The sequence below is a fragment of the Vreelandella hamiltonii genome (assembly GCF_014651775.1).
Classification (GTDB): Bacteria; Pseudomonadota; Gammaproteobacteria; order Pseudomonadales; family Halomonadaceae; genus Vreelandella; species Vreelandella hamiltonii.
In genome coordinates this window covers 56,866-113,320 of record NZ_BMXN01000008.1, presented here as the reverse complement: position 1 = coordinate 113,320, position 56,455 = coordinate 56,866, and the positions used below count along the sequence as shown (strand labels likewise).

The window sequence follows — 56,455 nt, the reverse complement described above, 5'->3', positions numbered from 1 at the left end:
CCTCTCAGGCCAAGTGACGCACCTGGTGTCCGAACAGCCCATTGGTGATGAAGACTCGGTGCTCAGCACGGGGTTCAGCCCCGTGGATGTGTTGGCGCTGGCGAGTGCGCAAACGCGCCACAACGTCTGGCTGTTTTCACGTTTGCCAGATGGCGGCTTCGCCATGGTCGCCGATGCCCACCACGGTGAAGAGACCACGCTCGAACTCCCCCACGTCCCAGAGCTGTCGCTGGCTGCTTCTGGCAGTGAGCTGTACGTGGGCTTTGCCCGGCTTGGCGAACAGGAGCACTTCATCAGCGCATTGCCCATCGTGTCTCCTCAGGGGGAGTTATGGGGGGTGTCGGTTGCCACCATTGGCACCAAGGCGACGCTGTACCAGGTGCACCGCGAGCTTCTGCTGAAAGTCGTCGCCTCACTGGGCATCGTGCTGTTGGCCACGGCCTTGCTGTTGAGCCTGCTGATGCATCAGCTGTTCAAGCCCGTGCCGCGTCTGATCAAGGCGTTGACGCATATTTCTCATAATCGAACCGAGCAGACAACGCCCTACACACAGCGCCAGGATGAGATTGGCTGTATGGCCCAGGCCATTGAAGCGTTACGCAAAAAAGTCGTCGAGCGCGAGCTGCTGCTGGAGGTCAAGGAGGAGGCGCTCAAGTTCCAGCACCTGGCGCACCACGATGCGCTGACCAAGCTGCCTAACCGTGTTCAGTTCAACGAGGCCTTGAAGGTCGCCGTCGCGCAGCTGTCGGGAGGCGAGCGCTTCAATGTGATGATTTTTGACCTGGATCGCTTCAAGGCCGTCAACGATACGTTAGGGCATGCCGCCGGGGATGAACTGCTGGTCCAGGCCAGCCGACGGGTACAGCGGCTGTTGGCCGAGCGTGAGCTGGTGGCGCGCCTGGGAGGCGATGAGTTCGCGATTCTCCAGCCTGTTCACCACCATGCGCTGGACGAAGCCAGTGTGCGGGCAGGGCGGCTGGTCGCTGCGCTGCGCGAACCCTTTGACCTGCAGGGAGAGCGCGTCCAGATCGGTGTCAGCATCGGGATTGCCCTGGCCCCACGGGATGGCGAAAGCAGCCATACGCTGTTGCGCAGTGCCGATGTGGCGCTTTACGCCGCCAAGGCCATGGGGCGAGGGCGTTATCAGGTGTTCAGTAGCGGCATGACCATGGGAGCCAGCCATGACGTGTAGCGTGATCGGGCGGTATATCGCGTTGATGGGCTTGCTGCTGCTGGCCATGGGCACGGCCAGTGCCCAGACAGGCCCGACGCTTGCGCGTATTCAGCAGGATCACACCATTCTGATTGGGCACCGAGAACACGAGGAGCCGTTCTCCTACGTGGTGGAAGGGCGGCCCATCGGCTACTCCATCGATATTTGCCAAGCAGTGGTCGACAGCATCAGCGCTCGGCTGGGTGGGCCTGCGCTGGCAGTCACCTTCGTGCCGGTGACGCCCGCCAACCGCTTCATCCTGCTGAGCAAGGGCGATATCGACCTTGAGTGTGGTGTGACGACCAATACCGCAGAGCGGCGTCGGCAGGCAGCATTTTCCTACCCCCATTACTTCAGTACTACCCGCTATGTGTCGCTGGCGAAGAATGCGCTGGATCGCATCGAAGACCTGACAGGGCGCAGCGTCGTATCGACCACAGGGACGCTCAATATCGAGCAGCTCAATGCCATGAACCGGGAGCAAGGCCTCAATATCTCGGTCATGCTGAGTCGCTCCCACGACGAAGCGTTCACCATGGTAGCTGCCGAGCAGGCGTCTGCGTTCGTGATGGACGATATCTTGCTGGCGGGCCTGGTGGCGTCCGATGCCTCTCCCGAGCGCTTTCATATCTCGTCGGAAGCGCTGAGTGACCCCGAACCGTATGGCCTGATGTTGCGCCGTGACGACCCCGAATTTTTAGCCTGGGTCAATGAAGCGTTACGCGCGCTCTATCAGAGTGGCGACATGCTGGCGCTTTATGAGAAGTGGTTCTTGTCTCCCATTCCGCCCGACCAGCAGGTGGTGGGGCTACCCATGAGCCCTCAGCTGGAGGCCGTTCTGGCACACCCGGAAGCATTCGCTGAGTAAGGAGTGAGTCATGTCACGAAGATACAGGCGCTGGTGGGTGGGGTTGATGGCCTCCTTGGGCGCCAGTGCGTTGGCGTTCGCTGCCGAGATCGACACCTTGGAACGCCTCAGGGAAACCGGCACGCTGCGAGTTGGCTATGGCGATACGGCGCCTTTTTCCTATGCGGATGATCAGGGCCGCGTGGTGGGGTATTCCATCGAGCTGTGTCAGCGGGTGGCCGAGCATTTACAGCAGCAACTGGCACTTCCCCACCTGGAGATCGAATACGTCTTCCGTACCCCGGGTAACCGAGTTCAATTATTGAACAGCGGTGTGATCGATATCGAATGCAATGCCAGTACGAATACGGCAGAGCGCCGCCGTAGTGCGGATTTTTCGCTGAGCCACTTTTTCGTCTCCGTGCGCTATGTTGCGCTGGCCAAACATGGGTTTGCCACGTTGCAGGATCTGGCGGGGCGCAGCGTCAGTGTGGCGCGCGGAACGGTGAACGTGGGGCAGATCAATCTGGCCAACCGCGAGCAGCGTTTGAACCTGTCGGTGGTGCCGGTGGAAACGCTTCAGGAGGCTTTTGACCTGGTCACCCATGAGCGGGTGGCGGCGTTTGCCATGGATGACATTCTGCTGAGCACGATGATGGCAGAAACCGGCAACCCCGCGGCCTATCGCCTGTCGGAAGAGGCGATAACGGCGGAGGAGCCGCTGGGGCTGCTGATGCGCCGAGGCGATGACGCTTTTGTCGAGCAGGTGAACCAGGCGCTGCGCCAGATCTATCAAAGCGATGAGATGCTGGCGCTTTACGAGCGGTGGTTCCTGCAGCCGTTGCCCGGCAAGGAACTTACTCTGAACGTGCCGCTGAGCGAAACGCTGAAAAACCACTTTGCCAATCCCCAGGCCTCCCCTCAGATCACCCCTCAGGCTGTTTTACAGGACTAGGCGCGGGCTTTTTTAGCCGTGGCAGTACTGGGGGCTTTCTCGCGTCGTTCGGCCAGGTGCTCTACCTTGCGCTGCTTTTCGTACAGGAAGCGCAGCACTTCCTGGCGGTAGCGGTTGTAGCGGGGGTCGTCGGCCAGCGTGATACGGTTGCGGGGGCGCGGCAGGTCGATGTCGAGAATTTCGCCAATGCGCGCCGAGGGGCCGTTGGTCAGCATCACGATACGATCAGACAGCAGCACGGCCTCATCCACATCGTGGGTGATCATGATGACGGTATTCCCCAGCTCGTCCTGAATGCGCATCACCTCTTCTTGCAGGTGGGCGCGTGTCAGCGCATCCAGGGCGCCAAACGGCTCATCCAGCAGCAGTACCTTGGGCTCCATGGCCAGAGCGCGGGCGATCCCTACCCGCTGCTTCATGCCGCCGGAAATCTCCGACGGGCGTTTGTCGAGGGCATGGGACATACCGACCATGTCCAGGTTCTTGAGAATCCAGGCGTGGCGTTCGGCCTTGGTCTTGCGGCGGGCAAAGGTCTTGTTCACCGCCAGCGCCACGTTCTCGTACACCGTGAGCCAAGGCAGTAACGAGTGGTTTTGGAAGACCACGCTGCGGTCGGGGCCTGGCGCATTGACCTCCTTGCCATCCAGGATGACCGCGCCAGAGGTCGAGGAGGTGAGCCCGGCGATGATGTTGAGCAGGGTCGACTTGCCGCAGCCCGAATGGCCAATGATCGAGATGTACTCACCCTTGGCGACGCCCAGGTCGATCTCCTTGAGCACGTTGGTAGTGGCACCTTTGGTGGCAAAGGTCATGTCCACCTGCTCGATGCTTAAATAGTGTGAAGCCATGATCCAATCTCCTGGGTTAGCTTTGGGTGGTGCCACGGGTCACGCACTGGCCGATGAAGGCCACGATGCGGTCAAGAATGAAGCCCACGATGCCCACATAGATGAGTGCCAGCACGATGTCGCTGAGCATGGAGGCATTCCAGGCGTCCCAGATGAAAAAGCCGATGCCCACGCCGCCAATCAGCATCTCGGCGGCCACGATGGCCAGCCAGGAAAGCCCTACTCCAATGCGCAGGCCCGAGAAGATATAGGGTGCGGCGGCGGGCAGCATGATACGGGTGAAATACTCCATGCCGTTGAGGCGAATCACGCGGGCCACGTTGCGGTAATCCTCGGGGATATTACGCACCCCCACCGAGGTGTTGATGATGATGGGCCAGATGGCGGTGATGAAAATCACGAAAATGGCCGAAGGAGTGCTGTCCTGAAACCCGGCCAGTGAAATCGGCAGCCAGGCCAGCGGAGGCACGGTGCGCAGCACCTGAAACACGGGGTCGAGGCCACGCAGGGCCCAGGTCGATTGGCCCACCAGCACGCCCAGGCTGATACCTACCACCACCGCCAGCAGGTAGCCATAGGCCACGCGTTCCAGGCTGGCCAGAATCTGCCAGCCCATGCCCTTGTCGTTGCCGCCGTAGTCGTAGAAGGGATGAATGATCAGCTCCCAGGTATCGTTGAGCACCTGCGAGGGCGGCGGCAGCGCCGCGCCAGGATGGGAGCACAGCGCTTCCCACAGGCCGATCAGAATGGCCAGCACGACCACCGGCGGCAGCACGTTCTTGACCAGGGTATCGCGCAGGCGTAGCAGCACAGGGTGCACGCCTGGCATGGGGGTAGATAGCGTATTCGCTCTTGATGAAGTCGTCATGAGGTTCTCCCAGGCTGCCTGGCTCAGGCCAGCGCCTTGATCTCCAGGCTATCGAGGTAGGCTTGCGGGTTTTCCGGGTCGAAGACCTTGCCGTCGAACAGCGTTTCGACGCCGCGAGAGGTGGAGTCCGGAATGTCTGCCGAGGCCACGCCGAGGGCGTGAGCGGCTTCTCGCCACAGGTCTTCGCGGTTGACCTGCTCGATCAAGGCCGCGCTGTCGAAGTCCTGCGGCAAGTAGCCCCAGCGCTTGTTCTCGGTCAGGAACCACAGGTCGTGGCTCTTGAAGGGGTAGGAGGCGTGCTTGTCCCAGTAGCGCATCATGTGCGGATGGTTTTCCACGACGCGCCCGGTGCCGTAATCGAAGTTGCCCTGAATACGGTCGATGAGGTCGGCATAAGGCGCATGAATCCAGCGGCGGCGTGAGCAGATCTGGGCCATCTCCTCGTGGTTGGCCGGGTCTTCGCACCACATTTGCGCTTCCATGATGGCCATCAGCAGCGCTTTGGTAGCGTTGGGGTGGGCTTCTACGTAGTCGCTGCGCATGGCGAAGGCTTTTTCCGGGTGATCGTTCCACAGCTCGCCGGTGGTATTGGCGGTGTAGCCGATGCCCTGGTTGATCAACTGCTGGTTCCAGGGTTCGCACACGCAGAAGGTGTCCATACTGCCCACCCGCATGTTGGCCACCATCTGGGCCGGCGGGATGGTAATGGTGGAGATGTCGCGGTTGGGGTCGATGCCCCCGGCGGCCATCCAGTAGCGAATCCACATGTCGTGGGTGCCGCCGGGGAAGGTCATGGCAGCGCTGACTTCGCTGCCTCCACTGCGCTTTTCCGCCAGGGCCTGGGCAAACTCCCGGGTATCCAGTCCGACCTTGAGGTCGGCGTACTCATCGCCCACCGAGATGCACTGCCCGTTGAGATTGAGACGCGCCAGAATGCTCATCGGCACGGGAATGTTGTTGGGGGTCATGGCACCGCTGGCGATCAGGTAAGGCATGGGCGTCAGGATGTGTGCGCCATCGATCCCGTTACGCTGGGAACCCAGCACCAGGTTGTCTCGGGTGGTACCCCAGGAAGACTGCTTGAGGACCTCCACATCGGTCATGCCGTGCTTGGCAAAAAATCCTTTTTCATCGGCCACGAACAGCGGCGCTGCATCCGTCAGCGCAATGAAGCCGAGTTTGGCCGACGTGGTTTCTAAAGCGCCGTTGGCAAAAGCCCAGCTCATGGGCAGGCTGCTGAGCACGGCAGAGCCTCCCACCACGGCAGCGGAGCTTTTGAGAAAGTGGCGACGTTCCGGTGAGTGGGACGAAGAGATTTTTTTGCGCATGACACGGTTCCTGCCCTTTGGAGACAAAAACGGCGCCTGCAATCAGCCCCGTTGAGGAGCTGTTGCAGACGCCGTTGTCTGTTGATCATCTTTTTTTATCGCCGGGCCCACGTTGACCCAGTTCGCTATCCTTTTGACTTGTGCAGCTAACATGCCAAATGGCGGAGTCGTTTTTGTGAAACATCAGCTTTTCAAAAGGTTAGTCATAATAGTCGAAGAGCTGTCTGGTTATCGAAGGAGGCGGGGATGGTGCGGTGCAGCGTAGAAATGGTGCAGTTTTGGCGAAGCTGCACGAAAAAGAAGCAGGATTGTTAGCAAGTTATCGATAACGTCAAATAATGTGAACTCTATTGTCTCATCGGTTACCTTCCATAGAATGCCAGCCACACATTGAGGCTTGCGTAGCGAGCACTATATTAAAGAAAAGACGTTTCTCTAATTGACTGGCAAACGACGCTTTGTCGGCAGGGGGTGGCATGAAGCGATTACTGGCAAATATCTCGATAAAAACAAGTCTGACGTTCACGTTGGTCATTTTTGCTTTGTTGATCATGACTATTGCTGCTCTTGGTCATTGGGCGGGGACGAAAGGCGGGAACTCATTAGAAGCCATGGACGAGCTGTCGATGCATCAAATGTTGCCGCTGGCGCGTACTCAGCGCTCGGTAGGTTTTGCCCAATTGGCGTATTTGAACAGTGTCGTGGCTTCCGAAGATGGTCAGCATCAGCAGGCGCAAACCTATCTGGCCGAGGCCGAAACGTTTCAACAATCTGCTCAGAGTTACTTCTCCGAATTTGAAGCCTCCGACCCACGTGGTATGAACAACGAGTTGGCCGAGGCTGTGATTACCGCCTTTTACGCGGTGATGCAGGAAGGCTTGATTCCCATGGAGGCGGCGGTAAAGTCGGGTGATAGTGCTCAGTTAAACGCGGTGCGTTTAGCCATTATTCCACTTAATCAATCGTTTGTTACGACTAGCATGGCCTTTAACGGCTATCTGGCCGAGTATGCCGATCAGTTGATCGACCGCTACGATCGCGATATGCAAGTATTTGGTTACATCGATATTGCCGTGATCGTGGCTGCGCTGTTCATTATCGTGCTGGTGCGCATGGCGATGGTGGGGTCCATCGTCAAGCCGCTGGACGAGGCCGTGGTGCACTTCGAGCGTATTGCCGAAAACGATCTGTCATCCCGCGTGGATCTGCGTGGAAGCAATGAAATTGGCAAGCTGTTCAGCGCCATGCAGCGCATGCAGAGTGGTCTGGCGGCCACGGTAGCGACCGTGCGCGACAGCAGCGGCTCGATCTACATCGGCGCACGGGAAATTGCCGGGGGCAACGCGGATTTATCGTCGCGCACCGAGCAGCAGGCAGCCTCCTTGCAGGAAACCGCCGCCAGCATGGAGCAGTTGACCCAAACCGTGAAGCAGAACGCCGATAACGCACGTCAGGCCAGCACGCTGGCCAACGATGCTTCGGGTAAGGCGGTAGAGGGCGGCGACGTGGTCGATCAGGTCATCTCGACCATGCACGGGATTTCTTCGAGCTCCCAGCAGGTGGCCGATATCATCAACGTGATCGACTCGATTGCCTTCCAGACCAATATCCTGGCGCTCAATGCCTCGGTCGAGGCTGCCCGGGCAGGCGAGCAGGGGCGCGGTTTCGCGGTCGTCGCCAGTGAAGTACGCAACCTGGCCAGCCGCAGTGCCGAGGCGGCCAAGGAGATCAAGCGATTGATCGATGCTTCCACGGCGCAGGTCAATGAAGGCTCTCAACTGGTAGAAAAAGCCGGTGCCACCATGCGGGAAGTCGTCGGGTCGGTACGCCGGGTCACCGACATCATGGATGAAATATCGGCAGCCTCCCAGGAGCAGAGCGCGGGCATCGAGCAGGTCAATCAGGCCATCGCCCAGATGGATGAGGTCACCCAGCAGAACGCGGCGCTGGTGCAAGAAGCGTCTGCGGCGGCCAGCTCGCTGGAGGAGCAGGCCGAGCGGCTGGAGGGCGTGGTGGCGGCATTCCGCCTGGAGCAGGGGAGTGAGCGCCGTCAGCCCGCGCTGGCTACCCCGCCGCGCCGCGGCGAGCTGCTGCGCCCCCAGCTTACGGGTAAGCCGAAGCCCAACGCGGCCGCCAGTGCCGAGCAGGAGTGGGAAGCGTTTTGATAAGCTGACGTTCTCTCTATGAGCCACAGAGCCCCGCCACCGTAAACCGGTGGCGGGGCTCTGTGTTTTGCGCCTGTATGGTCAAGCAGCAAGCCGACTTTTCAGACAGAGCCTAGTTGAGCGCGCTGGCCACTTCCTCGATTTGCAGGGCCAGACTCTGCAGGCCGCCGCCAGAGAGGTACCAAAGCGCAGGGGTGAGCATCACCAGTTGGGCGTCCGTGCCTGCTTCCGCCCACTGCTGGCGAAGCTGCTCGGCGTCTGCGGGCTCGTCGCCAATGGCCGCACTGCGGTCGATCACCAGCACGATCTCAGGGTCGATCTCGGCAATGGCGTCAGCGGAAAGCGGCGTAAAGGTGCGTTCGCCGCGTACTTCGGGGGTCACGCTCTCGGGCATCTCCAGGGCAGCAATGCCCAATACTTCATGAACCACCGGATGCTGATTGAGCATCAGGTTGCCGCCATTATGGGTGACCACCAGCGTCGTCGGGGCGTCCTGCAGTGCTTCCCGCTGGCGCTCGATTTCGCTATTCAGCGTCTGCAGGGCCTCTTCGGCCGCGTTTTCCACCGCCAGCTGGCTAGCCAGTTCACGCACGTTGCGCTCGACGGAGTCAAGATACGCCTCACCGGCCACGCTGGCATCGAACAGCGGGGCGATCTCGCCCAGCGCGTCGGCCCACTCTGCCTGGCGGCCGGTGTGTACGATCAGCGTCGGGTTGGCCTCTGCCAGTGCCTCCATGTTGGGGGAGCGCAGGCCGCCGATGTCGGTGTAGCGGTCGGCGGCATACTGTTCGAGGTAGCTCGGTAAACTGGCTTTGGGCACGCCCACCACCTGTTCACTCACCCCCAGGGCGTCCAGCGTATCCAGGCTGCCTAGATCAAACGTGGCAATGCGCTGGTCGGCGCTCGCGGCGGCGCTGGTCAGCAGTAGTGCAGTGGCGATGGCGGTTACTTTCATGAGAGGCCCTTTTTTGAGGAACACAGCTGTTCTTTGAGAAATATAGCTATATGCAATAGTTTCTCATCATTGCAGCAAGCAGCGGCGTTGTCGCGTGTTGAAAGGGGAACGGCACGTTGCAGAAAATGCGACCGCCTCCGTAGAGGCGGTCGTGGTGGCGCATGGTGATCAAGCAACCAGGCGACTAAGAGGCGACGCGGAAGGGGTTGCGCGGGTCGTCATCCCAGGCGAGGAAGGGCTTGCCGGTTTCCTGAGGCACCATGGTGATGCAGTTCTCCACCGGGCAGGTGATCTGGCACAGGTTGCAGCCCACGCACTCGTCTTCGATGACTTCGTAGCGGCGCGCGCCGTCCTGCTCGGTGAGCTTGGCAATCGACTGGTGAGAGGTGTCCTCGCAGGCGATATAGCAGCGGCCACACTCGATGCACAGGTCTTGGTCGATATGGGCGATGGTCTTGAAGTTGATGTCCAGGTGCTTCCAGTCGGTGGTTTGTGGTACCGCCTTGCGGGAAAACGCTTCGATGGAGTCGTAGCCTTTTTCCGCCATCCAGCGGGAGAGGCCATCTTTCATCTCTTCAACAATACGAAAACCGTTGAGCATGGCAGCGGTGCAGACCTGCACGCTGCCCGCGCCCAAGGCGATGAATTCCGCCGCATCCCGCCAGGTGGAAATCCCGCCAATACCGGAAATGGGCAGCGTGGGCGTGGCTGGGTCACGGGCAATTTCCGCCACCATGTTCAGGGCGACGGGTTTCACCGCGCTGCCGCAGTAGCCGCCGTGGGTGCTCTGATGGCCCACGGTGGGTTTGGCGACCATGTTGTCTAGGTCGATGCTGGTAATGGAGTTGATGGTGTTGATCAACGAGACTGCATCCGCGCCGCCTCGCAGTGCCGCCTGGGCCCCCACGCGAATATCGGTGATGTTGGGGGTGAGCTTGACGATGACCGGCTTGGAGTAGTGTTTTTTACACCAGTAGGTGACTTTTTCGATCAAATCCGGGTTTTGGCCCACCGCCGCGCCCATGCCGCGTTCCGGCATGCCGTGGGGGCAGCCCAGGTTGAGCTCGATGCCGTCTGCGCCGGTGGCTTCCACCCGCGGCAGGATATACGCCCAGGCCTCCTCGTTGCAGGGCACCATGATGGAGACGATCAGCGCCCGGTCCGGCCAATCCTTCTTCACCTGGGTGATCTCTTGAAGGTTGATCTCCAGCGAACGGTCGGTAATCAGCTCGATATTGTTGAAACCGATCACCTCGCGGTTTTTGCCGTAGTGGGCCGAGTAGCGGGAGGAGACGTTCACCGCCGCGGGCTCTTCGCCAAGGGTTTTCCATACCACGCCGCCCCAGCCCGCCTCATAGGCGCGCACCACGTTGTAGGCTTTGTCGGTAGGCGGGGCCGAGGCCAGCCAGAAGGGGTTGGGGGCTTTGATACCGGCAAAGTTCACCGACAGATCGACGCCGTTCACTACGCTGTCGCCGCTATGTTTCTTGCCTGGAAAAGAGAGGGTGTTGAAAGGTGTGGTGTTCATGCGGCCTCCTGCTGGGCGGCGAGCGCTTGATGGATGGCGTGGGCGGCCAGCTTGCCGTGCTGCACGGCCTGCACGGTGAGGTCCTGGCCGGGTTTGACGCAGTCGCCGCCGGCATAAACGTTGGTCAATGAGGTCTGGAACAGCTCATTGACGTGGATGCGCTCCCCATCCCGGGCCAGTTCGGAGGCGGTGGCATCGCGTAGGCTGTCGCCCTCGAAGCCCTGGCCGATGGCGGTGAAAATGGCATCCGCCGCGATCTCGAAGGTCTCGCCCGTGGTGGAGAGGTGGCCCTGCTGCTCTGCGGTGTTGGCAAAACGCATGCCTGCCACTCGCCCTTGAGCATCCAGCAGAATTTCGTCCGGCTGGGCCCAGGTCACCATGCGCACGCCGTTGGCCTTGGCAATCTCCTGTTCGTGGTCGGTGGCGGACATCGCCTCAGTGCCACGGCGATACACCAGAGTGACCTCTTTGGCCCCCAAACGCGCCATTTGCGTGGCCATGTCGATGGCGGTATTGCCAGCGCCAATCACGATGCAGCGCTTGGCCACGGCCAGGCTGCCCAGGTCATCGGTTTGGCGTAGGGTCTTGATGTAGTCCACGGCGGGCATCAGGCCCGGTGCATCTTCGCCGGTCAGCCCCAGCGTGCGGCTGGCTCCCAGCCCTAACCCCAGAAATACGCTGTCGTACTGCTGGCGCAGGGTATCGAGAGTGAGGTTGTCGCCCAGACGCTGGCCGTATTGGAGGTCGATGCCGCCAATGTCCAGCAGGAACTCGACTTCCTTGCGGGCAAAATCGTCGGTCATCTTGTAGCGGGCAATGCCGTACTCGTTGAGCCCGCCAGGCTTTTGCTCGGCCTCGAAGAGGGTGACCTGGTGGCCCAGCATGGCCAAGCGATGAGCGCAGGAGAGGCCCGCAGGCCCCGCGCCCACCACGGCAACATGGCGGCCCGTGCTGGCGGCCCGCTTGAAGGGGTGGCTATCGAACTGCATATGGTCGGTAGCGTGGCGCTGGAGCAAACCGATCAGTACCGGCTGGCACTCGGCGTCGTGGTTACGCACGCAGCTGCGTTCGCAAAGGATTTCCGTGGGGCACACCCGGGCGCAGCTGCCGCCGAGGATATTGGCTTCCAGAATGGTTTCTGCTGCGCCATTAATGTTGTTGTCACTGATCTGACGAATGAAGCTGGGAATGTCGATGTCCGACGGGCAGGCCTCGACGCAGGGCGCGTCATAGCAGTACAGGCAGCGCTGGCTTTCGATGATGGCCTGGCGCGGCGTCAGCGGCGGATGCAGGTCGCTGAAGTTGCTTGCCAGCGTCGCTGGGTCGTAGGTGCCGACCTCTTTTGCGCTGGGCAGATGATCAAGTGAATGGGTCACGGTCGTTTCTCCCTGGTCCTTCTGGATCGTTCTGTTCTTCGTGGGGCGTCTGTTCTTTGTGGGGCGAGGCTCAGCGAGTGACCGCCACGGGGGCATTCAGCTCGGCGCGTTTTGCGAGCAGCTCGAACACGCCGGGGTAGGCGGGGCGTTCTAAGTAGCGCCCTGCGCCGCGCTCGGCGTGCAGCTCGCCATCCCGCCAGGTCCATTTGCCCTGGCTGATGGTATGGCGGGCAATGCCGCGCACCGTCTTGCCCTCGAAAATATTGAAATCGACGTTCTGATGATGGGTCTTGGCGGAAATCGTGCGGGTGCCGTTGGGGTCCCAGACCACGAGGTCGGCATCGGCACCCACCTGAATCGCCCCTTTGCGCGGGTAGAGGTTGAAGATCTTGGCGGTGTTGGTGGAGGTGACCGCCACGAACTCCTGGGGCGAGAGCTTGCCGGTATTGACCCCTTCGTCCCACAGCACGGCCAGGCGGTCTTCCACACCCGCAGTGCCGTTGGGGATCTTGGTGAAGTCATCTTTACCGGCGGCTTTCTGCTCTTCGCAGAAACAGCAGTGGTCGGTGGCGGTGGTTTGCAGATTGCCAGATTGCAGACCGTGCCAGAGCGCTTCCTGGTGGCCTTTGGGCCGGAATGGCGGGCTCATCACATGGGCGGCGGCGGTGGCCCAGTCCGGGTGCTGGTAAACGCTGTCATCGATTACCAGGTGGCCCGCCAGGCACTCGCCGAACACCGGGTGGCCCTGCTGGCGGGCGTAGGCGATTTCATCCACGGCGTCTTTGGTGGAGACGTGCACCAGGTAGACCGGCGCGCCCAGGGTGGAGGCAATGCGAATAGCGCGGCTGGCGGCTTCGCCTTCCACCTGAGGTGGGCGGGAAAGCGGGTGGGCTTCCGGCCCGGTGATGCCTTGGGCCAGCAGTTTTTGCTGCATGTGGTAGACCAGCTCGCCGTTTTCGGCATGCACGGTGGGCACCGCGCCCAGCTCCAGGCAGCGGGAAAAGCTCTCCACCAGAATGTCATCGGTGGCCATGATGGCGCCCTTGTAGGCCATGAAGTGCTTGAAGCTGTTGACCCCGTGGTCGCGTACCAGGGTGCCCATTTCCTCTTTGACGCTCTCATCCCACCAGGTGATCGCCACGTGGAAGGCGAAGTCGGTGGCGGCTTTTTCCGCCCAGCCCTGCCAGGTCTCGAAGGCCTCCAGCAGCGATTGGCCGGGGCTGGGGATCACGAAATCGATAATGGTGGTGGTGCCGCCCGCCATGGCGGCGGCGGTGCCGGTGTAGAAGTCTTCGCTGGCCACCGCGCCCATGAAGGGCATCTGCATGTGGGTGTGTGGGTCGATGCCGCCAGGCATCACCAATTGGTTGCTGGCATCGACGATCTCGCAGCCTTCCGGCACGTCCAGGTCGGTGCCAATGGCGTGGATTTTGCCATCGACACACAGCACATCGGCGCGGTAAGTATCGGCGTGGGTGACCACCGTGCCGCCCTTGATCAATAAGCTCATGGTTCGCTCCTGTCGTTGTGTTTAGCCAGCAGAATCATTCACCGTCGGTGAGGCGGGTGTAGGTCTCGGGGCGTCGGTCGCGGAAGAACTGCCAGTTGTTGCGCACCTCGCGCACCATATCCAGGTCGATCTCATGCACCAGCAGCTCGTCTTCCGTGGCGCTGGCCTGGGCTTCGATCTTGCCGCGTGGGTTGACGATGTAGCTGGAGCCGTAGAAGTCGCCGATATTCCAGGGTGCCTCGGTGCCAACCCGGTTGATAGCGGCGATGAAGCAGCCGTTGGCAGCCGCAGAGGCGGGTTGCTCAAGCTCCCAGAGGTATTGGGAAAGACCGGCCACCGTGGCCGAAGGGTTGAAAATCACGTCGGCGCCGTTGAGCGCCAATGCCCGCCAGCCTTCCGGGAAGTGGCGGTCGTAGCAGATATACACGCCGATCTTGCCGTAGGCGGTATCGAAAACCGGCCAGTTGGATTTGCCTGGTTTGAAGAAGAATTTCTCCCAAAAGCCAGCCACCTGGGGAATGTGTGTCTTGTGGTATTTGCCCAGGTAGCTGCCGTCGGCATCGAACACGGCGGCGGTGTTGTAGTAAACGCCGGTCTCGGTCTCTTCATAGATAGGGACGATGATCACCATGCGGTGCTCGGCCGCGAGCTTTTGCATCATCTGGCAGGTGGGGCCCTCCGGCACTCGCTCGGCGGCGGCGTACCATTTGCTGTCCTGGCTGGGGCAAAAATAGGGCTGATTGAACACTTCCTGGAAGCACAGCACCTGCACGCCTTGCTCGGCGGCTTGCTGAATCATGGGCAGGTGCGCTTCGTTCATCGCGTCACGAATGACGCCGGGTTCCTGATCGGTGCTGGTATTCAGGGCCATCTGGATCAGGCCAATCTTCATTTTCTGCATGGACTACCCCTCTTTTGTCATAACGCGACGACCTCCGAATGGATGGGAGGCCAGCTATGGGTGGCTTTTCTGCCGGTATCGATGAGTGGCGGAAAAGATCGCTAGGCGTGTCATGACATCGACTCATGGTCGAAACTTATAATTGTTAGCAAAGCTGTCAAGATAGACAGCTTTTTGAACATAGCGCTGGTTGAAGACGTTTTGCAAGAAGTTTTTATGAAAAGCCTGGTTGTCTTTCAAGTGACTGTTTTTGCTGTTTTTTAAGTTTTTTATTGGCCGTTTTTATCAATTTGGTGAGGTGTTGCACTATTATGGTGTTTCATTTTTATTTTTTAAATCAATAAGTTGTGTTTTATTTTTTGGTTTTTATATTGGTGTTTTGCATTCTGATGGTGCGTTTTATGAATATGTCGATACCCTGTTTAGGAGGTTTTAATACCCGTGACTATAACAACAATGATACAGAGGGCTTCTTCTTTATATATGTCTGTTTAGTCAGCTTTGTGTTCAATGAGTTAGCGGTGAGCGCGTGGTTTTGGGCACGCTTATTGCTGCGCAACCTGTTGAACCTTTGAAGATAAAAAGGCAATGGCGAGGCTGAGGAGACAACGATGACGGCAGCTAAATCTCGAATGATCGATCAGCAGGGGTTGGTCGAACTGGCAGTGGAAGACGATGTGCGTGAAAGCCCACGCTTCAACGACGATATTGCGCCTACCGAAGCAAAAGAGCGTACCTGGAGCAAATGGAACATTGCGGCGCTGTGGGTCGGTATGTCGATCTGCGTGCCCACCTACACCCTGGGCGGCGTGCTCACGGCCTACTTTGGGCTGAGCGTTGGCGAGGCGCTGCTGGCCATTCTGCTGGCCAACGTGATCGTACTGATTCCGCTGACGCTGAACGCTTTTCCCGGCACCAAATTCGGCATTCCCTTTCCGGTGGTGCTGCGCTCTTCGTTTGGCATCCTGGGTTCCAACGTGCCCTGCCTGGTCAGGGCGCTGGTGGGCTGCGGCTGGTTTGGCATTCAAACCATGTTTGGCGGGCTGGCCATTCACCTGCTGCTGTCGGCGCTGTTTCCCGCCTGGGCGGCGCTGGGAGGCGTCGGCGAGGTGATTGGTTTCTTCGTGTTTGGCGCCATGAACCTGTACGTGGTGATTCGCGGGGCCGAGTCGATCAAGTGGCTGGAAACCCTGGCGGCACCGCTGCTGTTGGCCGTGGGGATCGGACTGATGATGTGGGCGTGGCCGCACATGTCGATGACCGAACTGCTGGCCCAGCCGCCGTCGCGCCCGGAAGGGGCTTCGGTATATGGCTATTTTTTTGCTGGCCTGACGGCCATGGTGGGCTTCTGGGCGACGCTGTCACTGAACATTCCTGATTTCAGCCGCTTCGCCAAGAGCCAGAAGGACCAGATCGTCGGGCAGATCCTGGGCTTGCCGTTGACCATGTTCTTCTTTGCTGCCTTGGGCGTGGTATTGACCGCCGCCTCGGAAACGCTGGTAGGCCAAACCGTGGCCGACCCGGTGCGCCTGATCGGCTATATCGACAGCCCTTTCTGGGTCATCATGGCCATGCTGCTGATCATCGTGGCGACCATCTCGACCAACACCGCTTCCAATATCGTCTCACCCACCAATGACTTTCAGAACATTGCCCCCAAGCTGATCAATCAAACCCGTGGCGTGCTGATGACCGGCGCCGTGGGGGTGCTGCTGATGGGCTACGACCTGCTGCAAAAGGCGGGGGTGGTGAGCCAGGGCGTTTCACTGGAGCAGATGTACTCCAACTGGCTGCTGGGCTACTCCAGCCTGCTGGGCCCGATTGCAGGCATCATGGCGGTGGATTATTTCCTGATCAAACGCCAGCGCCTGGATGTGCCTAGCCTGTACATGGACCACCAGGCTTACCCCGCGGTCAATATCGCCGGATTCATTGCCTTCGGCATTCCGGTGAGCCTGACCCTGCTGTCGCTGCTGACCGGTACCATGAACTGGTTCTATGACTACGGCTGGTTCACGGGCTCGGCGCTGGGGGCGGTGGTGTACTACGTCGCCAGCCGTACGCTGGCGTCGTCTCCCCAGGCAGGCCCTGTGCCGCTGATGGCCAGCGAGGCGGCTCGCCAGCCTTGATGCGGTAGCGCATGGCGCAGCCAGCTGTCGGGCAGAGCCTGGCGGGCTGCGCCGCTAGGCTTTGTACGAAAACTGCCTATGCTCGCCCATACGGCGTTAAAAATCGGCTCAAAGTACTCATTTACACCTTGTAAACTCCGTCTTTTCGCCGATTTTTGCCTTGTCTGGCCATCGCTCGCCGACTTTTCTTACAAAGCCTAGTTGGCTTCCTTCACCAGCCCCAGGAAGGCATCCACCACGCGGTTGGGGCGGCGGTCGTGGCGGGTAATCAGCACGAACGGGATGCGATACGCGTAGTGCTGGGGCAGCAGGGCGCGCATCTTGCCTGCGCTGACCCACTGGGCGGCCACGTGTTCGGGGAGAAAGCCAATGAAGTGCCCGGTCAGGATCAGGAAGGCGCCGCCTTCCCGGTCTGACGCAGAGGCTCGACGGTTGAGTGCTTCGTGGGCCTGGCGGGCTTTTTCCGGTAGTGGGTAGCGGGGCTGTATGGCGGGGTACTGGGCAATGTCGCCTGCTTCGAGCCTCTCATCGGCCTGTGGAAACAAGGGGTGCTCTGCCGAGCAGTACAGGTATGACGGCTCGTCGTAAAGCCAGCGCGTCTCCAGGCTGGTCGGCAGGTTCACGGCAGGCACCACCCCGACGTGCAGGTGCCCATCCATGACGCCCCGGATCACCGCGTCCGAGGGTTCCATATGAATATTCACGGTCACCGCATGGTTGGGCGCCGTCAGCGCCGCCAGGGCGTGGGTAACGTTCATGGCGGGTAGCGTCACCAGGCTATCGGTGATGCCGATATTCAGCTCGCCCTTGATGGTGTGATGCAGTGCATTGACATCGCTTTTGAAGGTTTCGAGGGCGGTCAGCAGGGTCAGGCCGGCCTGGTAAATTTCCTTGCCTTCTTCGGTCAGGCTGAACCCACCGCGACCTCGCTGGCAAAGCGAAAACCCCAGGCGGCTCTCCAGGTCGCTCATGTGCTGGCTGATGGCCGAGCGGCTGATGCCCAGCGTCGTTTCTGCTGCGGTGAAGCCACCGCACTCCACCACGGTCTTGAAGATACGCACCAGGCGTATTTCGTAATCGCTCATTTGTCCCAGAGATGCCATGGCTGCCTCGTTGCCCTGCCGGTCATACCGATATGAGGATTTTGATGACGGTTTTTGCCAAAAATTGATATACATCAAAAAAACATCGCGCCACACTTCAACAGTCCCACCCATGTCTCGGGCTGGTGTATCTTCCTCTGTCTTTTTTCACTCTATCAGGTGCGCCCACGGGATGCCTGACTAAGGTATGCATGATGTCGCTCCCGCCGAGTGATGGACTCTCCCGACACCTTGATACGCTGCCTCGCCATCGTCGTTACCGCCATCGCGTCATTGCCATTTACATCGTGTCGCTGTGCGTGATGCTGGTACTGTTTGGCTGGCTGTTGAAAGGGCAGTACGAGCAAGAGCTGCAGGCCGCAGAAGCGCGGGCTGCTGCCCGCGCCAGCGTGGTGGCTGAATGGGCGAATGGCGTACTGGGGCAGAGCGCGCAGGCGCTGTTTGGGCTCGAAGAGCTGCTCGAACGTCAGACGGCAGGCGTGCCTGACCGTGAGGTGCAGGTTCAGGTAGCGCTGGAGAACCTGACGCGCTATCTGCCGTTGATCGATGAGCTTGGCGTGTTGAATGCAGACGGGCGCGCCTGGGTAAGCAGTGGCGACAACCGTCATGCGGGCAGGGACCTGAGCCAGACGGCACTGTTTCGAGGTTTCAGCCAGTCAGCGTATGACGAAGTGGTCACGCCGCTTTATTGGTCGGCCCTGGATCAGCGCTTCTATCTGTACCATGCGCGGCGGCTAGGCACTGCCGAGGGGGCGTTCAATGGTGTGGTGGTTGCTCGGCTGTTGCCCGAGATGTTCAGCGCTGCGTTGCGCCACATGGGGGTCGAGGAGGGCGAGAGTGTTGCGCTGGTCGATGCCAGCCTGAAACTGATTGCGCGCCATCCGGAACCTGCCCAAGGCGTGGCGCTGGGGCGTGAGATCGATGCAACGGCCTATCGGGACTGGCTGGTCAGCGATGATCGTCTGCACGTCTTCACCATGCAGTCACCGCTGGATGACAAAGAGCGCTTGTTTCACGTCAAACGTGTGGCCGACTACCCTGTTATGGTAGTGGTGGGGGTCGATGTTCAGCGCCTGTTGGCCAGCTGGCGTCAGCGTGCCTGGTTGCTGTCGGGTGTCATGGCTTTGCTGGGGGCGTTGGGGGCGTGGGTGGCTCGGCATTACCTGCACCGCTTGGCGCTGGGCTATCAGCTTCAGGCTCGACAGGTTCGCCTGGATGCGTTGATTCATTCCGTCCAGGATATGATTTTCGTCTTCGATGGCCAGGGGCGGTTTACCTATATCCACGCCCTGGATGCCGATAAGCTGCTGCTGGACAGTGCCCAGGCCTTGGGTAAATCCTACGCCGAGGTACTGCCCATGCCGTTGGCACAGGCCTTTGATGACGTGTTCCAGCAGGTGCAGCGCACTCGTCAGGTGGCCACGTTCGAGTATTCGCTGCCATTGGGCCAGCAGTCGCGCGATTTTCATGCCACCTTGAGCCCTCTGGTGAGCAGCACCCAACAACCGGACGAATTGGAAGGAGTGCTTTCCGTGACCCGTGAGGTAACTGACGCAAAACGCGCCGAAGTGGAGCTGCAAATTGCTGCCGCTGCATTTCAGGCACATTTGGGCATCATGGTGACCGATGCACGGGGCACGATCCTGAAAGTGAACGACACTTTCAAGCGCATCACCGGCTACAGTGATGCGGAAGTCGTGGGCAGGAACCCACGCATGTTCAGCTCTGGGCACCACAATGCCGCCTTCTACCGACGCTTATGGCGCAGCGTGCTCTCCACGGGAAGCTGGGAGGGAGAAATCTGGAACCAGCGCAAGAACGGCGAGCTGTTTCCCGAGTGGCTGACCATCAGTGCCGTGCACGACCGCAACGGCAGCTTGACCCACTATGTGGCCACCATGAGTGACATCAGCGAACGCAAGGCGGCCGAGCAGGAAATTCATCAGCTGGCGTTCTACGATCCGCTGACTGGCTTTGCCAACCGTCGCCTGTTCATCGACCGAATCGGCGTGGCCCTCAAGGAGCTGAATCGCCACCAGCGCTGCGGAGCGCTGATTCTGCTGGACCTGGATAGCTTCAATCATGTCAACGATACCCTGGGGCATCATATCGGTGATCGGCTGTTGCAGAACGTGGCACGCCGTTTTGGCCAGATGCTGCGCGATACGGACACTCTGGCGCGACTGGGCGGCGACGAATTTGCCGTGTTGGTCGAGGGAGTGGACGGCAGCCCGCGTAAAACGCAGGCGCTGGCCGAGCACATTGCCAACAAGCTGATGGCAGCGCTGGATATCCCGATCCAGGTGGGGGATGAGCAGGCGTCGGTCACGGCCAGCGTGGGCATCACCGTCATGGCCGACAGCCAGCGCAGTGCCGATGATTATCTGCAGCAGGCGGACATGGCACTTTCCCAGGCCAAGGCCAGTGGTCGACGCACGTTACGCTTTTTCGACCCCTCCATGCAGGCCGCGCTGCTGGCCAGAGTCAGGCTGGAGGCTGACCTGCGTCTGGCGCTGGATCACCAGCAGTGGCAGCTGCACTATCAGCCCCAGGTGGATGAACAGGGGCGCATCGTGGGCGTCGAAGCGCTGTTGCGCTGGCACCATCCTGAACGCGGGCTGGTGTCGCCCGGCGAGTTCATTCCGCTACTGGAAAGCACCGGCTTGATCAACGACGTAGGCGAGTGGGTGCTGGCGGCGGCCTGCCATCAGCTGGCAGCGTGGCAGCACCAGCCGGGGTTCGAGCAGTTGACCATTTCAGTCAATATCAGCCCTTTGCAGTTCCGCGAAAACGACTTTCTTGATCGGGTGGAGCAGGTGTTCCTGCGCACCCAGGCCCCGCTCGAGCGGTTGAAGCTGGAAGTTACCGAGACGCTTTTCGTCGAGGCACGAGACGACGCCCGCGACAAGATGCTGAGCCTGAAAGCGCGCGGCGTCCGCTTCTCGTTGGACGACTTCGGCACCGGCTACTCGTCGCTGGCGTATCTGGCACAGCTCCCGTTGGATCAGTTGAAGATCGACCAGTCCTTCGTCCAGCAGGTGCTCGAGAGCAGTGCCAATGCCGCCATCGTCGAAAGTACCATTGCCCTGGCCAAGAGCCTGAACCTGGATGTCATCGCCGAGGGGGTCGAAACCCCGGCGCATCAGGCCTGGCTCATGGCCCATGGGTGCCATGCGTTTCAGGGGTATTTGTTCGGGCGACCCATGCCGGTCGAAGAAATGGAGCAGGCCGTACGCGCGCAACGTCCCTTACCGCCAGGCCCCCAAAGCGCGTAGCTGATCAGGAAGCGTCGTATCAGCCAGAGGCAGCGTGCCCTCAGGGATAATCACCTCCAGCCGGGAGTCTTGTCGCCAGGCACTGGCGGCCACGCTCTGGGTACCTTCGGCGCGGTTGAGCTGCTTCCAGCCATCGTCCGTATGAAAGACGCCCTTCACCCTGGCGGTGGCGGGTAGCTCGCTCATCCATAGCGCCAAACGGTCCAGGTCGAAACGCTCGGCGGGGTGCCAACGCACGCCGGTGCTGGTATAGCCCAGGGCGCTGGCGGCCTGCTGCTGCGCCTTGCCGGGAGGCGGTGGGAAGTCGAAAAACGCCCCTTCGAGGCTGGGCCCCTGAGCAACCAGTGCCTGGTGCGCGGCGGGCATGGCGGCTGGCGCCGCAGACCGAGGGGCCGAAGGGCTCAGCAGGCGGTCAATGGGCAGGGGGCCTTGCTGAGTGCTATGCACCCATTTGCGCGGCGGCCAGAACGTGTCGATGAACTGCTCGGCCCGTGCATGTTGTTCGTCGCTGGCCATGTCGGCCAGAGTGATGACCACGGCATCGGCCATGGTCAACTGGTCTTGAAAAGTCTCATGCGCTCGCACGCGGGCTTCGTCCAGCCGACGCGGGTCGAGGGTGGCGATGATGTCCTGCACCGCCACCACGTCCTGAAAAGCCTCACCCTGCAGCAAATCCATCAGCCCGGCGGGGTGCCCAAGCCCCGAGGGCTCGATGATCACCCGGTCGGGTTTCTGGCGTGCCAGCAGATTGACCAGCGCCGCCTGCAGCACGAACGCCAGCTGGCAGCACAGGCAGCCGCCAGGCAGGCCCTTGACCACCACGTCATCACGGGCAGCGAACATGGTCTGGTCGATGCCGATCTGACCGAACTCGTTGACCAGAATGGCCCATTTTTCATGGGAGGGTTTCTGCTCGATCAGCTGATGAATCAGCGTGGTTTTCCCGCTGCCCAAAAAGCCGGTCACGATATGCACGGGTACGAGTGCCTCAAGCGCCAACGGCTCAACCTCCGGTCATGTTCATGAAGCGCACCACCTGAATATCACCATCGGTGGTGAAGTGGTGGCGCTCGGGCTTCAATGGCAGGGCGTCGATGATGGCCTGCTTGAGCGGCGCGATCTCGCCGGGATGACGGCGCAGCACCGCGCGCAGGTCCACCGAGTGTTCATTGCCCAGGCACAGCAGCAGGCGGCCCTCCACGGTGACGCGTACCCGGTTGCAGCTGTCACAGAAGTTATGGCTGTGGGGGGAGATGAAGCCCACGCGGCTGTCGCTGTCGGCCATCCTGAAGTAGCGTGAAGGCCCCGGCGTGCTCTCGGTGGTGGGGGTCAGCGGGTAGCGGGTTTCGATCAGCGCCTGCACGTCATCGCTGGAGTAGAAGGTCTCTGCTCGAGAGTGGTCCGATACATCCCCCAGCGGCATCTCCTCGATGAAGCTGATGTCCAGCTGCTCGCGGCGGGCAAAGCTCACCAGGTCGAGCACCTCGTCTTCGTTGCGCCCTTTCAGGATCACCGCGTTGAGCTTGATCCGAGTGAAACCAGCCTCTTTGGCTGCCTGAATGCCGTCCAGCACGCGGGCCAGCTCGCCCGTGCGGGTCAACTGCTTGAAGCGTTCGGGGTGCAGCGAGTCGAGGCTGATGTTGAGCCTGCGCAAGCCGCCCGCGTAAAGCCGCTTGGCATGCTTGCGCAGGCTCGCGCCGTTGGTGGTCATGGTGAAGTCATCCAGACCCGGCAGCGCGCCAATGTCGTCCACCAGCTGTTCGATGCCCTTGCGCACCAGCGGCTCACCGCCTGTCAGGCGAATTTTCTCCACGCCGAGTTCGGTAAACGCGCGGGCCACCAGGGCCAGCTCCTCCAGAGTGAGCACCTGGGCGCGCGGCAGAAAGGTCATCTCTTCGCTCATGCAGTAGACACAGCGAAAATCACAGCGGTCGGTCACCGATAGCCGCACATAGCGAACTCGGCGGCCAAAATCGTCGATCAGTTGTTCGGTCATTGCCAGCTCGTTATCGGTTGTATGCAGACCACCTCGCCTGGCTGGGCGCCTGCCTGGTCATCGCCAAGTTCGATCAGGCAGTTGGCGGCCACCATGGAGGTCAGAATCCCCGAGCCCTGGGCTCCGGTACTGCGCACATGCAGCGTACCCTGCGCATCGCAGTGGTAAACACCGCGGATGAAGTCAGTGCGCTGCAAGCGGCTCTTCAACGTGGTTTGGGCAATTGCCTCGAGCCGGGGCGGCGGCGCCGGGGGCAGGCCCTGCAACTGCCGCAGTAGCGGTACCACGAATTGCAGGAACGTCACCATGACCGCTACCGGGTTGCCCGGCAGGCCGATCAGGGGCGTTTGTGTAGCGCCCAGCTGTCCGCAGGCCATGGGCCGTCCGGGGCGTAGCGCTACCCGCCAGAAGGCCAGGCGGCCAAGCTTTTCCAGCGCCGCCCGAGTGTAGTCGGCATTGCCCACGGAAACCCCACCGCTGGTGATCACCAGATCGCTCTGGGTGGCGGCGCTGGCCAGTGCGGTTTCGATGGCGTCGAGGTCGTCGGGGAGAATGCCCAGATCCAGCACCTCGGCCCCCTGCTCGGCGAGCAGGCCCATCAGGGTAAATCGGTTGGTGTCGTAGACGCCTGCGCTGGGGAGTGGGCCGCCCGGTGGCGTCACCTCGTTACCGGTGGAGAAAATCGCCACCCGGGGGCGCCGATACACCGTGACGACGGCATGGCCCAGCGAAGCCACCAGCCCCATGCGAGCGGCGTCCAGTCGCGCGCCTGCGGCAAGGGCTACGCTGCCTTTGGCAATGTCTTCCCCGGCCTGGCGCACGTGCTGCCCGGCCGTGACCCGTTCGGGCGCATCGATGGTGGCACTGGCGCCATCGTCGATCAGCTGTTCACGCATGATCACCGTATCGGTACCGCGGGGGATCGGCGCACCGGTGGTGATGCGCACGCACTGGCCCGCAGGCACCTCGCCGGCAAACGCCTGCCCGGCGAAGGCGTCCCCCACGATGGGGAAATGGGTGGTGTAGGGAGGCGCTTTGGGCCAGGCCAGGGCCACGCCATCCATGGCGGCGTTGGTGTTTTGCGGTACATCGATGGGCGCAATGATGTCCTCTGCCAGCCGACGACCAAAAGCGCTGCTCAAGGCGACCTGCTCGGTGGCCACCGGCGACGCCACCAGCGTCATCAGCGCCTCGCGGGCAGCATCGACGCTGAGCATCTGCTCGCCCAGCTCGAAACACGACAGGCTCATGGGGTCTCCCGTGAGGACGTTGCCAGCGCCTGTTCCAGACGGGCTTTTTCCTCTTCGGTATTCAGGTTGGCGAACGCCTCAGGGCAGTCGGACATGTCCACGCGGCACCAGGCGTGGCGAGCGTACCAGCGGTCGATCTTGCGTTCGCCCTCGGCTAGAGTGGCGGCCAGGTCGTCGGCCAGCGAGGTGCGCAGCAGCGCCACCACGGGGTGCAGGCGCTCGCCGTCGAAGGCCACGGCGATATCGTGCGCGCCATCCTGCGTGACGATGCCTGCCACCATGCGCGCCACCAGGTCATGGGGCAGCGCGGGGGAGTCGCAGGGGGCAACCAGCAGCCACGGCGTGCGGGCGGCGCGCAGGCCGCTGTAAATGCCCATCAACGGGCCCTTGAAGCCGCCTTCGGCATCGGCGATCACTCGATCGGCAAACAGTGCGTATGCATCGCCATTGCGGTTGGCGTTGATCATCAGCTCATGGACGTGGCCGTCGAAGCGCTTGACGGTATGCGCCACCAGCGGCAGGCCTGCGAAGGGCTCGAGGCCCTTGTCACGGCCGCCCATGCGGCGGCCCTCACCCCCCGCGAGAATCATGCCGGTAAGGTCGTGTGTCGCGATCATATGCCTGCCTCCTTGGACGAGCGAGCGCTCGGCGGTTTGGGGGGAATGTCATCCAGCGTCAAGCGCCCCTCGGCGTTGATGGCCTGGAAGCTTTTGCCCTTGGCGCGGGCAATCAGCATCACGCCGAAGCGTTCGGCCAGCTCGACACCCTTCTGGGTCACCCCCGAGCGTGAGACCAGCACGCTGATGCCCATTTGTGCCACTTTCAGCACCATCTCGGAGGTCAGCCTGCCGGTGGTGTAGAAGATGTCGGCCTGCTGGCTGTTGGCCTGATTCAGCCACTGGCGACCTGCCAGGGTATCCACGGCGTTGTGCCGCCCTACGTCCTCGACGAAATCGAGCACCTGGGCCTGCTGGCACAGCGCGCAGCCGTGCACGGCGCCTGCGCTACGATACGTCTCGTTATAGTGGTTCAGGTTGGTCAGCAACTGATAGAGGGTCGACTGGGCCAGCGGCGTGGCGGGCAGCGCCGTGAGCGATGTTTGCTCCAGCAGCTTGCCAAACACCGTGCCCTGCCCGCATCCCGTGGTCACCGTGCGGGTCCCCAGGCGTGCTTCCAGGTCGTCGGGCAGGTGGCGCGTGACCACGGCGGCAGCCTCTACCTCCCAATCCACCTGCACCGCCGTGAGGTCTTCTGCCCGGTACAACAGCCCCTGGTTGCGCAGGTAGCCGACCACCAGCGCTTCGGGGTCATCGCCCAGGGTCATCAGCGTCACGATTTCACGCTTGTTGAGGTAGACCGTCAGGGCGCGTTCGGCGGCAATGGCCTGTTGGCAGGTCGCCCCGTAGGCATCCATCACGCTGATGGTGGTGGTGGCTGGCAGCCGGGCACGGCTTAACTGAAGGGCGGGCATGCGCAATCCTCACTGCTCCGCGTCACTGCCTCGCCCGATGGGCGCGGCGTTTAACGTAATAGTTGAGTAAAATAGTCTGAGTTGACGATGATGGCGCTCAAAAGGCTTACTTGTCTACCCGTTCAAGGTCTAAAGGGGCAACTCATGAGTGATAATCTGCGTGCCATTAGTGCCACCCTGGTGGCCGAACGAAAGACCATGGGGGCGTTTACCGTCACCCAGTGGCGTATCACCGAGCTGGTGCCCGGTGATCAGGGCGACCATGTGCTGCGTCTGCAGCTCTCCATGACCGAACGCGCGGCTTACCGCTTCAATCTGACCTCCGCTACCCCGCGGCTCTTCGTGCGCGCCGGGTTTACCGGGCAGCCAGCCAGGCCGGATGCCATTACCGCGAGCCAGGACGTGGCGGCGGGCTGGCTGGATGGCGAACAGCAGGTGCTGGAGGCGCCCATGCCGCTGGCCATTCAGGTATGGATCGAACGCTATCTGGCCCGTCATGGAGAAGCCCCCGTGGAGCAGCGCAAGAAAAAACGCAAAGGGGCAGGCCGCGCCCAGACGCTGCCCGACAAGGAGTGATCCAATGAGCCGATTAGAGCGTTGGTCGCGCAAAAAGCGTGGCCTTGAGAGCGATGCCGTCATGGCACCCGAGCCTGCCCAGGCAAGCGAGGAAGCGTCTGTGCTGCCTGAAGCACACCAGCAGCAGGAAGCCCCGGCCGACCCCGCTGAGCCCCCGGCACCCGCGCCCGGCAGCCTGGACGATACGCTCCCCGACCCTGATACCTTGCCCGCAGGAAGCGACTTCAGTGTCTTCATGGCGGCGGGGGTCAGTTCGACGCTGCGCCGCCGTGCCCTGCGCCGACTGTGGGCTACCGGCAACTACAACGTGCGTGACGGGCTGGATGATTACGATGCCGACTATACGCAGCAGTTGAAACCCATGGCCAGCGAGTTGGCAGGCAAGCTCCGGCGGTGGGCTCACCAGGCGGAAGAGGCCATCGAGGCGCCCCAGGAAGACGAGGCGCGCGCAGCAGGACCGCAAGAAACGCAGGCGACGTCCCTTGCCCAGGAGGAGACGACTTGCACAAGTGATGACAGTTTTGTACAAAGACTCGATCTAGACGACCAGTCTGATTTGCCTCATCACGCTCACAGTGAGCGTCCTGAACGATAGTTGTCTTTTTTATCATGGAGTTAGCGTTGGCCTAGCGGGCCACCGTTGACAGTGATACGACCAATGAAAGTGGCAAAAGGCGGCATAGCACCATACGCTGAAGGCATAAGGGAGGTGGCGTTACACCGCACTTGTGTCAAAATGACCATTAAAACGACCATTCAAATAATAAGAACGACCCATTGACCGTGAGCGTGCATGAACCAACGAATCCAACTGGCGTCGATTGACGACCAGCGCAACGCGGCCGCTCGTGAAGCGGTGCGTCGGCGTATCTCTTGGCCAGTCAATCTGACCCCCGCCAACGTTACCTACCATAGTCGTGGACACGTGGTGCTGATCGGTGCCGTTCAACCTGTGATAGCCGCCGCTCGCGCGCTGCAGCATCAGGGGCTGGCATCTCTGACGCTACTGACCTTGAACGACGCCGCCGAGCTGCCGGCGGGCAGTGAGCCCGTCATCGAGCAGCCCTTGAGTGCCGAGCAGCTGGCGCAGCTCACTATCACCGGGCATCTGGGCGCGTTTCATCTTCAGGTGCCGTTTTCACAGGGTGAAACGCTGGATCTGGCACAAGTGCTGGTCGAGCGTGACGCCTTCGATGTCGTGCTGGACCTGACGGCCCCCGACATGCTGCCCGCGATGCCATGGGAACTGCCGCCGCCTGGCTATTTACGACTCGCTCCCGAGGCTGCCGATGAGCAGCGCCAGCAAGTGCTGGAGAGTGCCGTCGAGCTGGTAGGCGAGTTCGACAAGCCCCGTTACTTCCAGGTCAATACCGACCTGTGCGCGCATTCGGCCAGTGGCAACGTCGGGTGTACCCGCTGCCTGGACGTCTGCCCGGCGGATGCCATCACCAGCATCAAGGGGCGTATCGAGTCCCGCATCGAGATAGATCCCTTTCTGTGCCAGGGCGTCGGTAGTTGCACCAGCGCCTGCCCCACCGGTGCCATCGAGTTCAGGCTGCCCGAAACGCGCCGTCAGCAGGATACGCTGGCCGCGTGGCTCGACGCCTACCGCGAAGCGGGGGGCGAAGTGCCCGTGCTGCGCTTCGTTACTCACGATACTCTGGAGCAAGAGCGCCAGGCGGGCGTGGTCACGCCAGGCCATCTCATCGATGTGCCGCTGGAAGAGTTGGGCGCGGCTGGCCACGACCAGTGGCTGACGGCCTTGGCCAGCGGCGCCTCTGAAGTACGTATTCAGCTTCACGAGGGCATGCCGCCCCGTTTGAGCACCTTTCTGAACCATCAGGTAGCGCTGGCCCATGGGTTGCTGGCAGCGCTTGGCCACGCCGTCGAACGTATCCAGCTGGTGGCGGCCAACGCCACTGACGCGCGCGATGCTCTGCCCAGCCTGCTGCCGTTGAGTGACACTGCCGTCAGCTTTCGCGAGCCCAACAAGCGCACGCGATTGAATCAGGTACTGGCACGCCTGGCCGCGCTGGGAACCCCCAGCGGCGAGCGTCAAGCGCTGCCGGAAGGCGCGGCCTACGGCGGCATCGACGTGGATAGCAGCGCCTGTACGTTGTGCTATGCCTGCGTCAGCAACTGCCCGACACCCGCGTTGCAGGCAGGCGGCGATACGCCGGTGCTCAGCTTCCTGGAAGCCGACTGCGTGCAGTGTGGCCTGTGCGAACAGGCGTGCCCGGAAAATGCCATCACGCTGGTGCCTGGTTTTCTGGCCGCGCCTGCCCGTGAAACGCGCCACGTGTGCCATGAAGAGCCTGCCTTTGAGTGTATCGGCTGTGGCAAACCGTTCGCGACGGTCAGCACGGTGGCCGCCATGAAAACCAAGTTGGCCAATCACCCCTATTTTGCCGGCGATGCGCTGGCGCGTCTGGAAATGTGTGAAGACTGCCGCGTGAAAGACGTCTGGAAAACCATGATGCGCGACCCTGACGCGCAGTTGAAGGTGTAACGCCATGAGTGAAACCGAGGCGATGCTCAGCGAGGTCGACGCGCTGCGCGGGGATATCTACCAGCTGCTGGCACGGCTGTTGCGCCAGTCGCCCGACGTCGAGCTCCTGGCCTGGCTGGCCGAGCTGGAGGTAGAACAGGACGGCACGCGGCTGGCCGAATGCTGGGCTGGCCTTGCCAAGGCAGCCGCCCAGGCCGACCCCGAGCGACTGCAGCGCGCCCACTTTCGCCATCTGGTGGGCGTCATTCAGGGCGATATCGTGCCTTATGCCTCCTGGTATCAGCAGGGTGAGCTCATGGAAGCCGCGCTGGTGGCGCTGCGCCGTGACCTGAGGGTGCTGGGCTTCGAGCGCAGTGAACGCACCCATGAGCCCGAGGATCACCTTGCCGCCGTGTGTGAAGTCATGGGCATGCTGGTAGAAGCCCAGGCACATGAGCAGGTAGCTTTTTTTCAGCAGCACTTGGCCCCCTGGGCAAAGCGCTGCTTCGACGATGTGGCTGACGTGGAGACTGCCTTCTATGCCGCGCTGGGCGCGCTAGGCAGTGCCTTCATGGAGAGCGAGCAGGCGCGTATCAGCGACCGAGCCGCCCATCAGCCAGTACGACTCGTGACCTGACCCTGGTTCGCGGTCAGTGAATAGCCGGGCCAGCGGCCCAAGCATAACAAGCATGACAGTGGAGAACCCTATGCACACGTCACATAACCCTGAACGGCGTCGGTTCATGAAGACCGTTGGCCTGGGCACCGCAGCAGCAGGTGCGGCAGCGGCGGTCGGTCACGTTACCCTCGTACAGGCGAGCGACAAGACGCCCAGCCAACGTGAAGCCCAGTCGGTGAATTACCGCGAGACGGATCACGTTCGTGCCTACTACGCCTCGCTGCGTGACTGACGGCGACCATCAGGAGATTTGCCATGCGCTTAACTCGTAAAACTCAAGCTCCGGCCGCGTCTGGGCTGGGTATCTCTCGTCGCCAATTCCTCAAGCGTACCGGCGCGGGTACGGCCGGTGTTGCGGCGGTTGGTTTCATGGGCGCGCCGATGATGCAGCGCACCGAAGCGGCGAACAAGACCCCGGTGCTCGACTCCCCCGTCGAAACCAAACGCACCATCTGCTCCCACTGTTCAGTGGGGTGTGGCGTGTATGCAGAAGTGCAGGAGGGCATCTGGACCAAGCAGGAGCCAGCCTTCGACCACCCGATCAACCGTGGCGCCCACTGTGCGAAAGGCGCCTCTCTGCGCCAGCACGGCCACTCCACGCGCCGCCTGAAGTACCCGATGAAGCTGGTCGCGGGTGAATGGCAGCGCCTGAGCTGGGACGACGCCGTCAATGAGATCGGCGACAAGCTGCTGGAACTGCGGGACGCCTATGGCCCCGATAGCGTCTACTGGCTGGGCTCGGCCAAGTTCAACAACGAGCAGGCGTATCTGATGCGCAAGCTCGCCTCCATGTGGGGTACCAACAACACCGATCACCAAGCGCGTATCTGCCACTCCACCACGGTAGCGGGTGTGGCCAATACCTGGGGCTACGGGGCGATGACCAACTCGCTCAACGATATGCACAACAGCCGCTCCATGCTGTTCATCGGCTCCAACCCCAGTGAAGCCCACCCGGTGGCGATGCAGCACATCCTGATTGCCAAAGAGCGCAATAACTGCGACATCATCGTTGCCGATCCGCGCTTCACGCGTACGGCCGCCAAGGCCAACAAGTACGTGCGCATCCGCCCTGGCTCCGATGTGGCCTACATCTGGGGCCTGTTGTGGCACATTTTCGAAAACGGCTGGGAAGACCGCGAATACATCAACCAGCGCGTCTACGGCATGGATGAAGTGCGTGCCGAAGTCGCCCAGTTCCCGCCCAGCGTCGTGGAAGACATCACCGGCGTCTCGGAAGCCGACATGTTCGAGGTGGCCAAGCGGCTTTCCGACAACCGTCCGGGCTGTGTGATCTGGTGTATGGGCGGTACTCAGCACACCACCGGCAATAACAACACCCGCGCCTACTGCATCCTGGAGCTGGCACTGGGCAACATCGGCAAGTCGGGCGGTGGTGCCAACATCCTGCGTGGTCACGACAACGTACAGGGTGCCACCGATATGGGCCTGGGGTCTGATTCACTGCCGGGTTATTACGGTTTGGCCGAAGAAGCATGGCAGCATTGGGCTACCGTATGGGATGTAGAGTACGAGTGGCTGAAAGGGCGTTTCGACGATACCGAGTACGCCGACGGCAAACCCATGTACACCAACGGCATCACCGTGTCGCGCTGGGTGGATGGCGTACTGGAAGAGGACGAGAACATCTCCCAGCGCACCGCGCTGAAAGCGATGTTCTACTGGGGCCACGCGGTCAACTCGCAAACCCGCGGCGTTGAAATGCAAAAGGCCATGCAGAAGCTCGAGATGATGGTCATCGTCGACCCGTATCCCACCGTCGCGGCCGTCATGCACGACCGCACCGACGGCGTCTACCTGCTGCCTGCCGCCACCCAGTTCGAAACCACCGGTAGCGTTACCGCCACCAATCGCTCGATCCAGTGGCGTGACCAGGTCATCGAGCCGCTGTTCGAGTCCAAGCCCGATCATGAAATCATGTACCTGTTTGCCCGCAAGCTGGGCTTCGGTAATGAGCTGGTCAAGAACTATGAAATGAACGGCGACGAGCCGCTGATCGAAGATATTCTGCGTGAAATCAACAGCGGCATGTGGACGGTGGGTTACACCGGCCAAAGCCCGGAGCGTCTGAAAGAGCACCAGCAAAACTGGCATACCTTCAGCTTTGAAAATCTGCGTGCCCAGGGTGGCCCCTCGGATGGCGACTACTACGGTTTGCCGTGGCCCTGCTGGGGCACCCCGGAATTCCGTCACCCGGGTTCACCGAACCTCTACGACACCAGTATTCCGGTCATGGAAGGCGGCATGGGCTTCCGCGCCCGCTTTGGCATCGAGCGTAACGGCGTCAACCTGCTGGCCGAAGGCTCGGCCCCGGTAGGTGGCGACATCGACGACGGCTATCCGGAGTTCAACGACCAGTTGCTGAAAGACCTGGGCTGGTGGGATGACCTGACGGCCGAAGAGAAAGAGGCTGCTGAAGGTAAAAACTGGAAAACCGACTTCTCCGGCGGTATCCAGCGCGTTGCTATCGAACACGGCTGTGCCCCTTACGGTAATGCCAAGGCCCGTGCTGTCGTGTGGACCTTCCCGGATGCCGTGCCCAAGCACCGCGAGCCGCTCTACACCACGCGGCGTGATCTGGTCGAGCGTTATCCCACGTGGGACGACTTCGACTCCATCATGCGCCTGCCCACGCTCTACAAGACCATCCAGGATCGTGACAACAGCGCGGACTACCCGATCATTCTGACGTCTGGCCGCCTGGTCGAGTACGAAGGTGGGGGTGAAGAAACCCGCTCCATGTCCTGGCTGGCGGAGCTGCAGCAGGAAATGTTCGTCGAGATGAACCCTGCCGATGCCAACGATATCGGCGTACGTGACGGAGACGATGTCTGGGTCGAAGGCGCCGAGGGCGGCCGCGTCAAGGTGAAAGCCCTGGTGACGCCCAGGGTGGATCGCAAGGTGGCCTTCATGCCGTTCCACTTTGGCGGCATCTTCCAGGGCGAGAACCTGCATGATCGCTACCCGGAAGGCACGGCGCCCTATGTTCAGGGCGAGGCAGCCAACACGGCGACCACTTACGGCTACGACCCGGTGACACTGATGCAAGAGACCAAGTGCACCATTTGTCGTATTGAGCGCGCTTGAACCGATAACGCGCGACCCGACCAGATAGCAGGCCGATGCGGCAATGTCCGCATCGGCAAGAGGAGAACACCATGGCTCAAATGAAATTCATGTGTGATGCCGAGCGCTGCATCGAATGCAACGGCTGCGTCACCGCCTGTAAAAATGCCAACGACGTCGAGTGGGGCATTCAGCGCCGCCGCGTGGTCACGCTGAACGACGGTGAAGCCAGCGAAATGTCGATTTCGGTGGCCTGCATGCACTGTGACGACGCCCCTTGCATGGCTGTCTGTCCCACCGACTGCTTCTACAAGACCGACGACGGTATCGTGCTGCACGACAAGGACCTGTGCATCGGCTGCGGCTACTGCCTGTATGCCTGCCCCTTCGGCGCACCCCAGTTCCCCAAGCAGAACGCCTTTGGCGAGCGCGGCAAGATGGACAAGTGCACCTTCTGCGCAGGCGGCCCGGCAGAAAGCAAGGAAGAGGAGTACCAGAAGTACGGTTCCAACCGTATTGCCGAAGGCAAGCTGCCGCTGTGCGCCGAGATGTGCTCGACCAAAGCGCTGCTGGCAGGTGATGCGCAGGACGTTGCCGACATCTTCCGTCAGCGTGTCGTCCATCGTGGCCACCCGGATGGAGCGTGGTCGAACAATCCCCAGGCCAGCACCGACAACCTTGCCTACGATGCTGCCCGTAAAGGCTAAGGAGGCGTGTCATGACCACAATGACCATGACCACCGTTGAAATGCCTGCATCGGCCAACGGGCATGCCGCCCGTGGGTTGAAGCGTATCTGGCACCTGTGCCTGATGCTGCTACTGCTGGTCGCCAGCCTCGGTGTGAGCCAGCTGGCCGTGGCCCAGGCGGACCCGCAACGGGAAATGTCCACCGCCGCCCCTGGCATTACGGCCGAGCAGTGGCGCCAGGTACGCAGCGGTGAAACCGGCCCGAACTATCGTGATTCGCGTCACGACAGCAACTACAATCTGATCAACGCCAGCGGTGAAACGTGGCGGATTCTGCGCAATCGCTGGGTCTCGCCATTTGGCCTGATTGCCATTCTGGGCATGGCCAGCGTGATCACGCTGTTCTACCTGGTGATTGGCCGCAAGCATCTGGACGAGCCGCGTACCGGCCGCAAGCTGCTGCGCTGGCCGCTGTTCATGCGCGCGCTGCACTGGACGGTGGCGACGCTGTTCATCACCCTGGCGCTGACCGGTCTCAACCTGCTGTATGGCAAGTTCGTCTTCCGCTCGCTGTTTGGCGACGCGGTATGGGCCTGGATGATTGCGGCCTCCAAGGTGCTCCACAACTACCTGGGGCCACTGTTCGGCATCCTGCTGATCGTGCTGCTGGTCAAGCTGCTGAAGGACAATATCCCCAAGAAGCATGACCTGCAGTGGTTCAAGCAGGGCGGCGGCCTGGTCGGTAAAGGCCACCCGGATGCAGGCTTTGCCAACGGCGGTGAAAAAGCCTGGTACTGGCTGCTGGCTACCGCAGGGCTGTTGGTCGTGGCCAGTGGCTTCGTGCTCGACTTCCCGAACTACGGGCAGAGCCGCGATACCATGCAGTGGGCCAACATCATCCATGCCGTGGGCGCGCTGGGCTTGACTGCCGTGGCGCTGGGGCACATCTACATCGGTACGGTAGGGACCGAAGGGTCGCTGGAGGGCATGACCACCGGCTACGTGGACGAAACCTGGGCCAAGGAGCACCACAACTTGTGGTACGAAGAGGTCAAGGGACAGTCGCTGAGCGAGGAAGAGGTGGCTGCTCAGAAGGCGGGCGACAGCAGCGAGCCATCGACAAGGCCGAGCTGACACCTCTGCCTGTCATGGCAAGAGAACGCCCCATGACACCGCCCTCGGGCGGTGTCTTTTGTTATGCTGCATATCAACCCTGTTTTGAAAAAGGAATCCGCATGGCTACGTTCGATGAACTGGATACCGCAACCCGCACGGAGCTGGAAGCCGCTGCATTTCGTCGCTTGCTCAAGCACCTGGATGACAACAAGGACGTGCAGAACATCGACCTGATGATTCTGGCGGACTTCTGCCGTAACTGTCTCTCCAAGTGGCTGGTCAGCGCAGCCGATGAGCGCGGCACGCCTCTGGAAATGGACGCTGCCCGCGAGTATGTCTATGGCATGCCCTACAGTGAATGGAAAGCCAACCACCAGGGCGAGGCCACCCCGGAGCAGTTGGCGGCACTCGACGCTCGCCAGGCGCGCAAGAAAGCCCCTTCACAGAACGAGTCCCCTTCACAGAACGAGCCAAAGGAGTAGCGCCAATGGATGCCATGGAAGCCCTGAATATTGCGGTGCTCACCGTCTCGGACACCCGCACCGAAGAGACCGACCGCTCGGGTCAGTCGCTGGTTCAGCGGCTGACCGAGGCCGGGCATACGCTGGCCGACAAGTGTATCGTGCCGGACGACGTGTACCAGATTCGTGCCGTAGTGGCCCAGTGGATCGCCGACCCCGGCGTGCAGGTGGTGCTGACCACCGGTGGCACCGGCTTCACCGGTCGTGACTCCACTCCAGAAGCGGTCTCGGTGCTGTTGGACAAGCGCATCGAGGGATTCGGCGAGCGCTTTCGCCAGCTGAGTGGCGACGAAATCGGCAGCTCAACCATTCAAAGCCGCGCCCTGGGCGGTTTTGCCAACGCCACGGTGGTGTTTTGTCTGCCGGGCTCCACCGGTGCCTGCCGCACCGGGTGGGACAGCATTCTGGCCGAGCAGCTGGATAGCCGCCATAAGCCCTGCAACTTTGCCAACCTGGTCATTCCCGGCCGGGGGCAGCATGGCTGAGCAACGCGCAGAACATCAGCCACCGCCACTGCAACCCATCAGCGCCGCTCTCGATGCGCTACTGGCGGGGCTGGTACCGCTGACCGCCGAGCAGGTGCCGCTTGAAGAGGCGGCGGGTCGGGTGCTGGCCGAGCCGGTGATGGCAACGCTGGACGTGCCGCCCTTCGATAACAGCGCCATGGATGGTTACGCGCTGCGCGCCAGCGACGCGGGCAAGCGGCTGCCGGTCAGTCAGCGGATTGCTGCCGGAAGCCTGGCCCAACCGCTGGCAGAAGGCAGCTGCGCGCGGATCTTTACCGGGGGCCAGATCCCGGCAGGCGCGGATTGCGTGGTCATGCAAGAGCGCGTCACCCTGGACGACGGCCACGCGGTGATTCCCCATGACGTACCCGCGGGTGACAACGTCAGGCTCAAGGGGCGTGACGTGCAGCGTGGAGACGTGCTGCTCAAGGCGGGGCAGCGCCTGGAAGCGGCTGCGCTAGGGCACTTGGCGGGGCAAGGGGTGACCGAGGTCAGCGTGCGCCGTCGTCCCCGGGTGGCGCTGCTCTGCACCGGCGACGAGATCGTCGACCCGGGCACGCCCTTGCAGCCTGGCCAGCTCTATAACTCCAATCGCCCGATGCTGACGCGTTTGCTGGAGCGCTTTGGTGCCGAGGTAGTGCAGCGGGTCAGCGTTCCCGACGACTATGCCCGCACCGTCGAGATTCTCGAACAGGCAGCCGCCGTGGCCGATGTGGTGGTCAGCACCGGTGGTGTCAGCGTGGGGGAAGAGGATCACGTCAAGGCAGCGCTGGAGTCGCTGGGGCAGCTGGATATGTGGAAGCTGGCCATCCGCCCCGGCAAGCCGCTGGCGCTGGGACGCCTGCCGGCCGAGGCAGGGCGCGAGGCGCGCTTTGTCGGCCTGCCGGGCAACCCGGTGTCGGGGTTCGTCGGCGCCTGGCTCTTTTTACGCCCGCTGATGGGAGCGTTGTCGGGGTGCCCTGCGCTTGCGTCACTGCCAGAGATCACCGCGAAGGCGCAGTTCACCACCGAGACAGGGCCACGGCAACACTACATGCGCGTGGCGCTGCGCTTTGGCGTTCAGGGAATCGAGGCGGTGGCGTTTGAAGACCAGAACTCGGCGGTGCTCTCCTCGTGTATCGAGGCCGATGCGCTGGCCGTCATCGATGCTCACCAGCAGATAGCCCCAGGGGAGGCCGTGCGCTGCCTATGGCTGGAGCACTGACGGCGACAGCCGTTGGCCATCCAGCAGCAAGGTCAGACGTTGCTGTTCCAGCATCAGCCCGCACAGCGCGGGCATGCGCGTGCGGGCCGCCACCAGCGCGGGCAGTGGATGCAGCTGGACGACCGGCAGGCGTGCCAGCCGACTCTCCGAGCCAATGCCCAGTTGCCATGGGCCTGCGGCGTCGCGCAGGGTCAGCCAGCGGCTTGGGGAGCTGGCAAGCTGGAATAACAGCATGTCGGCATTGGCGTGGCGCGGCTGACAACAGTGGCTATCGATGCGCTGAACATAGCGCGCGTCGATGGCCACCTGATAACCGCCTGCCTGAAAGACCACGCAGGTCACGGTTCGAGTGCCATCGTGGCCTGTTTGCTCGCTGTTCACGGCTCAGCCCAGCCCCTGCTGGTAGGCTTTCAGCAGGGCATCGGGGTCGAGCAGGGCCGTGGCCACACGGGCATCTTCGGGCTGCCAAAGCGCGCTGACGAAAGGGCGCAGTGCGTCAGGCAGCGTTTCGGGGGGCGCTTTGAAGGCGCTGAGGGGCAAGTCGCACACGTCGTTCAACTGGTCGATACGCACGGCGGTGCGTATTCCTGCACTGCGTACCATCAGCAGCATGCCTTCGGCGTTGCTCTCGGTCAGCCCCAGGAGCGGCTGTAGCCGAACCAGCGACTCGATGGTGCCACGCAGATGAATGACGCCTTCGGTAGAGGAGGGCAGGCCAGGCACGAAATAGACCGGCGTGTCGCCTTTGAGGATCTCCGTCACGGCCGTACCCGGCAACGCATAGGGTTGGCCGGACAGCGTGAACAGCACCACCTGCTGGCAGGGCTCTTCCACATCGACGATACCGCCATCCTCGGCATGGATGGCATCTTCAAGGGATATGCTTGCTTCGTCATGCCCCGCGGGGCGCGAATCCGTCATGATCCTGCTCCGTGCTGATGACCACCTGGTTGCGCCCTTGGTGCTTGGCACGGTACAGCGCCTGGTCGGCGCTGAGGCGCAACGATTCGGTAGAAGGGTGTTCGGGGAAGCTGCTGATGCCTGCGCTGAAAGTGCAGCGGAAGCGTTTGCCACCCGCGTGAAAGTCCACCTGTTCGAAGTCACGGCGCAGCTCGTCGATCAGTTCTCCTGCCCGCTGGTCGTCGACCCCTTTGAGCAGTACCACGAACTCCTCGCCGCCATAACGGCCAATGATGTCCGACATGCGCAAGCGTGTTTTCAGCAGCCGTGCCAGGGTGATGATGACTTGGTCCCCCGCCAGATGGCCGTGGGTATCGTTGACCGCCTTGAAGTGATCGATGTCGATCATGGCCATGGCATGCTGGGTCTTTTCTCGGTAAGCCTGAGCCAGTGCCTTGCTGATCATCTCGGTGGTGGTGCTGTGGTTGTAGAGGCCGGTCATGCTGTCCCGGGTCATCAGAGAGCGTAGCAGCCGCAGGCGTTCGGCGCGCAGTTTCACCGCCGAGACAAGCTCGTCGGGCACCACGGGCTTGGTGATGAACGCCTCGACGCCAGCCGTCATGGCGGACAGCTGTTTCTGGCTGTCGGTCTCGCTGGAGAGATAGATGATCGGCAGGCCGACGTACTCGGGCTGCTGGCGGATGATGTTGGCCAGCTCTTCACCGGAGCACACCGGCATATAGACATCCACCAGCAGCAGGTCGGGGCTGAAGCGTTCGAGCGCGCTCAGTGCGTCGGCGGGGTGGTTCACCTGTTGCACCACCATGCCCGCTTCTTCCAGCAGCAGCGCATGATACGCGGCAACCTCCGGCTCGTCGTCTACCACCATGACACGTAGCGGCTCGTCTTCGGTGGGGGTGGTCAGCTCGTCCACGGCCAGCATCAGGTCAAGGGGCTTCACGGGCTTGGTGAAATAGCCGTTGCAACCGGCGCGCACGGCGCTCAGACGCGACAGAAAATCGCCATGAGCCGACAGCACGATGGAGGGTAGCCGTTCGCCGGTGAGCTTGTTCAAGCTGGTGAGCGTTTCCGTGCCAGCCGTGTGGCCCTGGGGAAACTGCACATCCATGATGATGGCATCCGGACGACGCGTGATCACGGCGTTGAAGAACGCATCGGTCGTCTCGAAGTGCACCACTTCGTGGCCGAAGCAGCGCAAATGATGCAGCAGTTGACTGACCTGGTCAGGTTCGTCGTCGCACAGGTAAATCAGCCGTTGGCGTTTGCTGCGGGTTTGCGCTGGCGTCGGCGAGAACTCCACGCTCTGCTGCGCGGCCAGCGCTCGCTGCTGCCCCGGCAGTGACTGCAAACGCTGCTGCTCTTCGGCCAGCTGTTCGAGTATCTGGACGATCAGCTCTTCCTGCGGTGACGCCTCGCTGAGTGCGGCTTCACCCTGGTCGGCCAGTACCGCAATACGCTCGAACCCCAGTGAACGCCCGGTCCCTTTCAAACTATGGAAGAAACGGTGCAGCTCGGGGGCCAGGCGTGCTTCCGCTTCTGCCGAGATGCGGCTTTGCTGCCACTGTTCGGCGGTTTGCTGAAGGCGGCCAGGCAGCTGGGCAATGAACCGTTGGCGCAACTGGTTGAGCTTGTCGTGCAGCGAAGAAGACATTGGGCTACCTGTTGAAGGCCTGGGCAACGGCCTGCCCTAGCGTCGTCTCTAGCTCGGCGTCCTTCTGCAGACAGGCGCTCAGGCCAGGTGTCTGCATCAGGGCTGCCGTCGGAGTATCGCCGGTGAGCAGGATGAACGGCAGGTCCACCTGCTGCTCGCGAAGCATGTCCAGGAGCTCGACGCCGCTCACCAGCGGCATGTGCATGTCGCTGACGATCAGTGCCACGTCCTCATGCGCTTCCAACTGACGAATGGCCTCCATGGCGTCCTCGGCCAGCACCGTCTCATGGCCTTGAAACTCCAGCAGTGCAGCGGTCATTTCCCCAGCTAGTGGGTCGTCGTCTACGACCAGTATTCGCATGATCACTCTCTGTCTTGTGGGGAAACCTAGCCCAACAGGGCTCGCAGGGTTTCCACTAAATTGTTTTGGTCAAAGCTGCCCTTGACGATATAGGCATCAGCGCCCACTTCGATTCCGCGCCGCCGGTCGGCCTCTTTTTCGCGAGACGTGATGATGATGATCGGCTTGTGACGATAAAGCTCATTTTCGCGCAGACTGGCAGTCAGCGCAAAGCCGTCCATGACGGGCATTTCAACGTCCGTCAAGACTGCGTCGAAGGAGTCGGCCAGCGCCTTGTTCAAGCCATCGCGCCCGTTTTCGGCCAGGGTGACCTGATACCCCCAGGCTTCCAGCACGTCCTTTTCGATTTCACGGGTGTTCAGCGAGTCATCGACCACCAGGATACGGTGACGTGGTGTATCCGTGGGTATCGGTGCCGTCTGGCGCAGCCCTGTCTGGCGAGAGCGCTCCAGCAGCGCAGGCACATGCAGCAGGCTGGCCAAGGTGTTGCGCCCCAGCGACACCATTCCCGACACCAGCGGCAGGTAGCGCAGGTGGTTGGGCAGCGGCTTGATGACCATGTCTCGCTCGTCCACCAGCACATCGATGATCAGTGCCAGCTTCTGCTGACGCTGATGTACCACCAGCAGCAGAACCTTGTCTGCGGCAGGTGGCACGACGGGCAGGTCGAGCAACGTGGCCAGGGCGACCACAGGTACGAACTCATTGCGTAGAATCAACGTGGTCTGGCCCGCCGCGTCGATGAACTCCTCGGGAGAGCGCTCCACCAGTTCGGCCACGTGAGGGGCCGTCACGCCTAGCGTCACGCCGCTGACTTCCACCAGCAACACCCGCATCAGCGCCAATGAAAGGGGCAGGCGCAGCGAAAAGTGCGTGCCCTTGCCGGGCGAGCTGGTGAGGTGAAGGTCGCCGCTCAGCTCATCCACCACCGTGCGCTTGACCACGTCCATGCCGACGCCCCGGCCAGAAAAGTCGGTGATCAGGCTCTTGGTGGAAAAGCCGGGCAGCAGGATCAGCTCCAGCGTTTCCTGCTCGCTCAGCAAGGCCAGCTGGCCTTCATCGAGCAGCTGCCGGGATAACGCTTTCTGGCGAACGGCTGCCAGGTCGATACCGGCGCCGTCATCGCGCATCTCCACCACGACCCAGCCGCCATCCTGCCATGCTTCCAGCGTGAGCTGCCCTCTGGGGGCTTTACCTGCCGCCTGACGCTGTGCCGGGGCCTCCAGACCGTGATCCAGAGCGTTGCGCAGCAGATGAATCAGCGGGTCGGAGAGACGGTCGATCATCTGTCGATCCAGCTCGATCTCGCTCCCACGGACACGGCAGTCCACCTGCTTGCCCAGCGACTGGGCCAACTCACGTGTCATCTGCGCCAAGGGGTCGAACACGACGCTCAGTGGCAGCATGCGCATTTGCAGGGCGCGGTCATGAAGATCGCTCATCAGGGCGTCGTGGCTCAGCACGCTGTCTTTGAACTCGCGCTGAAAATCGTGAAACTCGGCCTGATGCTGGGCGGGCAGCGACAGGCCGAGCTGGCGCGCCTGTTCGACCAGACCATGCAGGTGGTGATGGCCCGACAGCACTTCACCCATCAGGCGAATCACATCGTCCAGCCGGTCGAGGCGAACCCGCACCGTATCGCTCAAGGCCAAGGCTGATGCCGGTGATGCCGATGATGGCGCGGCGGGTGGCGCCTTCGTGGACGATGGGGAAGGCACAGCCGTGGGCCCGGTGGAGGCGTCAGAAAGCGGGGGAGCAGAAAGTGGGGCGTCAGAAAGAGGGGCTTCCGGTAACGAGCCCGCCGCCGACTCCAGCGCCTGGCACAGCGCGGGGTCAGCGGCCGCCAGCGCCTCGGGTGCTGCCCCTTGGGCCAATTGGCCGACATAGTCGTCCAGAGCGTCGATGGCCTGATTCAACAGCCCCAAGGACGCGGCGGAAGGTAGCGTGCTGCCTTCGCGAAAAGCGCTCAGTAGCTCTTCCATGCTATGGGCGAGCGCCGTGATCGGCGCCAGCTTGAGCATTCGGGATGAGCCCTTGAGCGTGTGCGCCGACCGAAACAGCTCATTGATATGCTCCTTGCTGGCCGTGCCAGCAGCGCTGCCGGTGGCGTCTTGTTCCAGGGTAAGGACCCCCTCACGCAAGCGCGGCAGGTGGTCGGCGGCTTCTTCCACGAAGCGCTGTATGAAACGACGAATATCCAGTGCCATTAGCCCACTCCCTGTATGGCGATCGGCTCATCCAGATAGCGCTTGGCCAGGAAACAGGCATCTCCTGGGGGCAGCGGCGGTTGGATGGCCTGCAGTGCACCACTGGCCTGTGGCGTGGTTTCCAGCAGGCGTACTACGGCGGCATAGCCTCGCTGGCGCTGAACGGGGTTGTCCGGCAGTTCACCCTGGCGCAGCAGCTCTGCCTGGTAGAAGTGCGCAGGCCAGCACTCCGGGGCGACGTAGACGGCCCGTTTGAAGAACTCGTAGGCCTGCTGTGGTTGTTGCAGCCAGCGTACCGCCAGCCCGGCAAGCAGCAAGGCATCCACGCACCATGGGTCTTGCTCCAGGAGTGGGCTGATGAGCTGAAGGGCCGCGTCGAAGTGATTGTTGTCGAGCAGTTCATGTGCTTGCTTCAGCACTTTCTCACGCGGGATAGGCGGTGGAGGTGCCGACGGCTCGGGTGGCGCTTCAGGCAAAGGCCGTACCTCGACGGCTTCCCATGGCGCTGTTTCCAGCATGGTGGGTGCCGTGACGGTGGCAGCAGGAAGGGGCAGAGGGGGGCGAGAGGGCTCGGGGGCCGCATGCTGAAAGTAAAACACCCCTTGCTCTTCTTGCAGCGATAGAACCCCCAGATCATTGCCCAGCGTTTCCGTGACGCCACACAGCAGTATGCCCTGTGGCGCCAACAGCGGCTTCAAGCGCTGCTGTATGTCTCGGCGTGTGGCTTCATCGAAATAGATCGATACGTTACGGAACAGGATCACGTCGAAAGGACCGCCCAGCGCCGGGTGGTCCGTGGCGAGCAAGTTGAAGGGGCAGAACCTGACCCATTCGGTCAATGCGGGCACCAGTTGATGGGCGCGCCCCACCGGAGTGAAGTAGCGGGCCTTGAGGGCGGGGTGCAGCGCGCGAAATGCCATGCCGCTGTAAATCCCGGCTCTGGCCTTGTGCAGCACCTGTTGATCCACGTCGCCACCGGTGATGCGGAACAGTGACTTGGCGCGTTCGCCATACGTTTCCATCAACAGCATGGCCAGGCTGTAGGGTTCTTCTCCCGAGGAGCATCCCGCACTCAGTAGCCGCAGTGGCCCTCCCTGCTTGGCCAACTGGCGGGGCAGGTGTTCATCGGCGAGCCACTGCAGGGCTTCTACCTCACGGAAGAAGTAAGTTTCATTGACGGTGAGCTGGCTGATGAACTGATCGAACAGCGCTGCATCTTTGGCCAGCTTGTCGAGTAGCGTTGCATGATCCTGGGTGGATTGGGCGTGGCAAAGCTGTTCGATGGCACGCTCCAGGCGCGCTTCTGCCATGCCTTCCAGAGAGAGCCCGCAGCGTTGGTGTACCAGCTGTTTGAACGGAGTGAGGACGGTCATGGAGAAAGATGCCGTGGTGCCGCCATGCCCACCAAGCGCATCAAGCGCGGGGGCAGATCGTCGAGGCCGATGATGTGTTGTACGACGCCAGTATTGATGGCTTCCTGGTTCATGCCATAAATCACGGAACTGGCCTCGTCCTGCGCCAAGGTGGTGCCACCTGCTTGCTGGATGGCGCGCATGCCGCTGACGCCGTCTCTGCCCATGCCCGTCATGATCACGCCGATGGCATCCGCGCCGTAGACTTCTGCGGCGCTGTGCATCAGCACGTCGCAGCTTGGGTGATACAAGGCATCGGGTGGGCTCTGCACCAGTCGCACGCAGTGCTCAGGCGTCACACACAGGTTGCGCTCCGAGGGCGACAGGTAAACATGGCCGGGTTCGAGACGCTCACCTTGTGTGGCCACGCTCACGGGCAGGGAGCACAGCGAGCCAAGCCAGGTGGCCATGCCTTCGATAAACCCATGGCTGATATGCTGCGCAATCAGGATCGGGGCAGGAAAGCCGCTGGGCAGCTTGCTGAGCAGGCGTGCCAATGCCTGGGGGCCACCCGTGGAACAGGCGATGACGATGACACGTTGAAAGACTCGTGGCGAAAAGGTGGGCGCGGCCGTCGGTGCGAGAACAGGGGGCTGCTCCGGGAGTGGTGCAATGAGACGGCGGCGTAGCCGCGTAATGACCGCCACCCCCGCCAACAAGCGTACCCTGGCGCGTAGCCACTCCCCGGTCTCTTCGTCCAGGGTGGGCTTGGGCAATACTTCCAGCGCGCCCACTTCCAGCGCCTTGTAGGCGCTCTGGGCATCGGCGCGGTCACTGATGACGAGGATCGGCACGCCCTTGGTGTGCATGATCTCTTCGATGGCGCTCAAGCCATCCATGACCGGCATGTTGAGATCCATGGTGATCAGCTGAGGGGCCAACTGCTTGGCCAGCTCGACGGCCTCCTTGCCGTTGCTGGCTTCGCCCACGATGTCGATATCGCCCTCACAGGTGAGAAGATCGCGCAGTATCTCCCTGGCGAGCGGGCTGTCGTCGGCCATGACCACCCGGATTACACTCATGAAGCGCCTCCCATGCCGGTGATCATGGTTGCGTCTGGCGGCGGCTGTCGGGTTGCGCTGCCAGCGTGAACTCCTGCACCAGACTGTTCAGCTCGGCGGACATCTGAATCATGTCCTGGCTGATCTCGGTGATGCTGCGCACGGACTGCGCATTGCGTGCGCTGGCGGTATCGATATCGCGCAGGGCAATGACCACCTGATTGCTGGCGGTTTTCTGTTGCTGTGTCGACAGCGAGATCTGCTGGGCGGCACTGCTGGTCTGGCTGGCTGCCTTGAGCAGGGCTTCGAGGTCCTGAGCGGTACTCTGGCTGGCTTCGACACCCTGTTCGATGGACGTGGCCCCTTTCTCCGAGGCGACCACCAGCCGGTTGATGGCCTGCTGAATGTCGTCGGTGTGGCCTTCTATTTCATGGGTGGAGTCGGTGACGCTATCGGCCAGACGGCGTATCTCGTTGGCAACCACGGAAAACCGGCGGCCAGACTCCCCTGCGCTGGAGGCTTCCAGGGCCGCATTGAACGCGATCAGCTTGGTTTGCGCGGCCAGCGTGTTGATCAGCTCCATGACCTTGCTGATCTGCTTCGATTTGGCGCCCAACGCCATGATTTCTGCCAAGCTCTGCTCGCTATCGCTGCGGATATCGTACATGCGCGCCTGCAGGAGTTGCATGGCCGTGCTGCCTTTGCGGCTGCGCTCCAGCGTCTGGTTGGCCACGTCCACCACCGACTGCGAATGGTCGGCGATCTGGGTCGAGGAAGTCGACAGCTCCTCCATGGTCGACGTGATTTCGGCCACGGACGACGCCATTTCCTCCACGGCGGCCGCCATGGTCTGATTGGCCTCATGGCGTATATCGCCCCCCTGAACGCCAGAAAGCCCGGCGGTTTGGGCCAAACGGTCTGCGACCTGGGTCAGGGCAAGGGCATTGTTCGACACGGCTTGAATCGCGCGGGATAGCCTGGCCAACAGTTCGTTGGTCTGAGCGGCCAGGTCGCCAAGCTCGGCACGGTCATCGGTTTCTACCCGCTTGGAGAGATCCAGGCTGTGGGTGATCTCCTTGAGCTGACGCTGAAAACGGGTCAATGGCCGAATCAGGCTACCGGTCAGGGGGTAAAGCAGCACCAGTCCCGCCAGTAGAATCAACAGGCCCAGCTTGATGGAGTTGAAGAAACGCTCCCTGACGGTAGTGGTGTACTCGTCCTTGGCGACTTCGACCATCAAGTAGCGCTGCACCTCGGGAAGCCAGCGGGTCACCACAAAAAAGGCGCGCCCATCGCGTTCGATTTCATGCACTCTGAGTTCGCTGTCGGTGTGCAGCAAACCTGCCGATTCCTGCTCGCGAAGCGCCGAAATAGTGGCCTCCTCGCTGCTCATCAGAAAATCGCCTTCCGCGCTGAGAATGGCCGCACGGCCGGTTTCACCCAGGCGGTAGTCGTCGATGAACTGGGCCATGCGAGCAAGGTTGAGCCCCGCTCCGGCCACGATCACCGGCAGGCCGTTGGCTGCATTGGCTTGGCTGCGGAAGTTCAAGAAGACAAACGCATCGTCCGGATTGAACGTGTCGCTGTCGAGATTGAGGTTGTAATCGGCACCGCTCTGAGTGAACTCGTGGTACCAGGCGTCACTGCTGTCAGGGCCTTGCAGCGGGCGCTGCTGGAAAGTGCCATCACGATACTGAAAGTAGACCTGCCGGTTGGGTGTCTGCGCTGCGATGAAGAGCAGTTCGGTGTCCAGTTGCCCCATCAAGCGTGAAAGATAACGCTCGACTTCGATCTGCTGTTCGACGGGCAAGCCCTCTGTCACCCACTGCTCGATAAAATAGCTATTGGCCAGGCTTTCCGAAACGGCGAGGGCTGGGCTCAAGCCCAAGGTGATGCGAGTGGCCAAGCCTTCGACCTGGGCGGGCAGTTCGCTATCGAGCAAGTGCTCTAACCGCGCTTCGCTATGGGTGCGAGCCTGCAGGTACAGGGCAAGCAGCATGGACAGTGCCAGCACCGTTCCGAACGAGACAAACAGTCGAAGCCGTAACGGCAAGGATTTCCAGCGCGCAGTCATGGGCAGGCTTGCTCCAGGTGAACCCAAAGGCCTCATGATGAGGATAAATCGTCTATGGTATGAATATCGCACGACGCGTACGTCGCTCATCAGCATGATAGCAACGATTAATAGAGCTTTTTGTGATATTTGCGCAGCGCTGAGAAGCCTGACCAACGGTTCGATGTAGCTTACCTGCCCAAGATGGCGTTTTTTCTATACAAAGATCATTTTTTGTATAAGTAGCAAGTGTTTTTTTGACAAAAGTGATACATGCAGGTAGCCTGTTAACGAAATGGATACGACAAATTGCTAAGGAAGCATCATGTTGTCACTCACCTCTTCAACCGTGCTCGCGGTGCTTCAGGGCATCATGTCTCGCCACGGCATCACGCACTCAGAGATGCTGCCATCGGCAGGCACTGCTGAGCGTGACAGTTTGGTACAGGCTGTTACGCGCTTTTTTGGTCTCTCTGATGGAGAGCTGCTGTCACCTACTTGCATCACGCTTGAAGAGTGGGCCACGGCGCTGAGTGAACAGGGTGATTTTTCTCATCTCCAGCTTTTCGATACCGCTATTGGTGGTGCGTTCAGCCATCAGCTGCAGCGTCAGCATCGTTACGAAGCTGCGTTCTTGCAGCAGGAAGCCATCGCGCTGCAAACGCTGCTGACCGTCGATACCCAACCTCAGCGCTCGCTGGTGAGCTGGCTTTCCAAGCAAACGGCGCCAGGGTTCGTGCTGGGTGCTTTGTTGCCTCAGCAGGCAGGGTGGCAGCCTCGTTCGCTGTTCGACCATGCCAACGCTCTGTGGGAGCTCAAGGCGGGTGATATCATGGTGACCAGCGAAGACCGCTGGCGCCAGCTGGCCCAGCGCCTTCCTTCGTTGCCCATGAGCATTACTGCCGTATCGACCGCACCATTGGACAAGAAAACCTATCGCGCGCTGTTGGCCAAAGGCGTGGCTCACATCATCGAGCTGCACTGCCAGCCGGGGCTGGGTGTGCTGGCAGCACGCCGTTCCCAGAATGCGCCGTTCGAGCTGCTGCCGCATTGGCACCCCACCGAAAGCGACAATTTTCTGCTCAAGCTGATCAAGGGCGGCGTACCCGAAGAAGTGAAACTGGCGCAGCCGCTGCGTTGGGTCGGGGCGCGCCACTTTCGCCCGCAAGAGAATGCCTGGGCCGAAACGGTCCGTGTGGATCGCGCTGCTCTTCGGGTGGCGCCCACGTGGCAGCCTGCAGCCGAGCATCACCAAGGCAGCAGCGCCGCCTGAGCGCGACGTGCGCTCACAAACGCACGCTTACACGATCGCGTGAGGTACGAAGCAGGACGTGTCCTTGGTAATTCTGCCCACGTCTTCGCGAATGCCGATACCACAGGCGCGGTCGCCCACCACCCAGCTGCCGACCAAGGCATGCCGCTCCCCAAACCTGGGGAGCGGATGGTACGCCTGACGAATCCACGGGCTATCGGTGTAAGGCCCACCGACGTTTTCCGAGACTCCATCGGGGGTGGTCAGGCTGACGTTGCTGCCTTCCCGAGAGAAAAACGGTTTGCGAACCCAGCCCGGCGCAGGCGAGGCGTGCTCGGTTGGCTCGAAATAGGCGGGCAGCAGATTGGGGTGGCCTTCGAACTGTTCCCACAGCAGCGGCAGGATACCTTTGTTGGACAGAATCGCCTTCCAGGGCGGTTCGAACCAGTGGGTGTCCAGCTGGGTGATCTGCTGGCTGAACGCTTCCACCGCCATTTCTTCCCACGGGTACAGCTTGAAAATCGCCCTCATCGGCTGGTCTTCCAGGTCCACGAAGTGGGACTGCCCCGGCGTCACGCCAATATCCTCGATGTAGACGAACGGCGCGTGAAGCCCCGCTTGCAGCGCGATGTCCTGCAGGTAGCGGACGGTAGCCCGCTCCTCGTCGCTGCCTTTCACACAAGAGAAATGCAGCGTGCGGTCGGGGAGCCGGTCGCCCAGGTGTGCCAGGGCGTTCAGCAGGCGCTCCTGGATGGAGTTGTACTGGTCGGCATGGCGAGGCAGGATGCCCTGGGCAATGGCCTGTTCCAGCCATACCCATTGGAAGAACCCCGCCTCGTAAAGCGAGGTGGGCGTATCGTAATTCAGCTCCAGCAGTTTGGCCGGGCCGTCCCCTGAGTAGGCAAAATCCATGCGCCCATACAGCGGCGGTTGGCCGGAGGTCCAGGAGCGATGGATGGTCTCCCACATATGTGCGGGGATCGCCAGCCGCTGCAGCAGGGCTTCCGAGCGGCATACGCGGTCGACCAGCGCCATGCACATCTCGTGCAGCGTTTCGGTGGGTGTTTCTATGTCGCGCTCGACCTGCTCCAGCGTGAACTGGTAGTAAGCGCTCTCTTTCCAGTAGGGCTCGCCGTCGATGGTGTGAAAGTGGAAGCCCAGCTGCTGTGCCAGGGCTTGCCACTGGGGTCGTTCAGGAACGGTGATCCTTAGCATGAGGGCTCCGGGTGTGGGTCAGGAGCCCCAGGAGGCAGAGCGCGTGCCCAGGCCACGGCGCGTGGTGGTTTGACGGCTTTGGACCACCGAGTTGCGCATGGCGTCGTTGCGTTGATTGACCCGCTGGGTCGCCTGGCTGGCGGCGGCATTCCAGTTGCCCTGGTTGTCACGGTTGCGATAGACCGGCTCCTGGTAAACCCGCTCGAAGGAACGCCCACGGTTGGTGTTCGACAGCATGCTCCCCATCATGTAGCCCATCATGGCGGGCATGAACCAGCTACCGCCGCCACTGGCCTGGGCCTGCTCTTCATTGGGCGCGGCACAGGCGCCTTCGCCGTGCTCGGCCTCGCAGGCTTCCAGCGTATTGAAGCGCGGTACCGACTCCAGCGCCGCCATATGGGCCTCCTCACAGGCACTGCGGGTATAGATATTGGCGGCCACACAGTCTTCGACGCTCTGGAAGCTGCGCGGTTCGTCAAAATTCACGTCGGTAATGTGTTCGTCCTGGGCGGGTTCGGTACAGGCGGTCAGGCCAAAGGCGCCGGTACCCATCATGGCCAGCGACAGCCGTGCACTGCGCTTGCGGCGAGGAAGATGTTGATCTGCCATGTCGAACTCCTTACCAGGTCATGGAAGCGGCGTTGATGAGGCCGACCGCGATGGAAACGCTGCCCACCAGCGTGCCATAAGCCTGGTGCCCCTCGGTAATGTGCTGGGAAAGGCTCTCGCCCTGGCGGCGCAGCATCAGCTTCAAGCCGAAGAACGTGGCGATCTGCACCCCGAAGGCCACGATGCCCCAGAGAATGAAATCGAGGTAGCTGATGGAGTTGGCCATGGCGCTATAGAGCGGCAGCGTGAAGCCGAGGATGGAACCGCCGTAGGCCCGTGCGGCAGCGGCATTGCCTTCACGGATCAGTGTCCATTCGTGATGCGGCGTGAGTCGGCTGTAGCAATACATGAACGCGACCAGCATCCCCAGCGCGCTGAGCAGATAGGCAAAGAAGTGCGGTAATCCCTGCAGGTAGTGCAACATGGTGATGTGCTTCCCTTGTGATCCTTGAGGGTCGGTATTGTGACATAGCTGGGCGTGGCTGCGTTACCCGCGACGTGATTTCCCGATCGAGGGGCAGGCAGTACGCAGAATGACGTAAATAAACAGCGTTTGCGCCACTTGAGTAAGACTAAAGGCTAATAGATGAATCGTGTCACCTCCTTAGAATCCCGCGAAGCCTGGTATTTTTACCAACATCCACCGTGTCGTATCGTGTAGAGACTGCGCCTCGTGCCCGCACAGGGTACTGCCCAAGACGCGACCGCTTCGAAGGACCTCCCTCATGCATGCCCTTACCCTGGCATCGTTTCTATTTTTTACGGGCCTGGTGGCCTTCGTCACCTGGCGTATTACACGCCGCGATGACCATCGCAGCACCAACGGCTATTTTCTGGCGGGGCGCACGCTGACGTTTCCGTTGATTGCCGCATCGATGCTGATGACCAACCTCTCCACCGAGCAGATGGTAGGGTTGAACGGCTCGGCGTTTACCGACGGCCTGAGCGTCATGGCCTGGGAAGTCATCGCCGTGATTGCGCTGGTTGCTCTGGCGCTGTTTTTCCTGCCGCGCTTCTTGAAAAGCGGGATTGCCACGCTGCCGCAGCTGCTGGCGATTCGCTTCGATGCCGGTACCCAGCTCATTGCCAACGTCATCTTTCTGATTGCCTACGCGGTGGTGCTGCTGCCCATCATTCTCTATTCCGGCGCCATTGGCTTGCAGGGCATGCTGGACTTGCAGGGCTTGACCGGCATCGAGTCCAGCACGGCTCTGCTGTGGGCAACCGTCTGGGTCGTGGGCCTGATTGGCGCCGTGTATGCGCTGTTCGGTGGCCTGCGCACGGTGGCGGTGTCCGACACCCTCAACGGCGTGGGGCTGCTGATTGGCGGGTTCGTGATCGTTTACTTCGGCCTTCAGGCGGTGAGTGGCGGCACAGGCGTCATGGAAGGCTGGAGCATCCTGAAGGAGAGCGACCCCAGCAAGTTCAACTCCATGGGTGGCCCCGACCAGCAGGTGCCGTTCTCGACCATCTTTACCGGCGTACTGCTGCTGCACCTTTTCTACTGGACCACCAACCAGCAAATCATCCAGCGCACCTTCGCAGCGAAAAATCTGGCGGAAGGCCAAAAAGGGGTGCTGTTGACCGGCTTCTTCAAGCTGTTGGGGCCGCTCTATCTGGTGCTTCCGGGCATCATTGCCTACCACTTGTATGCCGACCAGGGCGTGCGCGCCGATGAAGCCTATGGGCACCTGGTATTCAACGTGCTGCCGCCTTATCTGACGGGCTTTTTTGCGGCGGTGATGGTGGGTGCGATTCTCTCCTCGTTCAATTCGGCGCTGAACAGCACCACCACGATCTTCAGCCTGGGGATCTATAAAGGCGTGCTGAAAAAGGACGCCACGGAAGAGCAGGTAGTGAAATCCGGCAAGGTGTTTGGCTGGATCATGGCCATCAGCACCATGATCATCGCGCCGCTGCTGGCGGGGCAGGATAGCCTGTTCGGCTACCTGCAGCGCATGAACGCCATCTATTTCATTCCGATTCTGGCCGTGGTACTGGTAGGACTGTTGACCAAGCGTGTGCCGCCCATGGCCGCAAAAGTGGCCCTGGTGGGCGGTTGCTTGTTGATCGCGGCAGGCTACTTCGTGCCGCCGTTCAACAAACTGCCGCTGGTCATGCACGAGTTCCACTTCGTCGCCGCGGTGTTCGTGCTGCTGGTCGCGGTGATGCTGGTGATCGGCAAGCTGCGCCCCCGCGCCACGGACTGGGTCCAGGAAGCCTCGGGCGATGTCGACCTCACCCCGTGGAAAGGTGCCGTGCCCACCGGCATCGTGCTGGTGGTGCTGGTGGTGATCATGTACGCCTCGTTTGCAGGCGGTTGATCATCGGCCACGTGTAGTAACGCCAACGCCAACGCCCCGCTTTGCGGGGCGTTGGCGTTTGTCAGCGGTGGTTTTAAGAGTCGCAGCGATATAGCGTGATGGGTGATGTCTCGCGATCCAGATAGCGCAAGGTCAGCGTCTCCTGAGTGTTCAGGGTGAGCTGGAGCTGTTCTTCGCTGGTCACTCCTTCTCCATGGCAGTGCAGTGTCGCCTCCCATGCGTTCGGCGTGCTGCTCGCTTCCAGCCCCATTTCGCAGTGATTTTCCAGCCCTTCGAAGCGGCCAGCTGCCAGGCGGATTGGGGCGCCTTCCTGCCCTGCGTGACACCACTCGGGCTCTGCTGCCCAATCGCCATAAAGCGTTTCCTGGGACATGGGCTCGGCCACGGGGGTTTGGTCATCGCTACAGGCAGCCAGCAGCACCACCACGGCAGGTAACAGCAAACGGTGTAATGGCATAGGTCACTTCCTTGTGTGGTCAGACTCACCATGCGTCAGCTTAGAGCAGCTCGTTGAGAGCTGCTACAGGCTAGGCTAAAAATCCCCCGGTGCGCACTGCAGGCAGGTAAGCCCCAGGGCGCGCCACTGAGCGACCACGGCGTCGCGGTCGTCCAGTACCAGCCAGGGCGCAAAGCCGTCGCTGCGCATTTGATCGAGTAGCGCGGCTTTTACCTCTTCATCGTCCACATGGTCATCGCCCTCGGGGCGCAGGTACATGGCATCGATGGGGATGGCATGGCGGTCTAACCAGGCCTGGGTATGCTCGCGGTGGCTGTCCGGGCGGCCGCTGCAAATGACGATTTGCTGGCCCTGGGCCTTCAGCAGCTTGACCAGTTTGGCCACGGGTTCGATGACCGGCGCTTGGGCCATGTGGGCAAAGAAGGGGTCCCACTGTTTGGCGGGGCCCAGCACCCACTCGTGGACTTGCTGGGGGTGAAATTCGGCAAGCGTGCCGTCGACGTCAACGATGACTGCGGTCATGACATGGATTCCTGAGATGAAAAGAGTGAAACGGCCGAACCTTGAGAACGGCTGCTGAGGACAAGCCGTGCCTGGGTCGTCAGCCGCGTGCCTAGACGTTCGCGCCAGTGGTCAATGGCTTCATCGTCCAGTCGCGTAAACAGAGGCACGACCTGAGCAGCCTGGAGCTGATGGGCCAGTGCCACCAGATGCGAGGCTCGCAGATGGACGTTCCAGCGTTGCCAAAGCACCTCGTTGGCAGCCAGCTGCGCACAGCGCTGTGGCGTCAGGTAGCCGGTGTGCAGCAGACGGTGGTCGGGCCAGTCGGCGGGCTGGTCGTCACGGTCGCTGACCAGCCAGAGTGTCGGATGACTGGCGCTGGGCCGCTGGAGCAGGGTGCCGATGGCGTCGTCCAGCCCGTCACGCCGTAAACCGCGTGGCAGCGCCAGCAGAGCGGCCAGGTTGTCGCGGATGATGGGGTCGATGGCCAGGGGGAGCTGTCGGCGATCTGCTTCCTCTGCCAACCATAGCGCCATTTCCAGCGCCCGTCCCGTTTCCGGTACCGGCAGCACCAGTGGCGTATCCAGGGCGCTGCCCAGGGTACTGATGCAGTGTGCCTGGGGCTGGTCGTAGCTGCCGTAGGAGGCGTCCAGCAGTGCCGTACGGGCAGGTGGCGGCGTATCGAAGGGAAACAGCCGCGACTCGAAACAGGCATCACCGCTATAGAAAAGTCCGCCCGCCACGTCGAGGTGCAGCCAGACACCTCCCAGCGAGTGGCCCGCCTGGCCGGTGGTGACGGTAATGCCTTCCACTTCGAGACGGCCGCGATAGGGCAGTGGCCGCCACGCTCTGTGGGGCGGCAGCGCCTTGGCGACCAGCGGCGTGCAGTAGAGCGGCAGCTGCTCGGGCAGCTCGGCCACCCCGCCAATATGATCGATATGATCGTGGCTGATCAGCACGGCGTCTACCGCGAGCCCCGCCGCCCAGGTGATCGCCTCACCGGGATGCAGTGCGCCGCCCGCATCCAGCAGCAGGCGCTTGCCTTGGGCCTCGACCACGATGGCGGCCGGGCCCTTGTCGCCCAGCCCGCTGAGGATCTCCACCAAGGCGCTCATTGGTCGGGCTCCAGGCACCAGCCTTCCAGCAGGCGCACCGCGACCTGCTGGCCTTCGCCAAGGGCGTGGGGATGATACGCCAGCAGGGCATCGCCGGTGCTCAGGCGCAGGTGTAGCTCATAGCGCTCACCGCGGAACGTCAGCCGTTCAACGCGGGCGGTCAGGTCGTGGGGGTTGGGGGCCGTGGCATCCAGATGCACGTGCTCCGGGCGCACCAGCACGGGCTGCGAACGCGCGGTGAGCGGCGCGGCCAGCCCGCTCATCAAAGCGCTTTCGGTGAGACGCTGGCCAGGCGCGCCGCTGGCAATGTGAAGCAGGCTACCCTGGCCGATGAACCTCGCGACCCATTCGCTGCGCGGCGCTCGGTAGAGCGTTTCGGGCGTGGCCCACTGCACCAGCTCGCCCTCCCGCATGACGGCAATGCGGTCTGCCATGGCCATGGCTTCGCTTTGGTCATGGGTGACGTAGACCATGGTGGCCTGGGTCCGCCGGTGGAAATCCACGAAGCTGTGCTCCATGGCGGCCCGCAGGTTGCGGTCCAGGTTGGCGAGCGGTTCGTCCAGCAGCACCACGTCGGGGTCGGTGACCAGGCATCGGGCCAGTGCCACCCGCTGGCGCTGGCCGCCGCTGAGGGCCTGGGGCGAGCGCTGGGCATAGGGGGTCAACGCCACCTGCTCCAGCGCCTGGGCGACTCGGCGCTGGTAGTCGCTGCCTTGAATACGGCGCAGCTTCAGCGGGTAGCCCACGTTGTCGGCCACGCTCATATGGGGCCATAGCGCGTAGGACTGAAACACCATGGCCATGTTGCGCTGCTCGGGGGGCACATGGTGGTGGGCGCTGGCCAGCAGCGTCTCACCGAGTGTCATGGTGCCGCTACTCACCTGCTCGAACCCTGCCAGCATGCGGAGCATGGTGGTTTTGCCGCAGCCGCTGGGGCCCAGCAGCGCCACGAATTCGCCGGGAGAGATATCGAGGGTGACGCCATTGACCGCGGTGTGTTGGCCAAACTGTTTGGTAACGCGGTCGAGCATTAGCCTTGCCATGGCACGACTCCTTTGGGTAAGCGAGGGGCCATCAGGCTCAGCAGCAGCATCAAGGTAGCCACCATGGCCACGACCAGCACGGCCACCGCCGACGCCAGCACGCTTTCGCCCCCTTCGTCCAGGTTGAAGATCAATACGCCCAGGGTTTCGTTGCCTGCGCTCCAGAGCAGCGCTGACACGGTGAGCTCGTTGACGGCCAGCAGGAATACAAGCAGCCCACCGGCAAACAGGGAGGGCGCGATCAGCGGCATCACGATGGTGGCCAGCCGCCGCCAGGGGCCAGCACCGGCCAGCTGGGCGGCTTCTTCCAGCGAGGGGTCGAGCTGCGCAAGGCTGGCGCTGACCGGCTTCAGGCAGACCACCAGAAAGCGCGCCAGGTAGGCCACGAAAATCAGCCCAAGGGTGCCGTACAGCGCCAGATTGATCAGTGGCAGCGGGCGCACGAACAGCAGAATGCAGGCAATCGCCAGCACCACGCCAGGCAGGGCATAGGGCAGCTCGATGACGCTGAGAGTGAGCTGCTGTAGCCGAGGCGGCAGGCGCTGAAGACGGTACGCCAGGGGCAGGCTGCACAGCATCAGCACCAGCGCGGCACCGCCTGCCAGCCAGACACTGTTGCGCACGGCCCGCCAGGTGGCGCCCTGTCGGCCGATGACCTCGTGGTAGGCGTTGAGGGTGATGGTATCCAGGCTCAGGGGGACGCCCATGGCCGGGACCAGCGAGCTCACCACCAGCGCGAGCAGCGGCGCCACCAGGATCAAGAGCAGCACCATGATCAGCAGGGTCGTCACGCCGGTACGCCAGCGCCCCAGTGAAAAGTCGTGGGCGCGGCCGCTGTGCCCTCCCAGGCCAAAGCGGCTGCGATTCATCCAGTACTGCTGCAGGGCTACCCCGGCCAGGGCCAGCACACCAATCAACAGAGAAAGCGCCGCCATTTCTGCCAGCACGCCGGTGCCAAAGTTGGCCATGCGCTGGTAGATCAAGGTGGGCAGCACGTAATAGCCTGCGGGAATGCCCAGCATGGCGGGAATGCCAAAATTGCCCAGGCTGGAGATGAAGGCCATGGCCGCTCCGGCGATCAGGCCGTGCCGGGTCACGGGCAGAATGATATGCCCCCAGACCTGTCTCTGGCGGGCGCCGCTGATGCGGGCGGCTTCGACCAGCTCACGGGGGAGCGACATGAGTGAAGTGCGCAGCGCCAGAAATACCAGCGGTGCACTTTGAATGCCGAGCAGCAGCCCAATGCCTTCGGCGGAATAGAGCGGCTGGGGGCTGCCCAGCGGCGGCGCCATGCCGATGCTTTTCAGTAAAGGGCTGGCTGGGCCGAACAGCTGTAGCCAGCTCAGCGCGGTGACCTGGGGCGGGATCATCATGGGCAGCATGAAGCAGAACACCAGCCAGGCCTTGCCGCGAATGTCCGTCAGGGTGATCACGAAGGCGAACAGGCTGCCCAGCACCAAGGCAATCAGCATGCCCAGGCCCGAGGTGTACAGGCTGTGCCACAAGGCGCGCCAGGTGCTGGCCGCGTTGAGCACTTTCCACAGCGGGGCACTGCTGCCCTGGCCCAGATCGCTGAGGGCTTCCATCAAAAGCCGCAGGCTGGGCGCCAGGCTGAGCAACACCACCAACAGCGTGAGCAGGGTAAGCAGCCAGCGATGCTGGCTGCCAACGTTCAGCGAAGGGGTCATCATCAACCGCCAAACAGCTCATTGAAGCGCTGCTTGAGCGCCTCTTCCTCGGACAGCGCTTG

The 56,455-nt window shown here is 61.9% G+C and carries 51 protein-coding genes (2 of these 51 running past the window's edge); 19 read left to right on the top strand and 32 right to left on the bottom strand.

Annotated features, from left to right (window positions below):
• The 3 genes in view from IE091_RS09330 to IE091_RS09320 are tightly spaced (at most 10 nt apart) and all read left to right on the top strand, a layout consistent with a single transcriptional unit that may run on beyond the window.
• Nucleotides 1-1,192: the 3' portion of a GGDEF domain-containing protein gene (locus IE091_RS09330; protein WP_189463501.1), read on the top strand. Its footprint begins 251 nt before the window's first position; 1,192 of the gene's 1,443 nt are visible here — the last part of the coding sequence; its start codon lies beyond the left edge, outside the window; its stop codon occupies nt 1,190-1,192.
• Complete coding sequence (locus IE091_RS09325) at nt 1,182-2,081, top strand: amino acid ABC transporter substrate-binding protein (RefSeq protein ID WP_229800799.1); 900 nt, start codon at nt 1,182-1,184, stop codon at nt 2,079-2,081. The genes IE091_RS09330 and IE091_RS09325 overlap by 11 nt, the downstream gene beginning before the upstream one ends.
• Nucleotides 2,082-2,091: 10 nt before the next feature.
• Entirely contained in the window at nt 2,092-3,015 is a 924-nt protein-coding gene (locus tag IE091_RS09320) for an amino acid ABC transporter substrate-binding protein (RefSeq protein ID WP_229800798.1), read from the top strand.
• On the opposite strand, the gene IE091_RS09315 is transcribed toward IE091_RS09320, so the two are convergent.
• The 4 genes from IE091_RS09315 to IE091_RS09300 all read right to left on the bottom strand — a co-directional run bounded on the left by IE091_RS09315 (nt 3,012) and on the right by IE091_RS09300 (nt 6,612).
• Nucleotides 3,012-3,863: an ABC transporter ATP-binding protein gene (locus IE091_RS09315; protein WP_189463500.1), complete on the bottom strand. Its 852-nt coding sequence runs from the start codon at nt 3,861-3,863 to the stop codon at nt 3,012-3,014. The two genes, IE091_RS09320 and IE091_RS09315, sit on opposite strands and share 4 nt — an antisense overlap.
• A 16-nt stretch (nt 3,864-3,879) precedes the next feature.
• A complete protein-coding gene (gene ntrB, locus IE091_RS09310; RefSeq protein ID WP_039175127.1) occupies nt 3,880-4,731 on the bottom strand; it encodes a nitrate ABC transporter permease in 852 nt (283 codons plus the stop codon).
• A 23-nt stretch (nt 4,732-4,754) separates the two neighbouring features.
• Nucleotides 4,755-6,059, bottom strand: a complete 1,305-nt coding sequence (locus IE091_RS09305) for a CmpA/NrtA family ABC transporter substrate-binding protein (protein ID WP_189463499.1) — start codon at nt 6,057-6,059, stop codon at nt 4,755-4,757.
• Between the two features lie 355 nt (nt 6,060-6,414).
• Nucleotides 6,415-6,612 (bottom strand): hypothetical protein, encoded by a 198-nt coding sequence (locus IE091_RS09300; protein WP_189463519.1) that lies wholly within the window; start codon nt 6,610-6,612, stop codon nt 6,415-6,417.
• Between IE091_RS09300 and IE091_RS09295 the strand changes: the two genes are divergently transcribed.
• Entirely contained in the window at nt 6,536-8,224 is a 1,689-nt protein-coding gene (locus tag IE091_RS09295; RefSeq protein WP_189463498.1) for a methyl-accepting chemotaxis protein, read from the top strand. The genes IE091_RS09300 and IE091_RS09295 overlap by 77 nt on opposite strands.
• Before the next feature lie 112 nt (nt 8,225-8,336).
• On the opposite strand, the gene IE091_RS09290 is transcribed toward IE091_RS09295, so the two are convergent.
• The 5 genes from IE091_RS09290 to IE091_RS09270 form a co-directional block, all read right to left on the bottom strand.
• Complete coding sequence (locus IE091_RS09290; protein WP_189463497.1) at nt 8,337-9,179, bottom strand: ABC transporter substrate-binding protein; 843 nt, start codon at nt 9,177-9,179, stop codon at nt 8,337-8,339.
• Nucleotides 9,180-9,363: 184 nt separating this feature from the next.
• Complete coding sequence (gene preA, locus IE091_RS09285) at nt 9,364-10,707, bottom strand: NAD-dependent dihydropyrimidine dehydrogenase subunit PreA (RefSeq protein ID WP_229800797.1); 1,344 nt, start codon at nt 10,705-10,707, stop codon at nt 9,364-9,366.
• Entirely contained in the window at nt 10,704-12,083 is a 1,380-nt protein-coding gene (locus IE091_RS09280) for an NAD(P)-dependent oxidoreductase (RefSeq protein ID WP_189463496.1), read from the bottom strand. Before IE091_RS09280 ends, preA begins: the two co-directional genes overlap by 4 nt.
• A 70-nt stretch (nt 12,084-12,153) precedes the next feature.
• The gene (gene hydA, locus IE091_RS09275) at nt 12,154-13,593 is read right to left on the bottom strand and encodes a dihydropyrimidinase (protein WP_039175131.1); all 1,440 of its coding nucleotides are present in this window, start codon (nt 13,591-13,593) and stop codon (nt 12,154-12,156) included.
• 34 nt (nt 13,594-13,627) lie between these two features.
• Entirely contained in the window at nt 13,628-14,494 is an 867-nt protein-coding gene (locus IE091_RS09270; protein WP_144980740.1) for a nitrilase-related carbon-nitrogen hydrolase, read from the bottom strand.
• A 611-nt stretch (nt 14,495-15,105) separates the two neighbouring features.
• Between IE091_RS09270 and IE091_RS09265 the strand changes: the two genes are divergently transcribed.
• Nucleotides 15,106-16,623: an NCS1 family nucleobase:cation symporter-1 gene (locus tag IE091_RS09265; RefSeq protein ID WP_096922019.1), complete on the top strand. Its 1,518-nt coding sequence runs from the start codon at nt 15,106-15,108 to the stop codon at nt 16,621-16,623.
• Between the two features lie 197 nt (nt 16,624-16,820).
• On the opposite strand, the gene IE091_RS09260 is transcribed toward IE091_RS09265, so the two are convergent.
• Entirely contained in the window at nt 16,821-17,726 is a 906-nt protein-coding gene (locus IE091_RS09260; protein WP_189463495.1) for a LysR family transcriptional regulator, read from the bottom strand.
• A gap of 194 nt (nt 17,727-17,920) precedes the next feature.
• Between IE091_RS09260 and IE091_RS09255 the strand changes: the two genes are divergently transcribed.
• On the top strand, nt 17,921-21,001 hold the full coding sequence (locus IE091_RS09255) for a bifunctional diguanylate cyclase/phosphodiesterase (RefSeq protein WP_189463494.1): 3,081 nt from the start codon (nt 17,921-17,923) through the stop codon (nt 20,999-21,001).
• Here IE091_RS09255 and IE091_RS09250 read toward each other — a convergent pair.
• Genes IE091_RS09250 through IE091_RS09230 form a run of 5 tightly spaced genes read right to left on the bottom strand, consistent with a single transcriptional unit; the run spans nt 20,975 to nt 25,718 of the window.
• Nucleotides 20,975-22,000 (bottom strand): CobW family GTP-binding protein, encoded by a 1,026-nt coding sequence (locus IE091_RS09250; RefSeq protein ID WP_189463493.1) that lies wholly within the window; start codon nt 21,998-22,000, stop codon nt 20,975-20,977. The genes IE091_RS09255 and IE091_RS09250 overlap by 27 nt on opposite strands.
• Before the next feature lie 4 nt (nt 22,001-22,004).
• Nucleotides 22,005-22,997 (bottom strand): GTP 3',8-cyclase MoaA, encoded by a 993-nt coding sequence (moaA, locus tag IE091_RS09245; protein WP_039175137.1) that lies wholly within the window; start codon nt 22,995-22,997, stop codon nt 22,005-22,007.
• Nucleotides 22,994-24,247, bottom strand: coding sequence for a molybdopterin molybdotransferase MoeA (gene moeA, locus IE091_RS09240; protein ID WP_189463492.1), 1,254 nt, complete (start codon nt 24,245-24,247; stop codon nt 22,994-22,996). The genes moaA and moeA overlap by 4 nt, the downstream gene beginning before the upstream one ends.
• Complete coding sequence (gene mobA / locus IE091_RS09235; RefSeq protein ID WP_096922022.1) at nt 24,244-24,864, bottom strand: molybdenum cofactor guanylyltransferase MobA; 621 nt, start codon at nt 24,862-24,864, stop codon at nt 24,244-24,246. The genes moeA and mobA overlap by 4 nt, the downstream gene beginning before the upstream one ends.
• The gene (locus IE091_RS09230) at nt 24,861-25,718 is read right to left on the bottom strand and encodes a formate dehydrogenase accessory sulfurtransferase FdhD (protein WP_096922023.1); all 858 of its coding nucleotides are present in this window, start codon (nt 25,716-25,718) and stop codon (nt 24,861-24,863) included. The genes mobA and IE091_RS09230 overlap by 4 nt, the downstream gene beginning before the upstream one ends.
• A 144-nt stretch (nt 25,719-25,862) precedes the next feature.
• Between IE091_RS09230 and IE091_RS09225 the strand changes: the two genes are divergently transcribed.
• The 11 genes from IE091_RS09225 to IE091_RS09175 all read left to right on the top strand — a co-directional run bounded on the left by IE091_RS09225 (nt 25,863) and on the right by IE091_RS09175 (nt 36,583).
• A complete protein-coding gene (locus tag IE091_RS09225) occupies nt 25,863-26,294 on the top strand; it encodes a DUF3305 domain-containing protein (protein ID WP_039175141.1) in 432 nt (143 codons plus the stop codon).
• 4 nt (nt 26,295-26,298) lie between these two features.
• Nucleotides 26,299-26,889 carry a DUF3306 domain-containing protein gene (locus IE091_RS09220; protein WP_189463491.1) on the top strand — a complete coding sequence of 197 codons (591 nt, stop codon included), beginning with the start codon at nt 26,299-26,301 and terminating at the stop codon, nt 26,887-26,889.
• A 198-nt stretch (nt 26,890-27,087) separates the two neighbouring features.
• A complete protein-coding gene (locus IE091_RS09215) occupies nt 27,088-28,803 on the top strand; it encodes a 4Fe-4S binding protein (RefSeq protein WP_189463490.1) in 1,716 nt (571 codons plus the stop codon).
• Nucleotides 28,804-28,807: 4 nt separating this feature from the next.
• Nucleotides 28,808-29,419, top strand: a complete 612-nt coding sequence (locus tag IE091_RS09210; RefSeq protein ID WP_189463489.1) for a TorD/DmsD family molecular chaperone — start codon at nt 28,808-28,810, stop codon at nt 29,417-29,419.
• 70 nt (nt 29,420-29,489) lie between these two features.
• Nucleotides 29,490-29,693 carry a twin-arginine translocation signal domain-containing protein gene (locus IE091_RS09205; RefSeq protein ID WP_016915149.1) on the top strand — a complete coding sequence of 68 codons (204 nt, stop codon included), beginning with the start codon at nt 29,490-29,492 and terminating at the stop codon, nt 29,691-29,693.
• A gap of 23 nt (nt 29,694-29,716) precedes the next feature.
• Nucleotides 29,717-32,569, top strand: a complete 2,853-nt coding sequence (locus IE091_RS09200; RefSeq protein WP_189463488.1) for a molybdopterin-dependent oxidoreductase — start codon at nt 29,717-29,719, stop codon at nt 32,567-32,569.
• Nucleotides 32,570-32,640: 71 nt separating this feature from the next.
• A complete protein-coding gene (gene fdh3B, locus IE091_RS09195; RefSeq protein WP_016915147.1) occupies nt 32,641-33,255 on the top strand; it encodes a formate dehydrogenase FDH3 subunit beta in 615 nt (204 codons plus the stop codon).
• Between the two features lie 20 nt (nt 33,256-33,275).
• Nucleotides 33,276-34,370, top strand: a complete 1,095-nt coding sequence (locus IE091_RS09190; RefSeq protein ID WP_039175321.1) for a formate dehydrogenase subunit gamma — start codon at nt 33,276-33,278, stop codon at nt 34,368-34,370.
• 101 nt (nt 34,371-34,471) lie between these two features.
• Nucleotides 34,472-34,834, top strand: coding sequence for a DUF1244 domain-containing protein (locus tag IE091_RS09185; protein WP_081194739.1), 363 nt, complete (start codon nt 34,472-34,474; stop codon nt 34,832-34,834).
• 5 nt (nt 34,835-34,839) lie between these two features.
• Entirely contained in the window at nt 34,840-35,358 is a 519-nt protein-coding gene (gene moaB / locus IE091_RS09180) for a molybdenum cofactor biosynthesis protein B (protein ID WP_189463487.1), read from the top strand.
• On the top strand, nt 35,351-36,583 hold the full coding sequence (locus IE091_RS09175) for a molybdopterin molybdotransferase MoeA (RefSeq protein WP_189463486.1): 1,233 nt from the start codon (nt 35,351-35,353) through the stop codon (nt 36,581-36,583). The genes moaB and IE091_RS09175 overlap by 8 nt, the downstream gene beginning before the upstream one ends.
• Here the strand turns inward: IE091_RS09175 and IE091_RS09170 are convergent.
• The 8 genes from IE091_RS09170 to IE091_RS09135 are packed head-to-tail and all read right to left on the bottom strand — an operon-like array spanning nt 36,566 to nt 46,210.
• Nucleotides 36,566-36,964 carry a hypothetical protein gene (locus tag IE091_RS09170; RefSeq protein WP_052196295.1) on the bottom strand — a complete coding sequence of 133 codons (399 nt, stop codon included), beginning with the start codon at nt 36,962-36,964 and terminating at the stop codon, nt 36,566-36,568. The two genes, IE091_RS09175 and IE091_RS09170, sit on opposite strands and share 18 nt — an antisense overlap.
• Nucleotides 36,965-36,967: 3 nt before the next feature.
• Complete coding sequence (locus IE091_RS09165) at nt 36,968-37,504, bottom strand: chemotaxis protein CheW (protein WP_039175149.1); 537 nt, start codon at nt 37,502-37,504, stop codon at nt 36,968-36,970.
• Nucleotides 37,476-39,155 carry a diguanylate cyclase gene (locus IE091_RS09160; protein ID WP_096922031.1) on the bottom strand — a complete coding sequence of 560 codons (1,680 nt, stop codon included), beginning with the start codon at nt 39,153-39,155 and terminating at the stop codon, nt 37,476-37,478. The genes IE091_RS09165 and IE091_RS09160 overlap by 29 nt, the downstream gene beginning before the upstream one ends.
• 4 nt (nt 39,156-39,159) lie before the next feature.
• Nucleotides 39,160-39,516, bottom strand: coding sequence for a response regulator (locus IE091_RS09155; RefSeq protein WP_096922032.1), 357 nt, complete (start codon nt 39,514-39,516; stop codon nt 39,160-39,162).
• A gap of 26 nt (nt 39,517-39,542) precedes the next feature.
• Entirely contained in the window at nt 39,543-41,723 is a 2,181-nt protein-coding gene (locus IE091_RS09150) for a hybrid sensor histidine kinase/response regulator (RefSeq protein ID WP_189463485.1), read from the bottom strand.
• Nucleotides 41,723-43,096 (bottom strand): CheR family methyltransferase, encoded by a 1,374-nt coding sequence (locus tag IE091_RS09145; protein ID WP_189463484.1) that lies wholly within the window; start codon nt 43,094-43,096, stop codon nt 41,723-41,725. The genes IE091_RS09150 and IE091_RS09145 overlap by 1 nt, the downstream gene beginning before the upstream one ends.
• Nucleotides 43,093-44,157 (bottom strand): chemotaxis-specific protein-glutamate methyltransferase CheB, encoded by a 1,065-nt coding sequence (cheB, locus tag IE091_RS09140; RefSeq protein ID WP_189463483.1) that lies wholly within the window; start codon nt 44,155-44,157, stop codon nt 43,093-43,095. The genes IE091_RS09145 and cheB overlap by 4 nt, the downstream gene beginning before the upstream one ends.
• 22 nt (nt 44,158-44,179) lie before the next feature.
• Entirely contained in the window at nt 44,180-46,210 is a 2,031-nt protein-coding gene (locus IE091_RS09135; RefSeq protein WP_189463482.1) for a methyl-accepting chemotaxis protein, read from the bottom strand.
• A gap of 304 nt (nt 46,211-46,514) precedes the next feature.
• On the opposite strand from IE091_RS09135, the gene IE091_RS09130 reads away from it, so the two are divergent.
• Nucleotides 46,515-47,462, top strand: coding sequence for a hypothetical protein (locus tag IE091_RS09130; protein WP_189463481.1), 948 nt, complete (start codon nt 46,515-46,517; stop codon nt 47,460-47,462).
• Nucleotides 47,463-47,489: 27 nt separating this feature from the next.
• On the opposite strand, the gene IE091_RS09125 is transcribed toward IE091_RS09130, so the two are convergent.
• Genes IE091_RS09125 through IE091_RS09115 form a run of 3 tightly spaced genes read right to left on the bottom strand, consistent with a single transcriptional unit; the run spans nt 47,490 to nt 49,689 of the window.
• Nucleotides 47,490-48,656 (bottom strand): glutathionylspermidine synthase family protein, encoded by a 1,167-nt coding sequence (locus tag IE091_RS09125; protein WP_189463480.1) that lies wholly within the window; start codon nt 48,654-48,656, stop codon nt 47,490-47,492.
• Nucleotides 48,657-48,674: 18 nt separating this feature from the next.
• Nucleotides 48,675-49,265, bottom strand: coding sequence for a DUF1190 domain-containing protein (locus IE091_RS09120; protein ID WP_189463479.1), 591 nt, complete (start codon nt 49,263-49,265; stop codon nt 48,675-48,677).
• A 10-nt stretch (nt 49,266-49,275) separates the two neighbouring features.
• Nucleotides 49,276-49,689 carry a DUF350 domain-containing protein gene (locus IE091_RS09115; protein ID WP_016915131.1) on the bottom strand — a complete coding sequence of 138 codons (414 nt, stop codon included), beginning with the start codon at nt 49,687-49,689 and terminating at the stop codon, nt 49,276-49,278.
• 301 nt (nt 49,690-49,990) lie between these two features.
• Between IE091_RS09115 and IE091_RS09110 the strand changes: the two genes are divergently transcribed.
• Complete coding sequence (locus IE091_RS09110) at nt 49,991-51,589, top strand: solute:sodium symporter family transporter (protein WP_039175158.1); 1,599 nt, start codon at nt 49,991-49,993, stop codon at nt 51,587-51,589.
• 73 nt (nt 51,590-51,662) lie between these two features.
• Here IE091_RS09110 and IE091_RS09105 read toward each other — a convergent pair whose 3' ends face one another.
• The 6 genes from IE091_RS09105 to IE091_RS09080 all read right to left on the bottom strand — a co-directional run.
• On the bottom strand, nt 51,663-52,046 hold the full coding sequence (locus IE091_RS09105) for a hypothetical protein (RefSeq protein ID WP_189463478.1): 384 nt from the start codon (nt 52,044-52,046) through the stop codon (nt 51,663-51,665).
• A 75-nt stretch (nt 52,047-52,121) separates the two neighbouring features.
• Complete coding sequence (locus tag IE091_RS09100) at nt 52,122-52,568, bottom strand: phosphatase domain-containing protein (protein WP_189463477.1); 447 nt, start codon at nt 52,566-52,568, stop codon at nt 52,122-52,124.
• Complete coding sequence (locus IE091_RS09095) at nt 52,565-53,662, bottom strand: MBL fold metallo-hydrolase (RefSeq protein ID WP_189463476.1); 1,098 nt, start codon at nt 53,660-53,662, stop codon at nt 52,565-52,567. Before IE091_RS09095 ends, IE091_RS09100 begins: the two co-directional genes overlap by 4 nt.
• Nucleotides 53,659-54,705 (bottom strand): ABC transporter ATP-binding protein, encoded by a 1,047-nt coding sequence (locus tag IE091_RS09090; RefSeq protein ID WP_100731337.1) that lies wholly within the window; start codon nt 54,703-54,705, stop codon nt 53,659-53,661. The genes IE091_RS09095 and IE091_RS09090 overlap by 4 nt, the downstream gene beginning before the upstream one ends.
• Entirely contained in the window at nt 54,693-56,393 is a 1,701-nt protein-coding gene (locus tag IE091_RS09085; RefSeq protein WP_189463475.1) for an ABC transporter permease, read from the bottom strand. The genes IE091_RS09090 and IE091_RS09085 overlap by 13 nt, the downstream gene beginning before the upstream one ends.
• 2 nt (nt 56,394-56,395) lie before the next feature.
• Nucleotides 56,396-56,455, bottom strand: the final stretch of a protein-coding gene (locus IE091_RS09080; RefSeq protein ID WP_039175162.1) for an ABC transporter substrate-binding protein. 918 nt of this gene lie beyond the right edge of the window; the window shows 60 of its 978 coding nt (coding positions 919-978); its start codon lies beyond the right edge, outside the window; its stop codon occupies nt 56,396-56,398.

What these genes read in the sequence shown, in the direction of transcription:
- IE091_RS09325 (WP_229800799.1), top strand. Translation starts at nt 1,182, where the DNA reads ATGACGTGTAGCGTGATCGGGCGGTATATCGCGTTGATGGGCTTGCTG.
- IE091_RS09320 (WP_229800798.1), top strand. Translation starts at nt 2,092, where the DNA reads ATGTCACGAAGATACAGGCGCTGGTGGGTGGGGTTGATGGCCTCCTTG.
- IE091_RS09315 (WP_189463500.1), bottom strand. Translation starts at nt 3,863, where the DNA reads ATGGCTTCACACTATTTAAGCATCGAGCAGGTGGACATGACCTTTGCC.
- ntrB (WP_039175127.1), bottom strand. Translation starts at nt 4,731, where the DNA reads ATGACGACTTCATCAAGAGCGAATACGCTATCTACCCCCATGCCAGGC.
- IE091_RS09305 (WP_189463499.1), bottom strand. Translation starts at nt 6,059, where the DNA reads ATGCGCAAAAAAATCTCTTCGTCCCACTCACCGGAACGTCGCCACTTT.
- IE091_RS09295 (WP_189463498.1), top strand. Translation starts at nt 6,536, where the DNA reads ATGAAGCGATTACTGGCAAATATCTCGATAAAAACAAGTCTGACGTTC.
- IE091_RS09300 (WP_189463519.1), bottom strand. Translation starts at nt 6,612, where the DNA reads ATGATCAACAAAGCAAAAATGACCAACGTGAACGTCAGACTTGTTTTT.
- IE091_RS09290 (WP_189463497.1), bottom strand. Translation starts at nt 9,179, where the DNA reads ATGAAAGTAACCGCCATCGCCACTGCACTACTGCTGACCAGCGCCGCC.
- preA (WP_229800797.1), bottom strand. Translation starts at nt 10,707, where the DNA reads ATGAACACCACACCTTTCAACACCCTCTCTTTTCCAGGCAAGAAACAT.
- hydA (WP_039175131.1), bottom strand. Translation starts at nt 13,593, where the DNA reads ATGAGCTTATTGATCAAGGGCGGCACGGTGGTCACCCACGCCGATACT.
- IE091_RS09270 (WP_144980740.1), bottom strand. Translation starts at nt 14,494, where the DNA reads ATGCAGAAAATGAAGATTGGCCTGATCCAGATGGCCCTGAATACCAGC.
- IE091_RS09265 (WP_096922019.1), top strand. Translation starts at nt 15,106, where the DNA reads ATGACGGCAGCTAAATCTCGAATGATCGATCAGCAGGGGTTGGTCGAA.
- IE091_RS09260 (WP_189463495.1), bottom strand. Translation starts at nt 17,726, where the DNA reads ATGGCATCTCTGGGACAAATGAGCGATTACGAAATACGCCTGGTGCGT.
- IE091_RS09255 (WP_189463494.1), top strand. Translation starts at nt 17,921, where the DNA reads ATGTCGCTCCCGCCGAGTGATGGACTCTCCCGACACCTTGATACGCTG.
- moaA (WP_039175137.1), bottom strand. Translation starts at nt 22,997, where the DNA reads ATGACCGAACAACTGATCGACGATTTTGGCCGCCGAGTTCGCTATGTG.
- moeA (WP_189463492.1), bottom strand. Translation starts at nt 24,247, where the DNA reads ATGAGCCTGTCGTGTTTCGAGCTGGGCGAGCAGATGCTCAGCGTCGAT.
- mobA (WP_096922022.1), bottom strand. Translation starts at nt 24,864, where the DNA reads ATGATCGCGACACACGACCTTACCGGCATGATTCTCGCGGGGGGTGAG.
- IE091_RS09230 (WP_096922023.1), bottom strand. Translation starts at nt 25,718, where the DNA reads ATGCCCGCCCTTCAGTTAAGCCGTGCCCGGCTGCCAGCCACCACCACC.
- IE091_RS09225 (WP_039175141.1), top strand. Translation starts at nt 25,863, where the DNA reads ATGAGTGATAATCTGCGTGCCATTAGTGCCACCCTGGTGGCCGAACGA.
- IE091_RS09220 (WP_189463491.1), top strand. Translation starts at nt 26,299, where the DNA reads ATGAGCCGATTAGAGCGTTGGTCGCGCAAAAAGCGTGGCCTTGAGAGC.
- IE091_RS09215 (WP_189463490.1), top strand. Translation starts at nt 27,088, where the DNA reads ATGAACCAACGAATCCAACTGGCGTCGATTGACGACCAGCGCAACGCG.
- IE091_RS09210 (WP_189463489.1), top strand. Translation starts at nt 28,808, where the DNA reads ATGAGTGAAACCGAGGCGATGCTCAGCGAGGTCGACGCGCTGCGCGGG.
- IE091_RS09205 (WP_016915149.1), top strand. Translation starts at nt 29,490, where the DNA reads ATGCACACGTCACATAACCCTGAACGGCGTCGGTTCATGAAGACCGTT.
- IE091_RS09200 (WP_189463488.1), top strand. Translation starts at nt 29,717, where the DNA reads ATGCGCTTAACTCGTAAAACTCAAGCTCCGGCCGCGTCTGGGCTGGGT.
- fdh3B (WP_016915147.1), top strand. Translation starts at nt 32,641, where the DNA reads ATGGCTCAAATGAAATTCATGTGTGATGCCGAGCGCTGCATCGAATGC.
- IE091_RS09190 (WP_039175321.1), top strand. Translation starts at nt 33,276, where the DNA reads ATGACCATGACCACCGTTGAAATGCCTGCATCGGCCAACGGGCATGCC.
- IE091_RS09185 (WP_081194739.1), top strand. Translation starts at nt 34,472, where the DNA reads ATGGCTACGTTCGATGAACTGGATACCGCAACCCGCACGGAGCTGGAA.
- moaB (WP_189463487.1), top strand. Translation starts at nt 34,840, where the DNA reads ATGGATGCCATGGAAGCCCTGAATATTGCGGTGCTCACCGTCTCGGAC.
- IE091_RS09175 (WP_189463486.1), top strand. Translation starts at nt 35,351, where the DNA reads ATGGCTGAGCAACGCGCAGAACATCAGCCACCGCCACTGCAACCCATC.
- IE091_RS09165 (WP_039175149.1), bottom strand. Translation starts at nt 37,504, where the DNA reads ATGACGGATTCGCGCCCCGCGGGGCATGACGAAGCAAGCATATCCCTT.
- IE091_RS09160 (WP_096922031.1), bottom strand. Translation starts at nt 39,155, where the DNA reads ATGTCTTCTTCGCTGCACGACAAGCTCAACCAGTTGCGCCAACGGTTC.
- IE091_RS09155 (WP_096922032.1), bottom strand. Translation starts at nt 39,516, where the DNA reads ATGCGAATACTGGTCGTAGACGACGACCCACTAGCTGGGGAAATGACC.
- IE091_RS09150 (WP_189463485.1), bottom strand. Translation starts at nt 41,723, where the DNA reads ATGGCACTGGATATTCGTCGTTTCATACAGCGCTTCGTGGAAGAAGCC.
- IE091_RS09145 (WP_189463484.1), bottom strand. Translation starts at nt 43,096, where the DNA reads ATGACCGTCCTCACTCCGTTCAAACAGCTGGTACACCAACGCTGCGGG.
- cheB (WP_189463483.1), bottom strand. Translation starts at nt 44,157, where the DNA reads ATGAGTGTAATCCGGGTGGTCATGGCCGACGACAGCCCGCTCGCCAGG.
- IE091_RS09135 (WP_189463482.1), bottom strand. Translation starts at nt 46,210, where the DNA reads ATGACTGCGCGCTGGAAATCCTTGCCGTTACGGCTTCGACTGTTTGTC.
- IE091_RS09130 (WP_189463481.1), top strand. Translation starts at nt 46,515, where the DNA reads ATGTTGTCACTCACCTCTTCAACCGTGCTCGCGGTGCTTCAGGGCATC.
- IE091_RS09125 (WP_189463480.1), bottom strand. Translation starts at nt 48,656, where the DNA reads ATGCTAAGGATCACCGTTCCTGAACGACCCCAGTGGCAAGCCCTGGCA.
- IE091_RS09120 (WP_189463479.1), bottom strand. Translation starts at nt 49,265, where the DNA reads ATGGCAGATCAACATCTTCCTCGCCGCAAGCGCAGTGCACGGCTGTCG.
- IE091_RS09115 (WP_016915131.1), bottom strand. Translation starts at nt 49,689, where the DNA reads ATGTTGCACTACCTGCAGGGATTACCGCACTTCTTTGCCTATCTGCTC.
- IE091_RS09110 (WP_039175158.1), top strand. Translation starts at nt 49,991, where the DNA reads ATGCATGCCCTTACCCTGGCATCGTTTCTATTTTTTACGGGCCTGGTG.
- IE091_RS09105 (WP_189463478.1), bottom strand. Translation starts at nt 52,046, where the DNA reads ATGCCATTACACCGTTTGCTGTTACCTGCCGTGGTGGTGCTGCTGGCT.
- IE091_RS09100 (WP_189463477.1), bottom strand. Translation starts at nt 52,568, where the DNA reads ATGACCGCAGTCATCGTTGACGTCGACGGCACGCTTGCCGAATTTCAC.
- IE091_RS09095 (WP_189463476.1), bottom strand. Translation starts at nt 53,662, where the DNA reads ATGAGCGCCTTGGTGGAGATCCTCAGCGGGCTGGGCGACAAGGGCCCG.
- IE091_RS09090 (WP_100731337.1), bottom strand. Translation starts at nt 54,705, where the DNA reads ATGGCAAGGCTAATGCTCGACCGCGTTACCAAACAGTTTGGCCAACAC.
- IE091_RS09085 (WP_189463475.1), bottom strand. Translation starts at nt 56,393, where the DNA reads ATGACCCCTTCGCTGAACGTTGGCAGCCAGCATCGCTGGCTGCTTACC.